60 protein-coding genes (1 of these 60 running past the window's edge) are annotated in these 57,671 nt (G+C 29.1%); 52 read left to right on the top strand and 8 right to left on the bottom strand.

All coding sequences use genetic code 11. From position 1 onward, the window contains the following. From ACLVEP_RS06820 to ACLVEP_RS06795, 6 genes are all read left to right on the top strand, one after another. On the top strand, positions 1-579 hold the 3' portion of the coding sequence (locus tag ACLVEP_RS06820; protein WP_412583777.1) for an SMI1/KNR4 family protein. Its footprint begins 39 nt before the window's first position; the window shows 579 of its 618 coding nt (coding positions 40-618); the start codon falls outside the window, past its left edge; its stop codon occupies positions 577-579. Between the two features lie 101 nt (positions 580-680). Next, a complete protein-coding gene (locus tag ACLVEP_RS06815; RefSeq protein ID WP_412583775.1) occupies positions 681-1,553 on the top strand; it encodes a ribokinase in 873 nt (290 codons plus the stop codon). 79 nt (positions 1,554-1,632) lie between these two features. Further along, the gene (locus ACLVEP_RS06810; RefSeq protein WP_412583773.1) at positions 1,633-2,058 is read left to right on the top strand and encodes a helix-turn-helix domain-containing protein; all 426 of its coding nucleotides are present in this window, start codon (positions 1,633-1,635) and stop codon (positions 2,056-2,058) included. Positions 2,059-2,144: 86 nt separating this feature from the next. Continuing rightward, positions 2,145-2,420, top strand: coding sequence for an autorepressor SdpR family transcription factor (locus ACLVEP_RS06805; protein ID WP_412583771.1), 276 nt, complete (start codon positions 2,145-2,147; stop codon positions 2,418-2,420). Then, a complete protein-coding gene (locus ACLVEP_RS06800) occupies positions 2,413-3,048 on the top strand; it encodes an SdpI family protein (RefSeq protein ID WP_412583770.1) in 636 nt (211 codons plus the stop codon). Before ACLVEP_RS06805 ends, ACLVEP_RS06800 begins: the two co-directional genes overlap by 8 nt. Before the next feature lie 92 nt (positions 3,049-3,140). Then, positions 3,141-4,460, top strand: coding sequence for a replication-associated recombination protein A (locus ACLVEP_RS06795; protein ID WP_317999270.1), 1,320 nt, complete (start codon positions 3,141-3,143; stop codon positions 4,458-4,460). 122 nt (positions 4,461-4,582) lie between these two features. Here the strand turns inward: ACLVEP_RS06795 and ACLVEP_RS06790 are convergent, their stop codons facing one another. The 3 genes from ACLVEP_RS06790 to ACLVEP_RS06780 all read right to left on the bottom strand — a co-directional run bounded on the left by ACLVEP_RS06790 (position 4,583) and on the right by ACLVEP_RS06780 (position 7,244). Beyond that, entirely contained in the window at positions 4,583-5,944 is a 1,362-nt protein-coding gene (locus tag ACLVEP_RS06790) for an ISL3 family transposase (protein ID WP_412582119.1), read from the bottom strand. 113 nt (positions 5,945-6,057) lie between these two features. Then, positions 6,058-6,666, bottom strand: a complete 609-nt coding sequence (locus tag ACLVEP_RS06785) for a LytTR family DNA-binding domain-containing protein (protein ID WP_412583767.1) — start codon at positions 6,664-6,666, stop codon at positions 6,058-6,060. Beyond that, positions 6,663-7,244 carry a hypothetical protein gene (locus ACLVEP_RS06780; RefSeq protein ID WP_412583765.1) on the bottom strand — a complete coding sequence of 194 codons (582 nt, stop codon included), beginning with the start codon at positions 7,242-7,244 and terminating at the stop codon, positions 6,663-6,665. Before ACLVEP_RS06780 ends, ACLVEP_RS06785 begins: the two co-directional genes overlap by 4 nt. Positions 7,245-7,381: 137 nt before the next feature. On the opposite strand from ACLVEP_RS06780, the gene ACLVEP_RS06775 reads away from it, so the two are divergent. The 16 genes from ACLVEP_RS06775 (at position 7,382) to ACLVEP_RS06700 (ending at position 19,538) form a co-directional block, all read left to right on the top strand. Beyond that, the gene (locus ACLVEP_RS06775; RefSeq protein ID WP_412583764.1) at positions 7,382-8,659 is read left to right on the top strand and encodes an FtsX-like permease family protein; all 1,278 of its coding nucleotides are present in this window, start codon (positions 7,382-7,384) and stop codon (positions 8,657-8,659) included. A 5-nt stretch (positions 8,660-8,664) separates the two neighbouring features. Then, positions 8,665-9,426 carry an ABC transporter ATP-binding protein gene (locus ACLVEP_RS06770; protein ID WP_412583763.1) on the top strand — a complete coding sequence of 254 codons (762 nt, stop codon included), beginning with the start codon at positions 8,665-8,667 and terminating at the stop codon, positions 9,424-9,426. 23 nt (positions 9,427-9,449) lie between these two features. Beyond that, on the top strand, positions 9,450-9,773 hold the full coding sequence (locus tag ACLVEP_RS06765) for a hypothetical protein (protein WP_412583762.1): 324 nt from the start codon (positions 9,450-9,452) through the stop codon (positions 9,771-9,773). A gap of 114 nt (positions 9,774-9,887) precedes the next feature. Further along, positions 9,888-10,904, top strand: a complete 1,017-nt coding sequence (locus ACLVEP_RS06760) for an alpha-hydroxy-acid oxidizing protein (RefSeq protein WP_412583761.1) — start codon at positions 9,888-9,890, stop codon at positions 10,902-10,904. Positions 10,905-10,996: 92 nt separating this feature from the next. Continuing rightward, on the top strand, positions 10,997-11,410 hold the full coding sequence (locus ACLVEP_RS06755) for a MarR family winged helix-turn-helix transcriptional regulator (protein ID WP_412583759.1): 414 nt from the start codon (positions 10,997-10,999) through the stop codon (positions 11,408-11,410). After that, positions 11,398-12,336 (top strand): AEC family transporter, encoded by a 939-nt coding sequence (locus ACLVEP_RS06750; RefSeq protein ID WP_412583758.1) that lies wholly within the window; start codon positions 11,398-11,400, stop codon positions 12,334-12,336. Before ACLVEP_RS06755 ends, ACLVEP_RS06750 begins: the two co-directional genes overlap by 13 nt. 181 nt (positions 12,337-12,517) lie before the next feature. Beyond that, positions 12,518-13,180 carry a transcriptional regulator gene (locus ACLVEP_RS06745; protein ID WP_118463721.1) on the top strand — a complete coding sequence of 221 codons (663 nt, stop codon included), beginning with the start codon at positions 12,518-12,520 and terminating at the stop codon, positions 13,178-13,180. Between the two features lie 12 nt (positions 13,181-13,192). Beyond that, positions 13,193-14,833, top strand: coding sequence for a putative manganese-dependent inorganic diphosphatase (locus ACLVEP_RS06740; RefSeq protein WP_412583757.1), 1,641 nt, complete (start codon positions 13,193-13,195; stop codon positions 14,831-14,833). Position 14,834: 1 nt separating this feature from the next. After that, the gene (locus ACLVEP_RS06735; protein WP_022002647.1) at positions 14,835-15,101 is read left to right on the top strand and encodes an RNA-binding S4 domain-containing protein; all 267 of its coding nucleotides are present in this window, start codon (positions 14,835-14,837) and stop codon (positions 15,099-15,101) included. Between the two features lie 52 nt (positions 15,102-15,153). Further along, entirely contained in the window at positions 15,154-15,447 is a 294-nt protein-coding gene (yabP, locus tag ACLVEP_RS06730; RefSeq protein WP_022002646.1) for a sporulation protein YabP, read from the top strand. After that, on the top strand, positions 15,447-15,833 hold the full coding sequence (yabQ, locus tag ACLVEP_RS06725; RefSeq protein ID WP_412583755.1) for a spore cortex biosynthesis protein YabQ: 387 nt from the start codon (positions 15,447-15,449) through the stop codon (positions 15,831-15,833). The genes yabP and yabQ overlap by 1 nt, the downstream gene beginning before the upstream one ends. Continuing rightward, entirely contained in the window at positions 15,830-16,123 is a 294-nt protein-coding gene (locus tag ACLVEP_RS06720; protein ID WP_412583753.1) for an FtsB family cell division protein, read from the top strand. The genes yabQ and ACLVEP_RS06720 overlap by 4 nt, the downstream gene beginning before the upstream one ends. A gap of 36 nt (positions 16,124-16,159) precedes the next feature. Then, positions 16,160-16,915 carry an alpha/beta hydrolase gene (locus ACLVEP_RS06715; protein ID WP_412583751.1) on the top strand — a complete coding sequence of 252 codons (756 nt, stop codon included), beginning with the start codon at positions 16,160-16,162 and terminating at the stop codon, positions 16,913-16,915. Positions 16,916-16,917: 2 nt separating this feature from the next. Continuing rightward, positions 16,918-17,745 (top strand): HAD family hydrolase, encoded by an 828-nt coding sequence (locus tag ACLVEP_RS06710; protein ID WP_412583750.1) that lies wholly within the window; start codon positions 16,918-16,920, stop codon positions 17,743-17,745. After that, positions 17,738-18,397, top strand: a complete 660-nt coding sequence (locus tag ACLVEP_RS06705) for a uracil-DNA glycosylase (protein WP_412583748.1) — start codon at positions 17,738-17,740, stop codon at positions 18,395-18,397. The genes ACLVEP_RS06710 and ACLVEP_RS06705 overlap by 8 nt, the downstream gene beginning before the upstream one ends. Further along, complete coding sequence (locus ACLVEP_RS06700) at positions 18,390-19,538, top strand: bifunctional folylpolyglutamate synthase/dihydrofolate synthase (RefSeq protein WP_412583747.1); 1,149 nt, start codon at positions 18,390-18,392, stop codon at positions 19,536-19,538. Before ACLVEP_RS06705 ends, ACLVEP_RS06700 begins: the two co-directional genes overlap by 8 nt. A gap of 4 nt (positions 19,539-19,542) precedes the next feature. Here the strand turns inward: ACLVEP_RS06700 and ACLVEP_RS06695 are convergent, their stop codons facing one another. Both ACLVEP_RS06695 and ACLVEP_RS06690 read right to left on the bottom strand, forming a co-directional pair. Then, entirely contained in the window at positions 19,543-19,878 is a 336-nt protein-coding gene (locus ACLVEP_RS06695) for a spore coat protein GerQ (RefSeq protein WP_412583746.1), read from the bottom strand. 9 nt (positions 19,879-19,887) lie between these two features. Then, positions 19,888-20,307: a cell wall hydrolase gene (locus ACLVEP_RS06690; protein ID WP_412583745.1), complete on the bottom strand. Its 420-nt coding sequence runs from the start codon at positions 20,305-20,307 to the stop codon at positions 19,888-19,890. Between the two features lie 189 nt (positions 20,308-20,496). On the opposite strand from ACLVEP_RS06690, the gene ACLVEP_RS06685 reads away from it, so the two are divergent. From ACLVEP_RS06685 to ACLVEP_RS06600, 18 genes are all read left to right on the top strand, one after another. Beyond that, the gene (locus ACLVEP_RS06685) at positions 20,497-21,624 is read left to right on the top strand and encodes a glucose-1-phosphate adenylyltransferase (RefSeq protein WP_117826327.1); all 1,128 of its coding nucleotides are present in this window, start codon (positions 20,497-20,499) and stop codon (positions 21,622-21,624) included. Between the two features lie 15 nt (positions 21,625-21,639). Further along, positions 21,640-22,752, top strand: a complete 1,113-nt coding sequence (gene glgD / locus ACLVEP_RS06680; RefSeq protein ID WP_412583744.1) for a glucose-1-phosphate adenylyltransferase subunit GlgD — start codon at positions 21,640-21,642, stop codon at positions 22,750-22,752. Then, the gene (gene glgA, locus ACLVEP_RS06675; protein WP_412583742.1) at positions 22,752-24,179 is read left to right on the top strand and encodes a glycogen synthase GlgA; all 1,428 of its coding nucleotides are present in this window, start codon (positions 22,752-22,754) and stop codon (positions 24,177-24,179) included. Before glgD ends, glgA begins: the two co-directional genes overlap by 1 nt. Before the next feature lie 155 nt (positions 24,180-24,334). After that, on the top strand, positions 24,335-24,856 hold the full coding sequence (locus ACLVEP_RS06670) for a hypothetical protein (RefSeq protein ID WP_317999289.1): 522 nt from the start codon (positions 24,335-24,337) through the stop codon (positions 24,854-24,856). A gap of 249 nt (positions 24,857-25,105) precedes the next feature. Continuing rightward, positions 25,106-26,443, top strand: a complete 1,338-nt coding sequence (gene cysS / locus ACLVEP_RS06665; protein ID WP_412583741.1) for a cysteine--tRNA ligase — start codon at positions 25,106-25,108, stop codon at positions 26,441-26,443. After that, a complete protein-coding gene (locus ACLVEP_RS06660; RefSeq protein WP_317999291.1) occupies positions 26,443-26,835 on the top strand; it encodes a Mini-ribonuclease 3 in 393 nt (130 codons plus the stop codon). Before cysS ends, ACLVEP_RS06660 begins: the two co-directional genes overlap by 1 nt. Before the next feature lie 20 nt (positions 26,836-26,855). Then, on the top strand, positions 26,856-27,578 hold the full coding sequence (gene rlmB / locus ACLVEP_RS06655; RefSeq protein WP_412583740.1) for a 23S rRNA (guanosine(2251)-2'-O)-methyltransferase RlmB: 723 nt from the start codon (positions 26,856-26,858) through the stop codon (positions 27,576-27,578). Between the two features lie 19 nt (positions 27,579-27,597). Then, on the top strand, positions 27,598-28,185 hold the full coding sequence (locus ACLVEP_RS06650; RefSeq protein WP_317999293.1) for a hypothetical protein: 588 nt from the start codon (positions 27,598-27,600) through the stop codon (positions 28,183-28,185). Between the two features lie 58 nt (positions 28,186-28,243). Continuing rightward, the gene (gene rpmG, locus ACLVEP_RS06645) at positions 28,244-28,393 is read left to right on the top strand and encodes a 50S ribosomal protein L33 (protein ID WP_022002628.1); all 150 of its coding nucleotides are present in this window, start codon (positions 28,244-28,246) and stop codon (positions 28,391-28,393) included. 12 nt (positions 28,394-28,405) lie between these two features. Beyond that, on the top strand, positions 28,406-28,645 hold the full coding sequence (gene secE / locus ACLVEP_RS06640) for a preprotein translocase subunit SecE (protein WP_412583737.1): 240 nt from the start codon (positions 28,406-28,408) through the stop codon (positions 28,643-28,645). Positions 28,646-28,647: 2 nt separating this feature from the next. Next, positions 28,648-29,202 carry a transcription termination/antitermination protein NusG gene (gene nusG / locus ACLVEP_RS06635; RefSeq protein WP_022002626.1) on the top strand — a complete coding sequence of 185 codons (555 nt, stop codon included), beginning with the start codon at positions 28,648-28,650 and terminating at the stop codon, positions 29,200-29,202. Between the two features lie 42 nt (positions 29,203-29,244). Further along, on the top strand, positions 29,245-30,036 hold the full coding sequence (locus tag ACLVEP_RS06630; RefSeq protein ID WP_412583736.1) for an HAD family hydrolase: 792 nt from the start codon (positions 29,245-29,247) through the stop codon (positions 30,034-30,036). Between the two features lie 37 nt (positions 30,037-30,073). Then, positions 30,074-31,069, top strand: a complete 996-nt coding sequence (locus ACLVEP_RS06625) for a LacI family DNA-binding transcriptional regulator (RefSeq protein ID WP_412583735.1) — start codon at positions 30,074-30,076, stop codon at positions 31,067-31,069. Between the two features lie 137 nt (positions 31,070-31,206). After that, complete coding sequence (locus ACLVEP_RS06620) at positions 31,207-33,066, top strand: sucrose-specific PTS transporter subunit IIBC (RefSeq protein WP_412583733.1); 1,860 nt, start codon at positions 31,207-31,209, stop codon at positions 33,064-33,066. Between the two features lie 2 nt (positions 33,067-33,068). Further along, positions 33,069-34,457: a sucrose-6-phosphate hydrolase gene (locus ACLVEP_RS06615; RefSeq protein ID WP_412583732.1), complete on the top strand. Its 1,389-nt coding sequence runs from the start codon at positions 33,069-33,071 to the stop codon at positions 34,455-34,457. Positions 34,458-34,544: 87 nt separating this feature from the next. Then, positions 34,545-35,240, top strand: a complete 696-nt coding sequence (locus ACLVEP_RS06610) for a glycerophosphodiester phosphodiesterase family protein (protein WP_412583730.1) — start codon at positions 34,545-34,547, stop codon at positions 35,238-35,240. A 117-nt stretch (positions 35,241-35,357) separates the two neighbouring features. Then, on the top strand, positions 35,358-38,003 hold the full coding sequence (gene adhE / locus ACLVEP_RS06605; protein ID WP_412583728.1) for a bifunctional acetaldehyde-CoA/alcohol dehydrogenase: 2,646 nt from the start codon (positions 35,358-35,360) through the stop codon (positions 38,001-38,003). Between the two features lie 676 nt (positions 38,004-38,679). After that, entirely contained in the window at positions 38,680-40,284 is a 1,605-nt protein-coding gene (locus tag ACLVEP_RS06600) for a CTP synthase (protein ID WP_032090771.1), read from the top strand. Between the two features lie 68 nt (positions 40,285-40,352). Here the strand turns inward: ACLVEP_RS06600 and ACLVEP_RS06595 are convergent, their stop codons facing one another. After that, positions 40,353-42,023 (bottom strand): glutamine--tRNA ligase/YqeY domain fusion protein, encoded by a 1,671-nt coding sequence (locus ACLVEP_RS06595; RefSeq protein ID WP_032091229.1) that lies wholly within the window; start codon positions 42,021-42,023, stop codon positions 40,353-40,355. Positions 42,024-42,141: 118 nt separating this feature from the next. Between ACLVEP_RS06595 and ispF the strand changes: the two genes are divergently transcribed. The 5 genes from ispF (at position 42,142) to ACLVEP_RS06570 (ending at position 46,044) form a co-directional block, all read left to right on the top strand. Further along, complete coding sequence (gene ispF / locus ACLVEP_RS06590; RefSeq protein WP_107030090.1) at positions 42,142-42,624, top strand: 2-C-methyl-D-erythritol 2,4-cyclodiphosphate synthase; 483 nt, start codon at positions 42,142-42,144, stop codon at positions 42,622-42,624. A 2-nt stretch (positions 42,625-42,626) separates the two neighbouring features. Then, the gene (gltX, locus tag ACLVEP_RS06585) at positions 42,627-44,051 is read left to right on the top strand and encodes a glutamate--tRNA ligase (RefSeq protein ID WP_412583726.1); all 1,425 of its coding nucleotides are present in this window, start codon (positions 42,627-42,629) and stop codon (positions 44,049-44,051) included. A 156-nt stretch (positions 44,052-44,207) separates the two neighbouring features. Continuing rightward, a complete protein-coding gene (locus ACLVEP_RS06580; protein WP_412583724.1) occupies positions 44,208-45,011 on the top strand; it encodes an immunoglobulin-like domain-containing protein in 804 nt (267 codons plus the stop codon). Continuing rightward, complete coding sequence (locus ACLVEP_RS06575; protein ID WP_412583723.1) at positions 45,008-45,592, top strand: rhomboid family intramembrane serine protease; 585 nt, start codon at positions 45,008-45,010, stop codon at positions 45,590-45,592. Before ACLVEP_RS06580 ends, ACLVEP_RS06575 begins: the two co-directional genes overlap by 4 nt. Continuing rightward, positions 45,580-46,044, top strand: a complete 465-nt coding sequence (locus ACLVEP_RS06570; RefSeq protein WP_412583721.1) for a DUF188 domain-containing protein — start codon at positions 45,580-45,582, stop codon at positions 46,042-46,044. Before ACLVEP_RS06575 ends, ACLVEP_RS06570 begins: the two co-directional genes overlap by 13 nt. A 21-nt stretch (positions 46,045-46,065) precedes the next feature. Here ACLVEP_RS06570 and asnB read toward each other — a convergent pair whose 3' ends face one another. Beyond that, entirely contained in the window at positions 46,066-47,652 is a 1,587-nt protein-coding gene (asnB, locus tag ACLVEP_RS06565) for an asparagine synthase B (protein WP_117346336.1), read from the bottom strand. Positions 47,653-48,109: 457 nt separating this feature from the next. On the opposite strand from asnB, the gene ACLVEP_RS06560 reads away from it, so the two are divergent. The 3 genes from ACLVEP_RS06560 to ACLVEP_RS06550 all read left to right on the top strand — a co-directional run bounded on the left by ACLVEP_RS06560 (position 48,110) and on the right by ACLVEP_RS06550 (position 52,812). After that, the gene (locus ACLVEP_RS06560; protein ID WP_412583719.1) at positions 48,110-48,286 is read left to right on the top strand and encodes a DUF4250 domain-containing protein; all 177 of its coding nucleotides are present in this window, start codon (positions 48,110-48,112) and stop codon (positions 48,284-48,286) included. Between the two features lie 55 nt (positions 48,287-48,341). Continuing rightward, positions 48,342-49,544: a threonine ammonia-lyase gene (ilvA, locus tag ACLVEP_RS06555; protein ID WP_412583717.1), complete on the top strand. Its 1,203-nt coding sequence runs from the start codon at positions 48,342-48,344 to the stop codon at positions 49,542-49,544. Positions 49,545-49,725: 181 nt separating this feature from the next. Next, a complete protein-coding gene (locus ACLVEP_RS06550; protein ID WP_412583716.1) occupies positions 49,726-52,812 on the top strand; it encodes a SpaA isopeptide-forming pilin-related protein in 3,087 nt (1,028 codons plus the stop codon). On the opposite strand, the gene ACLVEP_RS06545 is transcribed toward ACLVEP_RS06550, so the two are convergent. Next, positions 52,805-53,377, bottom strand: a complete 573-nt coding sequence (locus ACLVEP_RS06545; RefSeq protein ID WP_412583714.1) for an ATP-dependent Clp protease proteolytic subunit — start codon at positions 53,375-53,377, stop codon at positions 52,805-52,807. The genes ACLVEP_RS06550 and ACLVEP_RS06545 overlap by 8 nt on opposite strands. Before the next feature lie 266 nt (positions 53,378-53,643). Here ACLVEP_RS06545 and gap point away from each other — a divergent pair, with 266 nt between their 5' ends. The 4 genes from gap to ACLVEP_RS06525 all read left to right on the top strand — a co-directional run bounded on the left by gap (position 53,644) and on the right by ACLVEP_RS06525 (position 57,486). Then, positions 53,644-54,657, top strand: a complete 1,014-nt coding sequence (gene gap / locus ACLVEP_RS06540; protein ID WP_412583712.1) for a type I glyceraldehyde-3-phosphate dehydrogenase — start codon at positions 53,644-53,646, stop codon at positions 54,655-54,657. 361 nt (positions 54,658-55,018) lie between these two features. Continuing rightward, the gene (locus ACLVEP_RS06535; RefSeq protein ID WP_412583710.1) at positions 55,019-56,032 is read left to right on the top strand and encodes a MerR family transcriptional regulator; all 1,014 of its coding nucleotides are present in this window, start codon (positions 55,019-55,021) and stop codon (positions 56,030-56,032) included. A gap of 490 nt (positions 56,033-56,522) precedes the next feature. Next, positions 56,523-57,206 carry a hypothetical protein gene (locus ACLVEP_RS06530; protein ID WP_412583708.1) on the top strand — a complete coding sequence of 228 codons (684 nt, stop codon included), beginning with the start codon at positions 56,523-56,525 and terminating at the stop codon, positions 57,204-57,206. After that, positions 57,199-57,486, top strand: a complete 288-nt coding sequence (locus ACLVEP_RS06525) for a transcriptional regulator (RefSeq protein WP_412583707.1) — start codon at positions 57,199-57,201, stop codon at positions 57,484-57,486. The genes ACLVEP_RS06530 and ACLVEP_RS06525 overlap by 8 nt, the downstream gene beginning before the upstream one ends. The last annotated feature ends 185 nt before the right edge of the window (positions 57,487-57,671 follow it).

The following is a 57,671-nucleotide window of genomic DNA, read 5'->3' as shown; positions in this document are numbered from 1 at the left end:
CCAGCAACTGATGAAGATATTCATTTAGTAAATAATCAAATAAAGGGTATATTGCCAGATGTCTATAAAGAATTTTTAAAAATAACAAATGGTGCGGTATTAAATGAATATGTTTTTTATAGTACAAAAGAGATTATAGAAATGTACAAATGTCATGATTTTTCTAATAATATGCCAGAATATATAAGTATTGGTAATGATAATGGAGATTGGGAACTCGTTATAAAGGCAACAAAAGATGCTACATTGTGTGGCTTTTTAGATGCAGGATCAATTGGTATTTCTGATCCTGATGAATGGTTTGATTTTAGATTATGGATAAATGAGGGATGTAAGACGTTTGAAGAAGATGATAATAGTGATTTAGGGAAAGTATATATTATAAAATTGCCAAAAGAAAAATTAAAATTTTTAGCTGAAACTAAAAGAATATTTTCTTTAAATATAAGTACAGGTCTTCTTTATAAAAAGGTCAATAATCTACCTTATGTAATAATGGAAGATGTTTATAGTTCAAAAGCGGATACATATATTGAACAAACATCTTTTCCAGAATGTTATGAATTTAGAAATGATTAAAAGAAGTATTTATAATAAAAATCTAAATACTTCTTTTTCTTTTATAAAAAGAGGATAATGTTTATAATGTGAATATAAAAATAAGAAGTTATGGAGGATTTATGAAAGTATTATGTTTTGGATCCGCTAATTTGGATCATGTATATAAAGTCAATCATTTTACAGCACCAGGAGAAACACAAGGATGTCTTGAATATGCAGTTAAATGTGGTGGAAAAGGTGTTAATCAAGCAATTGCAATGTCTCTTGCAGGAAATGAAACGTATTTTGCAGGAATTATTGGAAATGATGGCACTTTATTAAAAGATGCGCTTGTAGAAAAGAATGTGAATATTGATTATTTAAAAATTTCAAATAAGCCAACAGGACATGCTATTATTGAAGTTGACCAAAGTGGTCAAAATCATATTCTTTTATATGGTGGAACAAATAAAGAGATTGATTTTGAATATATTGATGAGGTTTTATCTCATTTTTCAAAGGGTGATGTGATTGTTTTACAAAATGAAATCAATAATGTACCTTATATTATTGATCGCTGTTATGAAAAAGAAATGAAGATTTTTTTCAATGCAGCTCCTTATGATGAATCAATTCAAAATTATCCAATTGAAAAAGTAACATGGCTTGTAGTCAATGAAACAGAAGGTGCTGCTTTAAGCGGTGAAGAAAATTATGAAAAGATTCTACAAGTGTTAAAACAAAAATATCCACATACAAATATTCTTTTTACAATGGGAAAAGATGGAAGCAGAGTTTTAACAAACAATGAAGATGTCAAAGTAGAAGCAATGAAAGTTAATGCGATAGATACAACAGGTGCAGGAGATACTTATATTGGTTATTTTGTAAAAGGAATTCTTGAAGGATTCTCTTTAGTTGAATCAGCAAACTTAGCAACAAAAGCAAGTGCAATTGCGGTGACAAGATTTGGTGCAGTTGACTCAATTCCAAGTTATGATGAAGTAAAATAAAGAATGTTAATATGCGTTGCTTGAAGCAACAACTATTTTTATATAAGATGTGTTTATCTTAATAAAGGAGGATAGAGGAATGTTTGCTGAAAACCTAAAGAAAATAAGAAAAGATAAAGGTTATACGCAAGAAACACTCGCTGAAAAATTGAATGTTGTTAGACAGACTGTTAGTAAATGGGAAAAGGGGCTTTCATTGCCTGATGTAGATATGCTTTCTAAAATAGTAAACGTATTAGAAACAGATGTGAATATTCTTCTTGATGGTCAAATTACAACAACAGATCAAAGTGAGATTGTTAAACAATTAGCTAAAATAAATGAACAACTAACAATAAAAAATAGACGTTATAGAAAAATAATGAAGACAATAGCTATCATTTTATTGATAATCGTTATTTTTGGTATTTTATTAGTCATCCTAAATATGGGAACTTTTATAAGTATTTCTAATAGTGAAGCGACAACAACTGTAGAAACAATGATTAAAGAAGTGGTCAGATAAAAATCTAATACTTCTTTTTTTTAATAAATATGATATACTATATTTAACATTTAAGTTAAATGTTAAATGATAATGAGGTGATAAAGATGGCAATGCAAAATACGCTACATGCTTTAGCGGATCCAACAAGACGAGAAATACTTAATTTATTGAAACAATCAAGAATGTCTGCGGGTGATATTGTTAAGCATTTTTCCATTTCGGGAGCTGCTATTTCAAGACATCTATTGGTTTTAAAAGAAGCGGGTTTGATTCGAGATGAGCGAGAAGGAAAGTTTATTTATTATGAACTTAATGCAACAGTGCTTGAGGAAATTATGTTGTGGATCAGTGAGTTAAAAGGAGATACTAAAAATGATTAAACAAAATAAAAAAATGATAATATTAACATCTATTGTGACATTGCTTCCTATAGTTATTGGATTACTTTTATGGAATCAACTACCACAATCAATTGCTACACATTTTAATTTTAATGGTCAACCAAATGGTTATTCTTCTAAAGAATTTACTGTATTTGTCTTACCATTGATTTTACTTGTTATTCATCTTTTTTGTGTGATAGGAACAAGTATTGATCCAAAGTCTAAAAATATTAATAAGAAGATGTTTTCAATCGTATTATGGATCAGTCCGTTGATTTCATTGCTTGTTTGTAGTTGTATATATGGTTATGCGTTAGGTTATATCACAAATATTAGTTTTCTTACAGAATTGATGATAGGGGTATTGTTTATTGTTTTAGGTAATTATATACCAACAGTCAAACCAAATTATACAGTAGGAATTCGTACTTCGTGGGCATTAGATGATCCAGACAATTGGTATCATACACACCGTTTTGGTGGAAAATGCATGGTTATTGGTGGTATTCTTCTTATTGTTTTATCACCATTTATGAATTTATTTATTTTCTTTATTTTTGTTTTTATTCCGGTACTTTTGCCAATTATTTATTCGTATTTATATTTTCGAAAGAAAAGTGTTTAAAAGGAGTCTTCTGATTTTGTAAGACGTTTAAATACTTCTTTTTCTTTTAGAGAAAGTTTATAATGTGGATAAATAAGAAATGAGGAAAGAAAATGAATTTATTTGATATGGATGAAGATATAAGACAACTACCACTTGCTAGTAGAATGCGCCCTGTAAGTATAGATGAAATTGTAGGCCAACAACATATTATTGGAAAAGATAAATTACTCTATCGTGCTATTAAAGCAGATCGTTTAGGTTCTATTATTTTATATGGACCTCCAGGGGTTGGAAAAACAACGATTGCGAGAGTTATTGCTAATACAACAAATTCACATTTTTGTAAATTAAATGCGACGAATGCAGGAATTAAAGATGTGGAAAAGATAATAGAAGAAGCTAAATTTAATCAAAATGCTTATCATAAAGGAACGATTTTATTTATCGATGAAATTCATCGTTTTAATAAAACACAACAAGATTATCTTCTTCCTTATGTAGAAGATGGCATTGTTATTCTCATTGGAGCCACTACCGAAAATCCATATTTTGAAGTCAATAATGCCTTACTTTCAAGATGCCGTATCTTTGAATTAAAACCTTTAGAAAAACAAGATTTGATCAGTTTAATTGATAGAACGCTTACTGATCAAAAACGTGGTTTAGGAAATGAAAAAATCATAATTGATGAAGATGCTAAAAACTTTTTAGCTGACATGGCTAGTGGTGATGCAAGAAGTGTTTTAAATGCCTTAGAACTTGCTTATCTTACTACAGATAAAAACAAAGAAGGAAAAATTCACATCAGTCTTGAAGTCGCAGAAGAATGTATTCAAAAAAAAGCAATTCGCTATGATAAAAGTGGCGATAATCATTATGATGCGATTTCTGCTTTTATTGAATCTATGAAACATACAGAACCTGATGCAACTTTATATTATCTTGCTAGAATGTTGATTGCTGGAGAAGATGTCAAATATATTGCAAGAAGAATATGTGTATGTGCAAGTGAAGATATTGGTCTTGCTAATTCAAGAGCTTTAGAAGTAGCAACAAGTGCCTTTTTGGCAGTAGAAAGAATAGGAATGCCCGAAGCGGCTAAGATCTTAGCTCATGCAGCACTTTATGTTTGTTGTTCTCCTAAATCAGATACGGTATCTCGAGGAATCACACAGGCAATGGCAGATGCCAAGCAAACAACCCAAGTCCCTATCCCTCCTTTTTTACAAGATGCAAGTTATAAAAATGCCCAAAAGCTTGGTAGAGGTGTTGGTCTAGATAATATTCATGCTTTTAAAAATCATTATTCGGGTAAAAAATGTATGCCAGAGGAATTATCAAATAGACATTATTTTCAATTGGCACAAATGGGAAATGAAAAGAGTATTCAAAAGTTTTTAGATTATTTAAATAAAAATAGAAATAATTAAATGAAAAAAGTAAAGATTGGCAATCTTTACTTTTTAAATACTTTCTTTAAAGTTTCTACCAATTGGGGCTCCGTGTCAATAGTGGAGGGGCTTAAGAGATAGCGAAAGCTATCTCTTTTCTTTTACTCAAATTCATATGAGAACCCAAGATGAAGAAGAATCCTCTTTCTTAAATTATAAAAATATCTGTAGCCATAGGCATTTCGTTTTACAAGCTTGACCTTGTTGTTCATACTTTCAATAAAACCATTATTAAAACTTGTTTCATATGTTTTATCGTTTCTAACATAGATTGCTTTGTATGTAAGTGACTTAAGTATTGGCACAAACCAGTTCTTTCTTATGTTTTTTGCAGACGAAATAAAATATGTATTATTTGTTTCAAATATATGGTTCAGCCAGTTATTCAATTCTTTCTTGTAATCATTGTGCTTTTCATGGATGAGTTTCAACAGATTCTGATAGATCATATAGCTCTGGTAGAATTCATCTGTACCATCCTGTTCAAATATATGTTCAACATATGTTCTGCAGGTAAAGTGTTTTTTTAAATGACGATCATACCATTCTGTTTGATCATCAAGATCCTTTCTATATTTGTCAAAAAGATGAAGATTTTTCTTAATAGATTTGGCTATCTTTTCATTTTTTAATGAAGAACAGGTATCCAGTCTGCTTCTTTTTAGACATTCACCGAATAATTTTACATAATGAAAACGATCAGCGATAATAGAAGCATTGGGAAAAAGACGCTGCATGATACAACGAAAAGGATTGGAAAGATCCATAATGATGATCCTTACTTTTTTTCTTTCTTTATAGGGAAATCTAAGAAAATAGTTTCTTAGACTGCGTTCTTTTCTGTCTTCAATAATATCAAGAGTTTTGCCGTTGATAGGATCGGTAATATGAAAAGCATAAGTTCCTTTATCAGTGGTTGCTTTAAATTCATCAATAGAAATAACAGACTTAAGATGATAGAATCGTTCTTTTACTTTGATGTGATGAAAAAATATTCTGTATACAGAAGATTTAGAAACACCCATCATACGAGAAATAACGGCCATGGCCGTATTCTCTCTAAATTGAATCAGGCAGGCATGAGCAGCAGAAGAAGTCATTCTAGTATTTTTAAATTTAAAAGGGATATCATCCTTAAAATAAGAATGACATGAATGACAGAAATATCTTCTGTATTCAACCTCAATAACGAATCTTTGATGACCATTGGCAATATGAGACAGGGAAATCTTACGTAAACCTTTAGATTCATGATGTTCGATAACGCCGCAATGAGGACAGACGAAATTATCTTTAAGAACAGATCTAAGTCTAATAAATTTAGAATGGTGACCATGCTTATCAAGACCATATCTAAAGCAAGAATCAGAGTCCTCATAAGGGACAGGAATAAAATAATCAGATAAATTATCAGGAAAATCTAGAGATTTAAATAAATCATTGATATAATTCAAATTGGACATAGTGGAATACCTCTTTTCTATTTATTTTTGGTCATTTAAATTGTAAAACGGTATGAAAGCTATGTCTATTTAAATATAAGAAAACTGGAGCAGGATATATTTCCCCTCCAGTTTTAGTATAGAGCCCCAATTGGTAGAATTGTAGAATCTTTTAAAATCAATTCTTTTGCTTTGATTTCTTTGATAAAGTTTTTATTAATAACAAATGATTTATGAATTTGAATAAAATTATTAGAATCAATTTCTTTAATAAAAGAAGATAAGTTTTTTCTTTCAATAAAGTCACCATTATCATGATGAATAATAAGTTTATGATTCATTGATTCTACATACATGATTTGAGCAAGCCTTAATTCAAAAGACATTTGTTTGTTTTTATAATGATAAGTTTTAAATCTTGAAAATATTTGTTGATGAATGGTTTCTGATTTGGAATAAAGACTATTTTCTAAATCATCATTTTCAAAATATAAATGTACCCCTAAGGTTAAACATTCATTGAGTAAATGAAAATCTTTAGGACCAATAATGTAAATCAAAGTTTCTGGATATTTATTGATTTGATGGATTTTATCTAAATCATTAAGTGAATTGATTTCAATAAAATAGATATCATCATAAGATGCTGGATTGAATTTTTCTAAATAGTAATCTTTTGCTACAAAATATTTTTTGATTATCTCAAAATAATAATCTTGTATATAACAGGCAATACGAATCATTTTCTATCACCAGCTATCTTTTCTAAATAATAAGCTAAAGGTTCTTTTTTATCTAATTGATCAAGAATATGATAACGATCTTTAAAAATAATGCCTTTTTCTTTTAAAAATTCAATTGCATCTATTACTTCTTTTCTTTTCCTTGTAACAATGGGTTGAAAAGAAAAAGAAGATCCATCTTTCATCAATACATTAAAAATAACATTATAACCATTCGTTCCATAAAAAAGCATCGGAACTGCTTCATAAGTAACTTGGATACACATAATTTTATCTAGTTTTATTTTCATTTGATAATCTATTTTTCTTGTAAAAAGACTATGAAAAAAAGCACGAGATTTTTCTACTACACTATCATAAAAAGTGTATTTAAGATAATGTTCATCAACTTCCCAAATATTTTTACAAAATGCCATGCTTGGAAGAAAGATAAAGATAATTAAAAAAATAAGAATGATTCCAAAAATATTCATTGCTTGAAAGGGACTAAAAAGTATTAAAAAAATAGCCCAAGCAATAATTAAAGCTGAATAAATAAAACTTGATTTATAGTTGGGTTTGCCTACTTTATATTTCATGCTATTCCCTCCTTTAACTGTATTGTATCATAAGTTATTTCGTTAAAGATGTTGTTTGTGTCATTTCTAGGTTGTTGGTGTCACTTTTATTGTAAGGTGTGATGGAAAGTTTATGATGAAGTTAGGAGGTGGAAGCAATGAAGGTTTTTTCACTAGCTACGTTAACATTAAAAAGAAATAAAAAACAATATATGATTTATGGACTCACACTTATTTTTGCAATTGTCATTCATTTGATCTTTTCAGAATTTATCAACAATCCCTATTTAATAGAAGCAGATAGGGCTAGAGGAATAGATGATCCTCTTGGAGCAGATATACCATTATCAATGGGATTACCATTTTTAATTCTTTTATTTTGTTGGTTTATGATTATTTATGCCAGCCAATATAATTTCAATAAAAAACATCAAGAATTTGGTATTTTATTTACTTGTGGTTTTAACTTATTAGATTTTATTAAATATACACTTATTCAAATGGGAATCGTCTTTATCTTTGTTTTACCGATTTCATTTATTTTAGGTGTTCTTAGCTTATTTTTCATTCATTCAAAGATATATCCTTATCTACAAATCAATCATTCAATTTATACCATTATGCCAAGTACCTTTTTTACAACGATTTCAGCTTTAGGTGTATTAGTTGTTATTGTGATCATCTTTTTAATAGGGCAACTTCATAAAAGTGATATCTATACTTTGATTAATGATGAAAATAAGGTACAAGCTATTCACTTTGTAAGTTTTAAAAAAATGATGATGTATTTACTTATTTATTTGATAGGATTTTGTTCAATTATAACGGTTGAAGGAAATTTAATAAATTATATTCCACCAACAGCTTTAGGTGTTGGTGGAATGTATGGATTATATAAGTATTTATTACCACAAATCTTTTTAAAAAATAAAAAGAATTTAAAAGGAAAACAAATATATATTTGTTTATCACATGTGGGATTGATGATTAAATCAACAGCTTCTTTAATAGGATTACTTACATTATTAATAACAGTTTTATTACCTGTTTTAGCGTCACAAAATATGAAAAGTAATGAATTTGTGACAGGAATGATCAGTTATTTGTTTATTGTATCAATGGTGATTATTTCTATTTTATATAAGATGAATATGGAAAAGAAAACAAAGATGAAAGAGTTCACTATTTTAAATAAAGTAGGTTATGTTTATCGTGATTTAAAAAGAATGCTTTTGAAAGAAAATATGCTTTATTTTATGTGTGTTCTCGTTATTCCTTTACCTTATTTAATATTTATTGCTAGACAGTTTATTTTAATGAATTCAATGATGTTAACTTTCTATAGTGGGTTGTTTATTTACTATGTAGTGACTTTATTGATTTGTCTTTTATTAAATTATCATGTAGGGAAAATACAATTATTAAAAGGAGAATAATAGTTATGGAAACAGTTTTACAAGCAAAAAATATGACAAAGATTTATGGTATGGGAAGTAAACAACCATTTACAGCTTTAAAAAATATCGATTTAGAAATTAAAACAGGAGAATTTATTGTTGTAATGGGAGTTTCGGGTTCTGGTAAATCAACTTTAGTGAATAATATTTCAACAATAGATATTCCTACTAATGGGAGTTTGTATATTTTAAATCAAGAAGTGAAACAAATGTCTGAAAATCAATTAGGAAAATTTAAATATCAATATTTAGGTTTTGTTTTTCAAAATTATAATTTATTAAATTCTTTAACAGTTTATGAAAATATTATGATTCCTTTAAAACTCATTGGAGAAGATAAAAAAATCATTGATAAAAAAGTACATCAAATAACAAAAGAATTAAACATTGAATCATTATTAAATAAATATCCTCATGAATGCTCTGGTGGACAACAACAAAGAGTCGCTATTGCAAGAGCATTAATTGGAAATCCTAAAATCATTATTGCAGATGAACCAACAGGAAACTTAGATAGTCAAAATTCACATGAAATATTATCTATCTTTAAAAAGATGAATGAAAATCATATTACGATCATTATGGTAAGCCATGATCCATTGATTGCTTCTTATTCTTCAAGACTTCTTTATTTAAAAGATGGTAAAATTGAAAAAGAATTATTTAAAGGAGATAAGACTCAACAAGAATATTTTAAAGAAATTGTTAGTATTAATTCAAAAGAAATGCAAAAGATGTTGGGTTAAGATATAATAAAAGGATGATTTATATGGGTTTTAATATTTATATTTTTATCATTGCTGTTATTATTGTAGGTCTTTATTTTTATATGAATAAAAATAAAGAAAAGAAACATGAAGAAAAAAGATATGATTTGATTGTTATCTTTAAGGAAGGAAAATATACAGATATTAGAAATAATGAATCTCTTAACCAACTAGCAAACTGGAGTTATTATTCTAAAAAAGGATTTAGAGGTTTTTGTTTACAAACAAAAGAAGAGTTAGAAAGAACGATTATTCAAGAACTAGCTTTAGAAAAAGATGATTTTGAAGTGATTAATGGAGATCCAGGATTGTATGTACCTTCATAGAAAAGATTACTTGTTTGTATAATTTGTACAAACAAGTTTTTTTATGAAAAACTTGATTTTTATTAAAGGACAGGTGTAAGCTTTTGAAGAATTAATAATAAAGGATGAAGGAAAATGAATGTTAATGAAATAAGAGAAAAAAGTAGAAGTGTTATTGGACCTTATTGTAAGTCATGTCCAGTATGTAATGGAAAAGCTTGTTCGAATAAAATCCCTGGACCAGGATCTAAAGGAACAGGAACAGTAGCTATTAAAAATTATGAGGCTTGGCAAAAGATAGAAGTTAAAATGGATACTCTTGCTGAAAATAAAGAAATTGATACAACTTTTGAAATGTTTGGAAAAACATTTAAGTATCCTATTTTTGCTGGACCGGTAGGGGCAGTAAGTCAACATTATAGTGATTTATATAATGATAATACGTTTAATGAAATTTATGTACGTGCTTGTGCAAAAAGTGGGATTGCTGCTTTTACAGGGGATGGTTTAAATGAAGAAATCATGATGCATGCAACACATTATATTAAAGAAAATAATGGTATCGGTGTTCCAACAATTAAACCTTGGGATAAAGAAACATGTTTTAAAAAATTAGAGTTGGCAAAAGCTTCAAAGGCTTTTGCGATAGCAATGGATGTTGATGCTGCCGGACTTCCTTTTTTACAAGGAAGAATACCTCCAGCAGGTAGAAAAAGTGTTGCTGAACTTAAAGAAATCATTGATTATGCTAAAGTTCCTTTTATTGTTAAAGGAATTATGTCAGTAGAAGGTGCTAAAAAAGCCGTTGATGCAGGAGCAAAAGCAATTGTTGTTTCTAATCATGGAGGTAGAGTTTTAGATGGAACACCTGCTACAGCTACTGTTTTAGAAGAAATTGCTGATCAATTTAAAGGACAAGTTAAAATTATTGTTGATGGTGGTATTCGTAGTGGTTTAGATGTTTTTAAAGCTATTGCTTTAGGTGCAGATGCAGTCATTATAGCAAGACCATTTGTTAATATGATTTATGGTAATGGTGAACAAGGTGTAGAAGCATATGTTCAACAATTAGGTCAAGAATTAGAAAATACGATGATGATGACAGGTGTTTCTTCTTTAAATGAAATTTCTAAAAAGAATATTTATAAATAGAAGTCTTTGTGAAAAATCAAAGACTTTTTTATTTTGATTGACAATTAGAATTCTAATAATTATAATTCTAATTGTTTAAAGGAGGGCATTTTATGAATTATCATTTACTTATGTTAGAAAATCATACGCTTTTCACAAAAAAGTTTTTTGAAAGAATAAAGAATCTTCAATTATCATTTGGACAACCAAAAATTTTAGAATATTTATTAAATAATGAAGGATGTATGCAAAAAGATATTGCATTAGCATGTTTTATTGAACCTGCCTCTGTCACATCAGTTCTTACTAAAATGGAAAAGGATGGATTGATTTTTAAAAAGAATTTAAATGGGAATCGTCGCTCTTATTATGTTTATTTAACAGATATTGGTAAAGAAAAAGCTAAAGAAATACAACGCCATTTTAAGGAAATGGAAGAAGAAGTTTTTAAAGGTTTATCTGAAAAAGAGATTATGGAATTATATACTTTGTTAGGAAAGGTGAATAAGAATTTATGGAATATGTAAATTTGATTGTTCAACAATTAATTATATTTGCGATATTTACATTAATTGGAATCTATGCAATTAAAAGAAGTATACTAGATGAAACAGGATTAAATTATTTATCGCAGTTAATTATTAAAATCACTTTACCAATTATGCTTTTTTATAATACTTTAACAGGGGCAACTAAAGAAGAATTATTACAAGGAATACCTGTTATTTTTATATCAATTATTTTTTATGGAATACTAATATTGATTTGTTGTAGTTTAAAAAATGTATTTCATATAACTGAAGAAAAAGGAAATGTTTATTTGGCATCTTCATTATTTGGTAATGTAGGATTTATTGGTATTCCCATTATTAGTTCACTTTTTCCACAAAAAGGAATGTTATATATTGCTTTGTTTACGATTGTGGATCAACTTTTATTATGGACACTAGGTTTATCTTTAACAAGTAAAAAGGGTGAAAGTACATTTCAATTGAAATCATTACAAAAAATGATCAATCCATCAACGATTGCAATTGTTTTAGCAATAGTTTTCGTTTTGTTTAATATTCATTTGCCACAAACATTTTTAACTGCTTTTGGTAAGATAGGAAATGTGACTTCACCATTAGCTATGATTTATTTAGGAGGTATCTTTTGTTATATTGATTTATTTGATTGCCTTAAACAAAAAGAATTTTATGGAACTATTTTTATTAAAATGCTTATACTTCCTGTTTTATTTTATTGCATGATGATAAATTATACTTCTTTTACACAAGATTTAGTGATGACAATGGCAGTTTTAATGGGATTACCAACGATGTCTTCAGTTGCGATGCTTGCTAAATCTCATGAGTGTTATGGAGAATATAGTTCAGGATGTGTATTATTGACAACAATTGCTAGTTTATTTACTTTACCAGTTATTTGTTTTGTGATTAATTTTGTATAAATAAAGATGATAGAAACTTATTATGTGAATTTTCATATAGTAAGTTTTTTTAAGTGAATAAATGAAAAAACATAGACTTCTTTTTTATTATAATAATAATTGTTGTTTATGAATTATTATCGTGATAATATATAGATATGAATTATTATCATAATAATAAGGAAACGAGGAAGAAAAAAGTATGTACAAAAGTTTAGAACCTTATGCAAAGTTAGTTGATTTTTTAAGTGCTGCATTAGGTGACAATTGTGAAATAGCTTTACATGATTTAACATCTAAAGATCAAGAAATCGTAGCTATTTCAAATAACCCAATTTCAGGAAGAGAAGTTGGTGCGAAGTTATCAAATTTATCATTACATTATCTAGAAGAAAAACAATATTTAGATCATGATTATGTTATGAACTATAAAACAGTAGGAAATGATGGTAAATTAATGAGAGCGGCAACTTATTTTATTAAAGAAGAAGGCCGTGAAATGCCAGTTGGTATGTTATGTATTAATGTTAATATTTCTGATTTAGAATATTTAACTTCTACAATTAAAAAGATTTTAGGAATTAAAGAAGAAAAAGATATCGAATTTAAAATGGATAACCCAGTTGAAATCTTATCATCACCATTAGATGAAATGATTGATATGTATATTAAAGAATGTTTAGAAAAGATGGGATTCCCAAGTTATTTCTTAGCTGAAAGATTAAATGTTGATGAAAAGATCAAGGTTGTAAAATATTTACAAGAAAAAGGGACATTTAAGGTAAAAGGTGCTATTGTATTAGTGGCTGAAAAATTAGCGGTATCTGAACCAACTGTATATCGTTATTTAAAGAAAAATGTTTAAAGGAGAAAATGAATGAGTGATTTAGTTTATGTAAGTGGACATAGAAATCCAGATACAGATAGTATTTGTTCAGCAATTGCTTATAGTTATTTATTAAATGCGACAAATAAATATAATGCAGTTCCTGTACGTTTAGGAGAAATTAATAGAGAAACTGAATATGTTTTAAAACGTTTTGGAGTAGAACATCCAGTTTTACTTAAAACTGTTAAACAAAAGGTAGAAGATTTAAATTATGATAAAGTAACTGTTTTTTCTAAAGATTTAACTTTGAAAACTGCATGGTTTTTATTAAAACAACAAAATTTAAAATCTGCTCCTATTTTAGATGAACATGGTCAATTATTAGGGCTTTTATCTACATCTAATATTATTGAAGGATATATGGATCAATGGGATAGTGAAGTTTTAAAGAAAGCTAAAACTCCTGTTGAAAATGTTATTGATACATTAGAAGCTAATGTGATTTATTTAAATGAAGCATTAAAAGTTGTTGAAGGTGATATTCACATTGCAGCAATGTCAGGTAGTGAAGCTAAAAAACGTATTCATGAAAATGATGTTGTGATTGTAGGTGGAGATAGAAGTGACGATTTAGAAGAACTTATTTCAGTTAAACCATCTTTAATTGTATTAACTGGTTCTTTAACTGCTGATGAAAATGTTGTAAAAAAATGTGAAGAACAAGGAATTTCAATGATTTCTACACCATTTAATACTTATCAAACATCTCAACAAATTGTTCAAGCAATTCCTGTTGAATATGTCATGATCAAAGGAGATATTAAAACTTTCTCTACAGATGATACTTTAGATTATATGAAAGAAGTTATGTCTGAAACAAGATATCGTGGATATCCAGTTATTGATTTAAATAATCGTTGTGTAGGAAGTATTTCTCGTTTTGCTTTATTAAAAGGATTAAGAAAAAAAGTTATTTTAGTAGACCACAATGAAAGAGGCCAATCTATTCCTGGTATTGAAGAAGCTGATATTTTAGAAATCGTCGATCACCACAGAGTGGCTGATATTCAAACAGTAGGACCATTATTATTTAGAGGAGAACCATTAGGTTCAACAGCTACAATTGTAACTAAAATGTTTGATGAATTAGATGTTGAAATGCCAAGTCATATTGCTGGTTTATTATTAGGTGCGGTTGTTTCTGATACATTATTATTCAAATCACCAACTTGTACACCAGTTGATACTAAGATTGCTAAGAAACTAGCTGAAATTGCAGGTGTTGATATTCAAGAATTTGCAATGGAAATGTTTAAAGCAGGAACTTCTTTAGTTGGTAAAACTGTAGATGAAATCTTTAACCAAGACTTCAAAAAATTCAGTTTTGATAACTTACAAGTAGGGGTTGCTCAAGTAAACTCAATGGATATTGAAGGATTCTTACCATACAAAAAAGATATGTTAGATTATATGAATAAATTTGCTGAAGATAATAATTTAGAATTCACATTATTATTACTTACAGATATTATCAACGCTAATAGTGAAATCTTTGTTGGTGGACCACGTCCTGAATTAGTAGAAAAAGCATTTAATGTTCAATTAACAGAACGTCAAGGAACATTAGCTGGTGTTATTTCTCGTAAAAAACAAGTAGTTCCAGCAATTACTGCTGTTATGAGTGAATAAGATGAGATTAGATAAATTTTTAAAAGTATCAAGAATTATTAAAAGACGTACTTTATCAAAAGAAATTTCTCAAAGTGAACGTGTTAAAGTCAATGGTAAAGTGGCTAAACCTTCAACAAAGTTAAATGTTGGAGATTTGATTGAAATTGAATTTGGAAGAACGATATTAACAGTTAAAGTTAAACTTCTTAAGGAACATGTTTTAAAAGATGAAAGTACAATGCTTTATGATATTGTTGATGAAAAAAGAAAAGAAGTAAATGAATAAGAGAATGTCATGAACATTCTCTTTTTTTCATATGATGTAGAGGAGGGATATTATGGATAATCAAATACATTTTGAACAAACACCTTATCATCACGTGTATTTAAAAGATCGTAAGACATTAGAACTTACAGGTATCAAAAAAATTGAAAGCTTTGATTCTTTAGAATTTTTAATTGAAACATCTTTAGGATATTTAAATATTAAAGGTAGCGATTTAGCACTTGTACGTTTTGATCAAGAGAAAAAAGAGGTCAGTATTAAAGGAAATATTGATGCGATTTCTTACTTATCGAATAAAAGAACAACAAAGAGTAAAGATAGTGTTTTAAATAAATTATTGAAATAATGGATTTAATTACACAAATACAAGGAATAGGGTATTCTTTTGTATACGGGATTATCTTTACCTTTGTATATCATTTTATTTATAGTCATCTCATCAAAATTAAAATCAAATTTATTTATTTTTTTATGCAAGGTTGCTTTGGTATTGTTTTTGCTGCAATCTATTTTATAGGTTTATTAAAAATCAATGAGGGTATTTTAAGAGCGTATTTTTTAGTGAGTGTTTTAGCAGGATATGTTGTTTATCAAAATTTGATGCACGAAAAAATGTATATCGTGATTGTCAAAATAAATCAAAAATTAACACGACTATTTAAACCTGTGCGCTTTGTTTTTTTGAAGTTTAATGTTATAATAAGGTCTATAAAAAAGAGGGTGAAAAGATGACAAAAAAAAGACTAAAAAAAGTGTATAGACCAATGGCTTATATTTTTATTGGATGCTTTTTAATATACATCTTATTATCTCAAGCCATGTCTGTTTTTTCAAGAACAGCAGAAATTGATAAACTCAAAAAAGAAGTCGCAATAGTAAAAAAAGAAAAGAAAGATTTACAAAATGAAGTAAGTCTTTTAAATGATGATGATTATGTGACACGTTATGCAAGAGAAAACTATGTTTTCACAAAAGATGGGGAACAAGTTGTCATCTTACCAGATATAGATCAAGAAAAATAAGCAGAGATTGCTTATTTTTGTTTTAGGAGATTTTTTATGATTCTTAAAGAAGAAATGTATATTCGTTCATTAAAGAGAAAAAGACGTATTGATATTTATGTACCTGATGATTATCAAGTAGCTAAAAAAAGATATCCTGTGTTAATGATCAATGATGGTCAAAATGCTTTTTTTGATGAACAATCTTATATAGGAAAAAGTTGGGGTTTTTTAGAAAGTGTACAGAAACTGAAATTAGATGTGATTTTAGTAGCTATCTACTGTAATTTTGAACCTCTAAAAAGAGAAGATGAATATGGTCCTTGGGTCATGAATCAAGAATTATCAAGAGAATATGATACTCATAGACTCGTAGGAGGAGAAGGAAATGCTTATGTTACTTTTTTGACAACGCAATTAAAACCTTATCTAGATCAAAACTTCCCTACTAAAATAGATGATTATGGTATTGTAGGAAGTTCAATGGGAGCTTTGATTTCATTTTATGCTTTTTTAAAATATCCAACGATTTTTAAAAAATGTGCTATTCTTTCAACAGCTTTTTGGATTTATGAAGAAGAGTTTGTAAAGTTATTGAAAGTTAGTTCAATAAGTCATAATATGTTGTATATGGATGTTGGTGGTCAAGAAGAAGATGAAAGATATATTCCAAGTAATGTTCATTTAAAGGAATGTATTGAAGAAAAAATTGATCATTTTCAGTATCATTTCTTTCCAGAGGGAAGACATAGTGAATATGATTGGTCACAAAGAGTGCCACTTTTTTTAAAGATGTTTTATAAAGGAGAATAAGTATGTATCGTTTAATGTTTTCAGATTTAGATGAAACTTTATTAGTGAATCATCATGTACCAAAAATGAATCAAGAAGCTATTTTAAAAGCAAGAGAACAAGGTTTAAAGTTTGTTCCTTGTACTGGAAGAGCTTTTAATATGATTCCAGATATTTTAAAAGAAATAGGTACATATGATAAAGCTGGAGAATACTCACTTTGTTTTAATGGAGGTCTTATTGTTGAAAATAAAGATAATAAAGTTCTTCATTTTAAAGGATTAGAATTTAAACAAGCAAAGGAAATATTTGAAAATGCAAGAAATTTAGATGTTTGTGTTTTAGTTTTTACTTTAGATTGTTGTTATATTTTTCATGCAGATGAAGATGAAATTCAAAGAAAAATTGCACAAAAAGCAAAATTTAAAGTAATCGAAGATTATGATATTGATTTTCTAAAGGATGAAAAAATAGCAAAGATTTTATATGAAAAAAGAGATATGGATTATTTAAAACAACTCTCTAAAAAATTACCTGAAAGTATTCAAGAAACATGTAGTATTGCATTTTCTAGTGGGCGTTATTTAGAAATGAATACCAAAGGTGTTGATAAAGGTTATGGTATGCGTTGGTTAGTAAATTATCTAGGGTACGATATGGATGAAACGATTGGTATTGGAGATAATTATAATGATGTAGAAATGATTAAAACAGCTAAACTTGGTTGTGCAGTGGCTTGTGCAAGTGATGATATTAAAGAACTTGCTCAATATGTAACACAAAAAGATTATGATGAAGGGGCTGTTAAAGAAGTTATTGAAAAGTTTGTGTTAGGAGAAAATAATGAATAGATTTAAGACAATTGTTGAAATAGAATCACAAAAAGAATATTATCAAAAACTACATCAAGTTATTGAAAAAGAATATGAAACCAAAACGATTTATCCACCTAAAAAACAAATCTTTAGAGCTCTTAATTTATGTGACTTTGATGATGTAAAGGTTGTTATTTTAGGACAAGATCCTTACCATGAACCTCATCAAGCCAATGGACTTGCCTTTTCAGTTACTAAAGATGTGCGTATACCACCAAGTCTTGTGAATATTTATAAAGAAATTCATGATGATTTAGGACTTCCTATTCCTAACCATGGTGATTTAACTTATTGGGCTAAACAAGGTGTTTTGTTACTTAATAATGTTTTGACTGTTGAAAGAGGAAAAGCAAATTCTCATAAGGGATTAGGTTGGGAAACTTTTACATTGAATGTTGTACGTTATTTAAATGAAAGAGAAAAGCCCCTTGTTTTTATTCTTTGGGGAAAGAATGCAATCGAAAAGAAAAAATATATTGATTCTAGACATTTAGTACTTACAAGTGTGCATCCTTCACCACTTTCAGCGTATAGAGGTTTCTTTGGTTCAAGACCATTTTCTAAAACAAATGAGTTTTTAATTAAAAATGGAATGACACCTATTGATTGGAGTATTCCTAATGTTTAAAACAATTGATGAAGCTTTGAATTTTATTGAATCACAAAGAATGAAACGTTCTTTTAAAGAGTTTCAAGAAATTATAAAAAGGTATCATATACCTGTTGATTTAAAAAATGTTATTCATGTAGCAGGAACAAATGGAAAAGGATCAACAGTGACTTTTATTAAAGATTTGCTGGTAAAACAAGGCTATCATGTAGGAACATTTACGTCACCTTATATTATTAAACATAATGAAAGAATTTCGGTAGATGGAAAACCTATTTCTGATGAAGAATTGTTACGATTAGTCAATGATTTATATCCAATAATAGAAAAAGAACATCTTTCGATGTTTGAAATAGATACAATAATCATGCTTTATTATTTTCATGAATTAGATTTAGATTATCATGTGATTGAATGTGGAATTGGTGGTTTGAATGATAAGACAAATGTCATTCAAAGTCAGGTAGCTGTTATTAGTAATATTGGTTATGATCATCAATTTATGTTAGGAGATACTTTGTTAGAAATAGCCAGTCATAAAGTAGGAATTGTTAAAGAAGGGGTTCCTTTATTTACAACTGAACAAAATAAAGAAATATTAGATTATTTTAAAGACTATTGTATAAAACATCAAAGTACTTTTTATCCTTTACAAGTAGAAAAACAATATCAGTATCCTTATCATCTACATTTTCATCAAAAAGAATATGTATTACATTTACCAACATATCAAGTAAGTAATTTAACGCTTGCTTTAAATGTTGTTGATTATCTTTGTGATTTAAATGATGAAAATATTCAAACGGTAATCAATGATTTTAAATGGCCTTGTCGTTTTGAACAATTTGGACATCTTTATTTAGATGGTGCTCATAATATCAGTGGAATAGAAGCGTTGATTCAAACAATCAAAGAAAGAAAATTAGAAGATGTTGGAATTGTTTTTAGTGCTTTGATGGATAAAGATTGTCAAAAGATGTTAGATATGTTGAAAGAATTTGATGTTGTGATTGCTGATTTTGATGATGAAAGAAGTCAAGGGGGACATATTCCCTATCAAAAAGCTATTGAAATAATGAAGACTAAACATCAAAATGTTGTTATAACAGGGTCATTACATTTTGTATCAACAGTGCGAAAATATGTAATAAGTGCGTAAGCACTTATTTTACTTTATATTGATAATCTAAAGGCTCATCAAATTCTGCCCATAATAAATAAACAAGTAATAACATTACTGTTTTACCAGTATCAGTTACGATAATAAAATGATCTCTACCAGCTTGTTGCAATGTTCCTGTATAAATCTTATCATTCCATGTTTTAGAACCAGTATAGCTAAAATAGAATGTTCCTTTTTTACCAACGTTAACACGTAAGATGTTTTCAACATATGTTTGTTCTACGGGTTGAGTAGGGGGAACAGTTTGTTGTCTGATGAGATTTTCATTATCATCTTCTTTTACTAAGTAAGGGTTTAAATCATCAAAATAATCCATAGAGACCTCCTATAAGTCACAATTATCTTTTAATCCTGGGTTATAAAAACAATGTTTTTTATATCTTCCAGATAATCTTCCATAAAATGTTTCTGGACAATCAATATTTGTTCCAGGATTTTTAAACCATAAGGCGTTCGTGGCGGGTTCATTTCGATAGCCATTAATACATCTTAAGGCAATGTCTTTTTCATTTTGACTCACAGGTTCATTAAATAGCGGTTGTCCTACTCCAGCAAATTGATTTGTCTGATAGACAACTTCACTAATAGTTCTGACATTTCTAAAAATGTCACAATTTGCGACAACACGATTGACAACGACATTTCCTACAAGGAGCATGCCTTCTTCGCCCTCTCCTAAAGCTTCAGATTTTATCAATCTCGCCAATAATTCGACTTCTTTTTCGGTATATGAAATTCGAGCCATGTTTTCACCTCAAAATAATTTATGATTATCCTTTAAATTTATGTCAAAAAAGGAGTACAATAATATTACCCTAAGTATTTGATCTATTATTGCTTAAAAACTTAAATAATTCCGTGAATTATAAAGTGAAATATGATAAGATAAAGATGTAGATTAAAGCGCTTACATTTTGTATAGGAGGAGTTAAAAATGGGAAAAGAAATTGTCGCTATGATTTTAGCTGGAGGGCGTGGAACACGTTTAAAAGAACTTACAGCAAAAGTCGCAAAACCGGCAGTTCACTTTGGGGGGAAATATCGTATCATCGACTTTCCACTAAGTAACTGCGCAAATTCAGGTATTGATATCGTAGGTGTACTTACACAATATGAATCAGTTTTACTTGGAACTTATGTTGGAGCTGGAACTAAATGGGGATTAGACGGAGCTAATTCTTTGGCTGCTATTTTGCCAGCACGTGAAAGAGACGAAGTAGGAGCCACTTGGTATGCAGGTACTGCAGATGCCATTTATCAAAACTTAGATTTCTTAGATCGTTATGATCCAGAATATGTTTTGATTTTATCAGGAGATCATATTTATAAAATGGAATACGATCAAATGTTAGAAGCTCATAAACAACGTGGTGCAGATGCTACAATTGCAGTATTAAATGTATCACTTAAAGAAGCAAGTCGTTTTGGTATTATGAATGCTCATGAAGATGGAACTATTTATGAATTCGAAGAAAAACCAGAACATCCAAAATCAACTCTTGCATCTATGGGTATTTATATCTTTACTTATAAACAATTACGTAAATATTTAGTAGCTGATGCAAAAGATAAAGATAGTAAACATGACTTTGGTATGAATATCATTCCAGCAATGTTAAATGATAATAAAAAGCTTTATGCTTGGGAATTTGATGGATATTGGAAAGATGTTGGTACTGTAGATAGTTTATGGGAAGCTAACATGGATTTACTTAAAGATAAAGATTTAGATTTATATAATATCAAAAAAGATTGGAAAATCTATACTGAAGACACTTTAGGAAAACCTCAAATTATCGGTGAAAAAGCAGAAGTTAAAAACTCTCTTGTTACTCAAGGATGTATGGTTAACGGAACTGTTGAAGGATCTGTTTTATTCAATAATGTCAATGTTGGAGAAGGCGCAAAAGTTGTTGACTCTGTATTGATGCCTGGTGTTCTTGTAGAAGAAGGGGCAGAAATCTATAAAGCCATTATTGATGAAAATGTAGTTGTTAAAGCTGGAACTGTCATTAATTCAGAAGCTAAAGAAGTTGAATTAGTGAGCGATAATAGTAGATAAGAGGGGGAAGTAAAGATGGCAAAAGTTATTGGTTTAGTAAACTTACATTCAGATATAGAATTTACGGGATTAACAGAAAGAAGACCAGTGGCCTCTGTAAGCTTCCTTGGTCGTTATGGGATTATTGACTTTGTTTTATCAAATATGTCAAATTCTAAAATAGATGCAATTGGGGTTATGATTCAAAAGAAACCACGTTCTTTATTTAAACATTTAGGAAATGGTAATTCTTGGAATTTTAACCAAAAAGCTGGTGGTGTTTCATTACTTTATAATGAAAAATACGCTAATGATCCTAAATACAATCATGATATTAACAATTTAGTTGAAAATATTCATTTCTTAGAAACAAGTAATGCAGATTATGTTGTGATTGCACCTGCGCATATCGTTACTACAATGGATTATAATGATGTGATTACAGCTCATGAAAAATCAGGAGCAACAATCACAATGACTTATCGTAAAGCAAAAGATGCAGATGTTGCTTGGGTTGGTTGTGATGTTTTAGAAATAGATAAAGATGGTTTATTAACTGGTAAAACAATTAATAAAGGTACAAGAAAAAGACAAAATATTTCATTAGAAACTTATGTAATCAATAGAAAAGAATTATTAGAAATCATGAAAAAAGCACATAAGATTTCTGCTTTCTATGATTTAAAAGATATTCTAGGATATTTATGTGATGAAAAACAAATTCATACTTATGAATATAAAGGATATGCTAGATGCTTAGATTCTACAGAAGCATACTTCAAATATTCATTGGAAATGTTAGATATTGATATTTCATCACGTGTATTTAAATCAAATTGGCCAATTTATACAAATACAAACGACACACCTCCAACAAAATATTTAGCAAACGCTAATGTTAAAAAATCATTCGTAGCTAATGGTGCAGTAATTGATGGAACTGTTGAAAATAGTATTCTTGGACGTGAAGTTACAATTGGGAAAGGTGCAGTTATTAAAAACTGTGTTATCTTCTCTGGATCTAAGATTGCTCCTGGAGCAGTATTAGAAAATGTAATTATTGATAAACGTGCAAAAGTAGAAAAGAAATTAGAATTAAAAGGAACAGAAACAAGCCCACTTTATATTAAAGAAGGAGACCGTGTTTAATGAGAGTTATGTATGTTGCCAGTGAAGCGACTCCTTTTATCAAATCGGGTGGTTTAGCTGACGTTATTGGTTCATTACCAAAAGAAACAGCAAAAAAAGATGTTGAAAGTATTGTTGTTATTCCTAAATATAAAGATATGAAATTTGTAGATCAAATTGAATATGTAACAAATTTTGATATCTATATGGGATGGAGAAAACGCTATTGTGGTATATTTAAAGCTGAAGTAGATGGTGTAACTTTCTATTTCATTGATAATGAACAATATTTTGGTAGACCAGGATTATATGGTTATGATGATGATTATGAAAGATTTGCATTCTTTGATTTTGCGGTTCTAGAATTAATTAGTCATTTAAATATTAAACCTGATGTTTTACAATTAAATGATTGGCAAACAGCAATGATTGCAATGCTTTATAAAGAAAGATATTGTTATTATGATTATTATCAAAATATTAAAATTGTATTCACAATTCATAATATTTTGTTCCAAGGAAAAGCTGATCCAAAATTATTGGAAGAATACTTTGCGTTAGATAGTTATTTATATTATAACGGGAACTGTCGTAATGATGGATGTTTAAATATGATGAAAGCGGCAATTTTCTACAGTGATGTTATTACGACAGTATCTCCAACTTATGCTAAAGAAATTTTAACTGATCAATATGGAGAAGGATTACAATCTATTCTTGAAATGAGAAAACATGATTTATATGGTATTTTAAATGGTGTAGATTATGATGTTATCAATCCAAGTAAAGATCAAACAATCGTTAAAAAATATTCAGCACGCTCAGTTAAAAATGGTAAGTTGGAAAATAAATTAGCATTACAAAGACAAGTTGGATTACCAGAAGATCCAGAAGTTGCTTTAATCGGTATCGTAACAAGATTAACTGAACAAAAAGGATTAGATTTGATTATTAATCAATTTGAAGCAATGTGTCAAAGACGAGTTCAAATTGTTATCTTAGGTTCAGGAGATCGTATGTATGAAGATGCATTAAAAGGTGCAGCATGGGCTCATCAAGATAAAGTGTCATTCCAATGTAAATATGACTTTGTATTATCAAATCGTATTTATGCAGGGTGTGATATGTTCTTAATGCCATCATTATTTGAACCTTGTGGTTTATCACAAATGATGTCATTGAAATATGGAACAATTCCTATTGTTAGAGAAACAGGTGGTTTAGCTGATAGTGTGCAACCATATAATGAGTTTGAACAAACAGGAACAGGATTTAGTTTCTATAACTATAATGCACATGAAATGATGGATACTATTGATTATGCATTACACACTTTCTATGATTATCCAGATGCATGGGATGCAATGGTGCAACGTGCAATGGCTGAAAAATTAGATTGGGATGCTAGTGCAGAACAATATATTCGTTTATTTGCATCATTACTTTAAAATTGAATAAGTTTATTTTAAGGAATCTTAGATAAATAAGATTCCTTTTTAAATAATCTAAATTGTTGTAAGAATATTTTTAAGAACAATATGGACTTTTACGAAGGTTGTCAAAGTTGTTAAAGTCGTGTAAAATAATAAAAAGAGGTGATGATATGAAGAGCATAATAAAATTAATGGTTGTTATTACTTGCATTGTATCATTGGTTGCTTGTGGAAAAAAAGATGCAACTGTTTCAGCAAATAAAGATGGTGTTTTATATGAAGCTGGTGTTGGTGTTTCTTTTTATTATCCTTCTGATTTTGAATTGAATGAAAGTAGCCAAAATGATGGAACTACACGTTTTACAAAAGAAAATCAAATATTATTTTATAAAGTAGAAGAAAATGAATATGATAATGATACAGATCAGCTTTCAGAACTTTATAAGGGTGAATTAGAAGCTTCTGGAGTTACATCGTTAAGAGTAAAAAGACCTGCTTTAGAAAGTGGACTTAAATGTTATGAGTATAAAGGTAGTTATGTAAAAACAGGATTAAAATTTATTCATTTAGTTTATTTTGATGATAGAAATACGTATGTTTATGGTTATGAGGCCAATCGTAAAGATTTTAAGAAAAATTCAAAGAAAATGATTGTTTATTTAGAATCATTTACAAAGTCTTCTGGATTGTAAAATAATTATTTTGTGATAGAATAAAGTCAATAAAAAAATTATAAATAAGAGAAGTATGTTGTTGATATTTTATAGAGAGGACATGATGGTGGAAATTGTCTAAATGATTCAATAGAAATGCACTTATTTGAGTCTTTTGAAAAGAAAGAACGTTGATTGCGTTAAGATCATGATAAGCATCGTCTATCTGGTGGAAGAGCACGCAAGTGTCTAGATAGTGAATGCTTTTTTTATTGGAGGAGGAACGTTATGAAATTATTTAATACACTTACAAATAAAAAAGAAGAATTTAAACCTTTAAAAGAAGGTGAAGTAAGTATTTATGTATGTGGTCCTACTGTTTATAACTATGTGCATATTGGAAATACAAGACCAATGATTGTTTTTGATGTTTTAAGAAGAACTTTTGAATATTTAGGAAATAAAGTAACTTTTGTTTCAAACTTCACAGATGTAGATGATAAAATCATTAAAGCTGCTAAACAAGAAGGAATTACAGAAAAGGAACTTACTGATAAATATATTAAAGCATATGAAGATGTAAGAAGAGGATTAAATTTAGAGTTTCCTACTTATGCACCTAGAGTTACTGAAACAATGGATCAAATCATTGCATTTATTCAAAAATTAGTAGATAAGGGTTATGCATACGTTGTTGATGGAGATGTTTATTTTAGAGTTTCTAAAGTTAAAGAGTATGGTGAATTATCTGGAATTAAGATTGAAGATCTTGTTGCTGGAGCAAGTGAACGTGTAGAGGATAAAGGCGTTAAGGAAGAAACAACTGATTTTGCTTTATGGAAGAAAACAGATGAAGGTATTCAATTTGATAGTCCATGGTCAAAAGGAAGACCAGGATGGCATACAGAATGTGTTGTTATGATCAATGATATTTTTGAAAATGGACGTATTGATATTCATGGTGGAGGTCAAGATTTAAAATTCCCACATCATGAAAATGAAATTGCTCAATCAAGAGCTTTAAATGGACATCCTATTGCAGATACATGGATGCATAATCAAATGATTAATATTAATAATGAAAAGATGTCTAAATCTTTGGGTAATGTTGTTTGGGCTAAAGATTTGATTGTAGAACTTGGATGTAATGTTTATAAATGGTTTATGTTATCAAGTCATTATAGAAATCCTTTAAATATGACAAATGAAATTATTGAAGGTGTAAAAAAAGAAGTTGCGAAAGTAGAAAATGTTTTAAAACAAACTTCTCTTTATGTACAAGTTAATCATCTTCATGGAGATGAATTCAATAAAGATACTGTTGATCATATGGTAGAAGCTTTGGCTGATGATTTAAATACTTCTTTAGCTTTAACTGAAATATTAAATCAAGTCAAAGTATTAAATCAAGCAATGCGTGTTAAAGAAAAAGATAATGCTTTAATTTTAAAAGAATATAATACTTTACTTAAGATGACAGATGTCATTGGATTTGTTTTTAAACCAAAACAATTAGATGAAGATGAATTAGAATTATATTCAAAATGGTTAGATGCTAAAGCAGTTAAAGATTTTGAACAAGCAGATAAATATCGTGCTGAATTAATTCAAAAGGGGATTATTTAATGAATCCAGACTTTATTAATCCTTTAGTTCTTGCATATTTAGGAGATAGTGTTTTAGAACTTTTGGTAAGAGATTATTTAGTAAAAGAAAGTGAATTAAAAAAAGTAAATGAGTTGTGTCAAGAAGCAACTCATTTTGTAAGTAGTTTATCTCATGAAAAATTTATTTTACATTTATTAGAAATAAATTTTTTAACTGAAGAAGAAGTAGGTATTTTTAAAAGAGGAAGAAATACAAAAACTTCTAAAAGAGATACAAAGGAACATCGTTATTCAACTGGTTTTGAATGTTTAATTGGACATTTGTATTTAAATGAATGTAAAGATAGGATCAATGAAATATTTGATGAGTTTAAAAGATATGTAGATGAGACAAATTTGAAACAAATTTGAGACAAAAAGTGGAGAAAAATATGAAACAATATATATATGGAAAAAACCCTATCATGGAAGCTTTGAAGGGGGCAAGTGTTTATAAGATTTATATGTTAAATGGACATAAGGATCCTAAGATTTTTGATATTTGTAAAAGAAATCAAATTCCATTAGAATTTGTTGACAAAAAAGAATTTGATAAGAAAGTTGGAAAGGTTGTTCATCAAGGTGTAATGGCTTATATTGAAAATTATCGTTATTATAAAATTGATGAGATTTTAAAAGATATTCCTGAAAATAAACAACCTTTATTACTTATGTTGGATGGATTAGAAGATCCTCATAATTTAGGAGCTATTTTAAGAACATGTGATGCTGTTGGTGTTGATGGCGTTATTATTGGAAAAAATAGAAGTGTTGGTTTGAATGGAACTGTTGCTAAGGTTTCAACAGGAGCTATTCATCATGTAAAAGTAGCTCAAGTAACAAATTTAACAAGAACATTAGAAGATTTAAAAAAGAAGGCATTTTGGGTTGTTGGTTGTGAATTAGAAAACAGTCAAGATTATAGAAGTGTTGATTACAATATGCCAACAGTTTTGGTTATTGGTTCAGAAGGTTTTGGAATGTCAAGATTGGTAAAGAAAAGTTGTGATATTAATGTTGTTTTACCGATGGTTGGACATGTCAACTCATTAAATGCATCAGTAGCAGCATCTGTTCTTTTATATCAAGTCTATAACTCACGTCATCCTTTATAGCAGAAAGGAGAGACAAACTATGATAGCGTATAATGAACAAGAATTATTGTATTTATATCATTTAGGGTCTTCGATAGCGTATGAATTGTTGTTAGATGAGTATAAAAATAAAATTAGAATTTTTGTGAAACGTTATTGTAGAGAAACATCATTAACTTCTGTAGAGGATTATAGTCAAGAAGCAATGCTCGTTCTTATGAGTATTATAGATCGATATCGCTATGATAAAAATGCTTCTATACATACTTATTTTTCATATGCCATTAATGATGTATTGAGATTACAAAAAAGAATGATTAAAAGAGGAAATAAAGTCTCTTTTGTTTCCTTAGATCAAGAAATTTATGGTAGTAAATCTCGAATAGAAAATGTAATTGCTGATCGAAAAGTAGCTAATCATCCTGAACAGCAATTACGCTTAAATGAAAATAAGTATTATTATTTGGATAAAATAGAAAAATCAAGTTCTTTACTTGAAAGAAGAATATTTGAATATTTATTAAAAGGATATAAAAGTAAGGAAATAGCAAATTTATTAAAAATCGATATTCGTTGTGTTTATAATGCAAAATATCGCTTACAAAAAAAGATGGACAAATCTAAATAAGATTGACTATAGCTAGCTTTTATGCTAAATTATAGTGGCATAGAAATGAGTTGATAAGATGAAAGAAAAAATCATTTTAGTGTGTAGTGAGTGTTTATCTAGAAACTACACAATGACTAAAAATAAAAGATTAAATGTAAAAAGATTAGAATTAAACAAGTATTGTAAGCGTTGTGGAAAACATACATTACATAAAGAAACAAAATAAGGAGGCCATGTCGTGTTTGGTAAAAAGGCGGAAACAGAAGTCGTTGAAGAAGTGGAACATGAATTAAAGTTTAGAGAATGGTTTAATTTAAAAGGAATTAGAGCCGAAATTAAAAATGTTCATTGGTTAACAAAAAAAGAATTATTTAATAATTCAGTAACAGTATTAGTATTTACATTTGTAATGGGGTTATTCTTCTTTGGTGGAGATGCCGTTATTGCATTTATATTGAAAGCATTGGGGATGGATTAATTATGGCAGGAATGAATGATGAAGGTAGACAATGGTATGTTGTTTGTACATACAATGGTCATGAAAATAAGGTAAAAGAAAACTTAGAAAAACGTATCGAATCAATGGGATTACAAGATTGTCTTTATAACATCATTATCCCAGAACATGTAGAAACAGTTATCAAAGATGGTAAAAAAATCAATAAAGTAACAAATATGTTCCCTGGATATGTTCTTGTAGAAATGGTTATGACAGATGAAGCTTGGTATGTTGTACGTAACACTTCAGGAGTTTCAGGATTCATTGGTTCTTCTGGTGGAGGAGCAAAACCTTTCCCACTTCAAAAACATGAATTAGATCCAATCTTAAAGAATATGGGAATTAGTACTTCAGCAATCGAAATTGACTATGCTGTTGGAGATGAAGTAAATGTTATTTCTGGTCCATTTGCTGGTAAAAGTGGAACTGTTGAATCAATTGATTTTGAAAAAGAAACAGCTAAAGTACTTATTGATTTCTTAGGTAATCAAACACCTATGGAAATTGATTTAGTAGCATTAGAAAAAACATTCTAGACAAATGTATTCACATTTGTCTTTTATATTATGGAGGTTACAATGTCTAAATTATTTTTCTTTGATATAGATGGTACATTAATAGATTGTAATAAAGGACTCTATGGAATATCAAAAGTAAATAGACAATCATTTGATCAATTAAAACAAAATGGTCATGATGTATTTCTAGCTACAGGTAGATGTAAATGCTTTATTACAGAAGGTGTTATGGATTATCCTTTTAGTGGATATGTTACTTGTAATGGGGGTTATGTAGAATATAAAGGAGAACCTATCTATAAAGCGGTTGTACCAGCAAAAGCAATAGAAGAAACAATTAAATTATCTAAAGAACATCATTTTAGTTTCTATTTTGAAAGTAGCGATTATATTTATGTATTGGATAAAAATGATCCACAACATAAAGAATTTGCTAGAGTATGGGGAATGAAAGATGAAACAATTATTGATGATTTTGATCCACGAGAAATTGAAACATATATTGGAATGATTGTTGTCAATTCTAAAGAAGATATTCCTCTTTTAGTTGAAACATTATCTCCTTATTTTGATATTCAAAGACATCAAACAGGATGTTCGTTTGATTTAACATTAAAAGGTGTTTCTAAAGCTGTAGGAATTCAAAAATTAGTAGAAGCACTTCATAAAGATATCAAAGATACAATTGCTTTTGGAGATGGACGTAATGATTTAGAAATGTTAGAAACTGTTGGAACAGGTGTTGCAATGGATAATGCGGTTCCTGAAGCAAAAGCTGTGGCTGATGAAATATGTCCAGATGTTAATGATGATGGAATTACAACTTGGTTAAAGGAACGTGACTTTATTTAAAGTAAACTTTTTTTGTTATAATGACAAAGGTGATTATATGAAAGAAAAAAAATTAACAATGAAAGATATAGCTGAAATGGCGGGTGTTGGAAAAACAACTGTTTCTCGTTATTTTAATGGAGGCTATGTCAAAGAAGAAACACGTTTAAAAATAAAAAAAATTATAGATCAATATAATTATCAACCCAATACTTTTGCTCAAAGTTTAAAAGCTAAAGAAACTAAAATTATTGGAATTATTGCTCCAACTCTTACATCTACAACATCATCAAGAATGATTTCAAGTTTAAATCAATATTTAAAAAAAGAAGGGTATACTCCTTTAATTATTGATACAAATTATAGTCAATTAGAAGAGTTAAGTGCAATTGAAAAATTATGGCATATGAATGTTGATGGCATTGTTTTAGTTGCTACTGAACTTACCATGGCACATCATACATTAGCTAAAAAACTAGATATTCCTTTTGTTGTCTTAGGACAAGAAATGAAAGATGGTTATTCAATTATTAATGATGATTATGAAGCAGGATTTGAAGTAGGAAGATATGCTGGAAAAATGAATCATCAAAAAATCATGTATTTAGGTGTCAATGCTAAAGATGAAGCAGTAGGTTATATTAGAAAAAAAGGAGTTTTAGATGGTTTAAAACAAAGTGGTATAGAAAATGTAAAAGTTGTTGAAACAGATTTTACATTTGATAAAACACGAAGAGTGGTTCATGATATCTTAAATAGAGAACTACCATCATTGATTATTTGTGCTACCGATAATATTGCGCTTGCTTCGTTTAAAGAATTAAAAGAAGCGCATGTTCAAGTTCCGCAAACAGTATCTTTAATAGGTTTTGGTGGATATGAAATATCAAAATTGATTACTCCTTCTTTGTGTACAATACGCTTTGATAATGAACAAGCGGGGATGTTAGCAGGAAAAACTTTATTAAAGTTGATAAAAAAAGAGTCTGTTGAAAGTACTCAAAAAATTCATTATCAATTTATTGAAGGTGGAAGTGTTGATTATAAAAAATAATTGTTCAAAGCATAATTCTTAAGGAATTATGTTTTTTTATAAAAAAATGGTACCGATACCATATTTTGTGTTGACAACGCTTTCAAGATAAGTTATATTATCAGTGTAAGGAACCGGTACCACATAAGGAGGACAATATGAATTATAATCAAATAGCAAAAGATGTGATTGAAGCCGTTGGTGGAAAAGAAAATATTACTCATGCTATGCATTGTGCCACAAGACTTCGATTAACATTAAAAGATGAAACTTTAGTAAATGAAAATGCAGTAACAGATGTTGAAGGTGTTAAAGGAACATTTAACGCTAAAGGTCAATATCAAATTATTTTTGGATCAGGTCTTGTCAATTTAGTTTGTCAAGAAGTATGTTCTATTCTAGGTTTTCAAAATGAAACACCACAAGTAGAAGAAAAAGAAGAAGGAAATTTATTACAAAGAGCAGTTAAATTATTATCAGATATCTTTGTTCCAATTATTCCAGCTATCGTTGCTGGTGGGTTATTAATGGGATTAAACAATATCCTTACAGCACAAGGTTTAGTAGGTGCAGGTAAGAGTATTATTGATGTTTATCCACAATTTAAAGATTTAGCAACAATGATCAATGTTTTTGCAAATGCAGCATTTACATTTTTACCTGTTTTAATTGGATTTAGTGCAACTAAGAAATTTGGCGGAAATCCTTATTTAGGAGCTGCCATGGGAATGATCATGGTACATCCTGATTTATTAAATGCCTATAGTTATGGTAAAACAGGAATTGACGTTCCAACATGGAATATTTTTGGATTAACAATTGAAGCAGTAGGGTATCAAGGAACAGTTTTACCTGTTTTAGGAGTTTCTTGGATTCTTGCAAATATAGAAAAAAGATTACATAAGGTAACACCTACATGGTTAGATAATTTAACAACACCAATGTTATCTATTTTGGTAACAGGATTTATTACATTTATTTGTGTAGGACCTATTTTAAGACAAGCAGGGATTTATTTAGCAGATGGTATTTCTTGGATGTATAACACTTTAGGATTTATTGGTGGTGGTTTATTTGGATTCTTCTATGCACCAATTGTTTTAACAGGAATGCATCATAGCTTTATTGCTGTAGAAACTCAATTATTAGCGTCTATTCAAACAACAGGAGGATCATTTATCTTCCCAACAGCATCAATGTCTAACGTTGCTCAAGGGGCAGCTGTACTTGCGGTATTAGCTCTAACAAAAGATAAAAAATTAAAAAGTATTTGTTCAGCATCTGGTGTTTCAGCTTTACTTGGTATTACTGAACCAGCAATGTTTGGAGTTACTTTAAAATTAAAATATCCATTTATTGGAGCAATGTGTGGTAGTGGTGTTGGTAGTGCATATCTTGCAGGAACACATGTTTTATCAAATGCCTTAGGAGCAGCAGGTATACCAGGATTTTTATCAATCCCTGTTGGAAGTTATTTAAACTTTGGAATTGGAATGGTTTTAGCGTTTGTTGTTTCATTTATTGTGACAGTGATCTTATTTAAAAGAGAAAATGGAAAAGCAAGTCAACATGTAGAAAAAGTAGTTTTATCACCAATGCAAGGTGAAGTAAAAAATATTAGTGAAATTTCTGATCCAACATTTGCTGGAAAAATGATGGGTGATGGATTTATGGTGTTACCAGAAAATGGTGATGTTGTTGCACCATTTGATGGAGAAGTAATGATGATTTTTCCAACAAAACATGCTTTAGGTTTAAAATCAGTAGATGGTGAAGAATTATTAATTCACTGTGGTTTAGATACAGTGACTTTAAATGGTGAACCATTTGAAGTGAAAGTTCATCAAGGAGATCAAATCAAAGCCGGTCAATTATTAATGAAAGCAGATTTAAATAAAATTAAAGAAGCAGGATGTTCGATTGAAACAGCAGTTGTGATTACCAATGGTGTAGATTTTGAAATGTTACAAGAAGGAAATTGTAAACAAGGAACACAAGTTTTAAAAGTGAAAGGGTAATTATGAATAATATAGAAAGATTAGTACAAGCAATTAAGAAAGAAAAAGTGAATAAAAATGATCCCTATCGTTTACATTATCATTTAATGCCACCAGTAGGATGGTTGAATGATCCAAATGGTTTATGTCAATTTAAAGGAACATATCACATCTATTATCAATGGGCACCTGCAGATGTCAATAATGGTTTAAAAGGTTGGGGACATTATGCAACAAAAGATTTTATTCATTACCAAGAATTAGGAATGCCATTATTTCCTGATCATGAAAGAGATCAAAATGGAGCCTATTCAGGAAGTGCTTTTGTTGAAAATGATAAAATTCATTATTTCTATACAGGAAACGTCAAAGAAATAGGAGATTATGATTATATTTTAAAAGGAAGACAACATAATGTGATGTATCTTGAAAGTAAGGATGGTAATCAACTTCTTCATAAAGAGTGTTTGATGGTCAATAGTGATTATCCTGATGATCTAACATGTCATGTTCGTGATCCTAAAATTTATCAAAGAGATCATTATTATCTTGTTTTAGGTGCACGTGATATAAATGATGTTGGACAAGTTATCTTATTTCAAAGTGATGATTTAAAGAACTTTAAATATTGTAGTCGTATTAAAACAAAAGAACCTTTTGGTTATATGTGGGAATGTCCTGATTTATTTGAAGTAGACGGACAAATGGTTTTACTTTGTTCACCACAAGGATTAAAACAAGAGGGTTATTTATATGAAAATATTTATCAAAATGGATATTTTAAAGTAGCACACGATTTTATTGATCAACCTTATGTCAAAGATTTTGAAGAAATAGATAATGGTTTTGATATCTATGCTGTACAAACTTTCTTAGATGAAAAAGGAAGAAGAATATTGATTGGTTGGATGGGGCTTCCAGATGTGGATTATACAATTCCAACTGTAGAAAATAATTGGCAACATGCACTTACAATGCCAAGAGTACTTCATTTTAAAAATAATCATCTTTATCAAGAACCACTTTCTGAATTTAAAGAATTACGTTTAGAAAAAAATGTGTATAAAAAACCAAAAGTTGAATTAAAAAATAATGTTTTTGAACTTCAAATTCATGATATACAAGATCAACTTTCATTAAAGTTAAGAAATGATTTTACATTAGAATATGAAAATGGACTTCTAACAATTTCAATGTATGAAGCAGGATATGGAAGAAATCAGAGACATTTAGAACTTGAACATTTAGATGACTTGGTTATTTATAGTGATACATCTTCATTAGAATTATTTATTAATAAGGGTTATCGTACATTTACAACAAGAATATTTAGTGAATGTAGTATGTTAGAATGTAATAAAGATCTTGAACTTTATTATTTAGATTCTTTTAAAATAGTACATGAAAAGTAGACTTTATAAAAGTCTGCTTTTTAAATTACATTTTTTTGGTGTATTCTTAACAATAAAAAGAGTAAAATAAGTTTTGGAGGTGAGACTATGTTGTTGTTTGGACATAGAGGTTATAGTGATCAATATCCTGAAAATACAATGTTGGCTTTTGAAAAAGCTATTGAAAGTGGATTTGATGGTATTGAAACAGATGTGCATAAAACAAAAGATGGTGTTCTTGTTTTATGTCATGATGAAAAAATCAATCGAACAAGTGATGGAAAAGGTTATATTAAAGATATGACTTATGAAGAGCTTTGTGCATATAATTTTGGAACAAAAGAAAATCCTCAAAGAATTCCTTTGTTGAAAGAATTATTGGAATTATGTAAAGGAAAAAATGTAAAAATCAACTTAGAAATTAAAACAAATAAAATTCAATATCCAGGAATAGAACTAGAAAGCTATCAAATGATTAAAGAAATGGGTATGTTAGATCAAGTTCTCTTTTCAAGTTTTTATGTTGATTCTCTTTATAAATTAAGAGCAATTGATTCATCTTTATATTTAGGTTATCTTTTTGAAGATGATTATGAAAAAAATAAACAATTATGTTTAACACAAAAATTTCATGTACATGCACGTGAAGATTTTCTAGATGAAGATGAAATAGCACTCTTTTTAAAAGTTGGATTAGACATCAATACATGGGGTGTAAAGAACCGTTTTAGATATGCTTATTTTAAGGAAAAAGGTGTCAATATTGTCATCGCAAATAAAAATTTTAAGAAATTAAAAATGTAATCGCTTACGTTATTTTTTTCACATCAAACGAGCGATAATGCTTGTTTTTTGTATGTTTTTCATGTAAGATGGTTGTGTACAAATGAAAAATTTCACAATAGTTATGGAGGAAATAAAATGGCAGAAAAAAAACCTGTACAACAAGCTGTCCCAACTGAAGCAGAAACTGATGCTCATGTTGATGACCTTGTAAACAAAGCTTTAAAAGCTTTAGAAGAATTTGAAGATTTTACACAAGAACAAGTAGACTACATCGTCGCTAAATGTTCTGTAGCTGGACTAGACCATCATGGTATTTTAGCTGAAGCTGCAGTTAAAGAAACAGGACGTGGAGTATTTGAAGATAAAGCTGTTAAAAACTTATTTGCATGTGAATATGTTACTAACAATTTACGTCATTTAAAAACAGTAGGGATCATCAATGAAGATCCATTAACTGGTATTACTGAAATTGCTGAACCAGTAGGTGTTGTTTGTGGTATCGTTCCAACAACTAACCCAACTTCAACAGTAATTTTCAAATCATTAATCGCTTTAAAAACAAGAAACCCAATCATTTTCTCGTTCCACCCAAGCGCTCATGAAAGTTCAAAACAAGCTGCTATCGTAATTAGAGATGCTGCTATCGCTGCTGGTGCACCAGAAAACTGTATCCAATGGTTATCAATTAAATCTATGTATGCTACTAATGCATTAATGAATCACCCAGGTGTTGCAACTATCTTAGCAACTGGTGGTAACGCAATGGTTAAAGCTGCATATTCATGTGGAAAACCTGCTTTAGGTGTAGGTGCTGGTAACGTACCTGCATATGTTGAAAAAACATGTGTATTACCAAGAGCTGTAAATGATATCGTATTATCAAAATCTTTCGACAATGGTATGATTTGTGCTTCTGAACAAGCAGCAATCGTTGACCAAGAAATCTACAGTGATTTCATGAAAGAAATTAAAAGATTCCATGTTTACTTTGTAAATAAAGAAGAAAAAGCTAAACTTGAAAAATTCATGTTTGGTGCAGAAGCTTATTCAGAAAATGTTGCTCAAGCTAAATTAAATCCAAATGTTGTAGGTAAACCTGCTGAATGGATTGCTGAACAAGCTGGATTCAAAGTTCCTGCTGAAACACAAATTATTTGTGCTGAATGTAAAGAAGTAGGACCAAATGAACCATTAACTAGAGAAAAATTATCTCCAGTATTAGCTATCTTAAAAGCTAAAAGCACTGATGATGGTATTGCTAAAGCAGCTGCAATGGTTGAATTCAATGGTCTAGGTCACTCTGCTGCAATTCATACAGAAGATCATGAAATTTCTAAGAAATTCGGACATGCATGTAAAGCAATCCGTATCATTGAAAACGCTCCATCAACATTCGGTGGTATTGGATCAGTATATAATGCATTCATTCCATCATTAACATTAGGTTGTGGTTCTTACGGACATAACTCAGTATCTAACAACGTAAGTGCTGTTAACTTAATCAATATTAAGAGAATAGGGAGACGTAATAACAATATGCAATGGGTCAAACTTCCTCCAAAAGTATACTTTGAAAAGAATTCAATTAGATACTTAAGAGATATGAAACACATGGAAAAAGCCATGATCGTTACTGATAGAAGTATGGTAAATCTTGGTTATGTTGAAAAAATCGAAGATGTTATTAGAAGAAGACGTAATCATGTAGATATCGAATTATTCTTTGATGTTGAACCAGATCCAAGTATCGATACTGTAAGAGAAGGGGTAGAATTAATGAGAAAATTCGAACCTGATAGTATCATCGCTTTAGGTGGTGGATCATCAATGGATGCTGCTAAAGTTATGTGGTTAATGTATGAAAACCCAGAAGTTAACTTTGATGATATCAAACAAAAATTCATGGATATCAGAAAACGTGCTTTCAAATTCCCTGAATTAGGTAAAAAAGCAAAAATGATCTGTATCCCAACTACATCAGGAACTGGATCAGAAGTTACTCCTTTCGCAGTTATCACTGATAAGAAAGAAAACAAAAAATATCCATTAACTGACTATGCTTTAACTCCAACTATCGCTATCGTTGACCCTGAATTCGTAATGTCATTACCAGGAGCAATCGCTGCTGATACAGGTATCGACGTATTAACTCATGCAGTTGAAGCTTATGTTTCAATCTTAGCATCTGACTTTACTGATGGATGGGCTAAACAAGCTGTTAAATTAGTATTTGATTACTTAGAAGAATCAGTTAAGAAAGGTACTCCAATCGCTAGAGAAAAAATGCACAATGCTGCAACTATCGCAGGTATGGCATTCGCAAATGCATTCTTAGGAATGAACCACTCATTAGCTCATAAAATTGGTGGGGAATGGCATATTCCTCATGGTAGAACAAATGGTATCTTATTACCACACGTAATTAGATATAACGGAACTATTCCAACTAAATTAAATATCTGGCCAAAAATTGAAAACTATAAAGCTGATGTTAAATTCATGGAATTAGCTCAATTAATTGGATTAAATCCTAAAACTCCAGCTGAAGGTGTTGAAATGTTCGCTGATGCTTGTGAAGAATTATGTCACAAAGTAGGTGTTGCATCTAACGTAGAATCTCAAGGTATCTCAAGAGAAGCTTGGGAAGAATCAATTCATAGAATTGCTATGAATGCTTACGAAGATCAATGTACACCAGCTAACCCTAGAATGCCTATGGTTAAAGATATGGAAGATATCTTACGTAAAATTTACGATTACAAAAATAAATTTGATAAATAATAGTTAAGGTAGGCATGTCCTACCTTTTCTTTTTTATATTTTTTGTAACGGAATTTATTCACATTTTGTTATGAATAACAAAAAGAAGAATTTGAATTATATGCACAATTAGCAAATTATGAAACACAGTTTTATGAGTAAGAATTTTTCTTAAGAGAAAGTTCATAATGAATTCATATAAAATTGTTATATTAATCATGTCAGATGAAGACAATATAATAAACAAGTATAAGTGACCCCTCTCCCAAAAAATCACTTATACGCAAGGGAAGGGGCTGTTACGAAATTAAATAATTAATTTCATACAGCCTTTTCTTTTATAGAATAAAAATATATTAAAAATAGGAATTTTAAATATCTATATAATAAAATTATTCTACTATAAGAAGCAATTGTTTCTAATTGCAATAATTCCTCAAACATTATGGTTGAGGAATTAATTAGTAGGAAATAAATATCATTGGTAAGATATCAATATCCTATTTTTAGTTAGAGATTATAACAAAAAAGGATGTTACAATTTTAAATTATTTCGTAACATCCCCTTTTTTTGTGCAAAAATAATAAATTTATTATTGCAATAAATATTTAATATTGTTAGAATAAGAAAGGGCAATACAGTGTCTTCCATAGGAAGGCACTTTTTATTTTTATAGATACTAGAGGAGGATAGAAAATGGCTAAATACATATTTGTAACAGGTGGAGTTGTGTCTGGTCTTGGTAAAGGGTTAACAGCTGCATCTTTAGGAAGAATTTTAAAACAAAGAGGACAAAAAGTCTTCATGCAAAAATTAGATCCATATATTAACGTTGATCCAGGAACAATGTCACCTTATCAACATGGGGAAGTATTTGTTACTGCAGATGGGGCAGAAACAGACTTAGACTTAGGACATTATGAAAGATTTATTGATGAACAATTAAATAAAAACTCATCAATTACAACAGGTAGAATTTATAGTAACGTTATTTCAAAAGAAAGACGTGGAGATTATTTAGGAGCTACTGTACAAGTTGTTCCTCATATTACAAATGAAATTAAAGAAAGAATTTATGCAGCGGCACGTAGTTCTAAAGCAGATATCGTCATTACTGAAATTGGTGGAACAACAGGAGATATCGAAAGTTTACCTTTCATTGAAGCTATCCGCCAAGTAAGATTAGATTTAGGATATGAAAATACTGTTTATATTCATACAACTTTACTTCCATACATTGGAGCAAGTCATGAAGTAAAAACAAAACCAACACAACATAGTGTTAAAGAATTAAGAGGTTTAGGTATTCAACCGGACTTTATTGTTTGTCGTAGTGAACATCATATTGAAAAAGAATTAAAAGACAAAATTTCATTATTCTGTAATGTACCAACACAAAATGTTATTTCTAACTATGATGTAGAAAACTTATATGAATTGCCACGTATGTTATTAGATCAAAAAATGGATGATTTAGTATTACAACATTTACAAATCAATGCACCAGCAGCACATATGGATGAATGGGATGCTTTAGTTAACCGTGTTAAAAACTTAAATCAAGAACTAAATATTGCGTTAGTTGGAAAATATGTTCAATTACCGGATGCTTATTTATCAGTTAATGAAGCTTTAAGACATGCAGGATATTATGTAAATAGTGTTGTTAATATTGATTTTATTAATTCAGAAGAATTAAATAAAGAAAATGTAGCAGAAAGATTAAAAGATGCTGATGGAATTATCGTTCCAGGTGGATTTGGTGATCGTGGTATTGCTGGTATGATTGATGCTATTGAGTATGCACGTACAAATAAAGTACCACTTTTAGGTATTTGTTTAGGTATGCAATTAATTACCATTGAATATGCTAGAAATGTTTGTGGTATTAAAGATGCAAACTCATTAGAATTTGATGAATTATGTAAAAATCCAGTCATCAACTTAATGTCAGATCAATCATTAGAAGATATGGGTGGTACACAAAGATTAGGTGATTATGAATGTCAATTAAATCCAGGTACACATGCTTATCGTCTTTATGGAAAAGAAATGATTAAAGAAAGACATCGTCATAGATATGAATTTAATAATAATTATAAAGATGTTTTAGTTGAAAATGGATTAAAAGTTGCAGGATTTAATCCAGAAAGAAATCTTGTAGAAATTGTTGAGTTAGAAGATCATCCTTATTATGTAGGATGTCAATTCCATCCAGAATTTACTTCAAGACCAAACCGTGCACAACCTTTATTCCAAGGTTTAATTTCTGCAGCACATGATCGTAAATATAATAAATAAAAAAGCAATATCGAAAGATATTGTTTTCTTATACAAAAAAGGAGATTGTCGAGGCAATCTCCAAATTTTTATTTCTTAGGTAATTTAAATGAGCTCTTTAATGAAACGATTCTATTAAATACAAAATGATCATCTGTAGAATCTTTTGTATCAATACAGAAATATCCATTTCTTACAAATTGGAATGAATCACCAGGTTTATATTTTTCAATAGCTGGTTCAACATAACAATCTTCAATAACAGTTAATGAATTAGGATTTAAGTTTAAAGATCCATCTTCATTATAAACACCTTTTTCTTCATCAACTAAGTTTTCATATAAACGAGCTGTTACTTTTTTACAATGATGAACAGGAACCCAATGAATTGTTCCTTTTACTTTTCTACCTGTAAATCCTGTACCATTTTTAGTAATAGGATCATAAGTACAATGAACAACTGTTACTTTTCCATTTTCATCTTTTTCAAAATCAACACATTTAACGAAATAAGCATTCATTAAACGAACTTCATTTCCTGGGAACAATCTAAAATATTTTTTAGGTGGTTCTTCCATAAAGTCATCACGATCAATCCATAATTCTCTTTCAAATGGAACTTTTTCATAACCTAAATCAGGATTTTCCATGTTGACCATCGCATCTAAATATTCTACTTGTCCTTCAGGATAGTTATCGATAACTAATTTAATAGGATCTAAAACAGCCATCACACGAGGTGCTTTAGGTTTTAAATCATTACGAATACAATATTCTAACATTGCATAATCATTTGATGAGTTACTTTTTGTAACACCAACTAATTCCATAAAAGATTTAATGGATTCTGGTGTAAATCCTCTACGTCTTAATGCTGCAATTGTCACTAAGCGAGGATCATCCCAACCATCAACGATTCCTTCATCTACTAAGCGTTTAATATAACGTTTTCCTGTAATAACATTTGTTAAATAAAGTTTTGCGAATTCAATTTGTTTTGGTGGATGTTCATAACCAATTTCTTGAACGACCCAATCATATAAAGGACGATGATCTTCGAATTCAAGAGTACAGATTGAATGAGTAATTCCTTCAATTGCATCTTCAATTGGATGAGCAAAGTCATACATTGGATAGATACACCATTTATCTCCTGTGTTATGGTGTGTCATTCTAGCAACACGATAAATAATTGGATCACGCATATTAATATTAGATGAAGCCATATCAATTTTAGCTCTTAATACTTTTGATCCATCTTCAAATTCACCGTTTTTCATTCTTTCGAATAAATCTAAGTTTTCTTCAATAGAACGATTACGATATGGAGAATCTTTACCAGGTTCTGTTAAAGTACCACGGTATTCTCTAATTTGTTCAGGACTTAAATCACAAACATAAGCTTTTCCTTTTTTGATTAAAAGAACAGCAGCTTCATACATTTGATCAAAATAGTTTGAAGCAAATTTAATATCACCATCATATTTTGCTCCTAACCATTCTACATCAGAGACAATACTTTCAACGAATTCAGTTTTTTCTTTCATTGGATTTGTATCATCAAAACGTAAATTGAATGTTCCATTATATTTTTTAGCTAATCCATAATTTAATAAGATTGATTTAGCATGACCAATGTGTAAATAACCATTTGGTTCAGGAGGAAAACGTGTTGCAATTTTTGTATATTTTCCTTCTGCTAAATCTTGATCTATAATTTTTTCAATAAAATTTTTACTTACTACTTCTTCTTTATCCATAGGAAGTCCTCCCATAATTTTTATATGTTTTAGTTTACCATATTTTCCTTGATTATAAAACATCCAATACTTCATAAATTAGAAAATATGTGCTAGAATGTTTGCGGAAGGTGATAACATGTTTAGAATAGGACAATCAATTGATATTCATCAATTAGTAGAAGGAAGAGATTTATATATTGGCGGTGTAAAAATTGACCATGATAAAGGGTTATTAGGACATAGTGATGCAGATGTTTTATTACATGCTATTATTGAAAGTATTATTGGGGCATTAGGTCTTGGTGATATTGGAAAACATTTTCCAGATACTGATCCTCAATATAAAGGAATTTCTTCAATGGTTTTATTGGAACATTGTTATCAACTGATGGATAAAGAAGGTTATGAAATCAATAACCTTGATAGTATTATTATGTGTGAAGCTCCTAAGATGGCTCCACATATTCAAAAGATGAGAGAAAATGTCGCAAGTAAGTTACATTGTGACATCAGCCAAATTAACATTAAAGCAACACGTGGAGAAAAATTAGGTTTTGTCGGTAGACAAGAAGGAATGGTAGCTCAAGCGGTTGTATTATTAAGGAAAAAAGGAGTATAGAAATGGCAAAAGTAAGAACAAGATTTGCACCTAGTCCAACTGGATATATGCATATCGGTAACTTAAGAACAGCATTATATGAATATTTAATTGCTAAACATGATCATGGAGATTTTATTTTAAGAATTGAAGATACAGACCAAGAAAGAGAAGTTGAAGGTGCTGTTGATATGATCTATAAAGTTATGGATCAAACAGGATTAGGTTATGATGAAGGACCTAATAAACCAGGAGAAGTTGGACCTTATGTTCAATCTGAAAGATTAGCTATTTATAAAGAATATGCTGATAAATTAGTTGAATTAGGAGGAGCTCATTATTGTTTCTGTGATGAAGAAACAATCAATAAAGCAAAAGAAGAATCTGATAATGAAGAATTAGGATATATTGATCCTTGTAAACATCTTTCTTTAGAAGAAGCAAAACAAAGAATTGCTAATGGTGAAAAATATGTTGTAAGACAAACAATTCCAAGTACTGGAATTACTTCTTTTGAAGATGAAGTTTATGGACATATTGAAGTAGAAAATGCAGGACTTGCTGAAGGTGTTTTATTAAAGAGTGATGGTTATCCTACATATAACTTTGCTAATATCGTAGATGATCATTTAATGCATATCACTCATGTTGTAAGAGGAAATGAATATTTATCTTCAACACCTAAATATAATTTAATTTATCAAGCATTTGGATGGGATGTGCCAACATATATCCATTGTCCACCTGTTATGAAAGATGAAAAACATAAATTATCTAAACGTAATGGAGATGCTTCTTATCAAGATTTAATTAATAAAGGTTTCTTAAATGAAGCAATCTTAAATTATATTGCTTTACTTGGATGGTCACCTGAAGGTGAACAAGAAATCTTCTCTTTAGATGAATTAATTGAAGCGTTTGATGTTAAACGTATTTCTAAATCTGGGGCTATTTTTGATATGAATAAATTAAAATGGATCAATAGCCAATATATTAAAAAATTAGATACAAAACAATTAACAGAATTGTGTTTACCATTTTTACAAGAAGCTTATGATTTAAGTGGTAAAAGTGAAGCATGGATTGAAAAATTAGTAGAAGTTCATAGAGATCATATTTCTTGTGGTGAAGAAATTGTTGAACAAGTTAAATTATTCTTTGAAGATGAAATTCATTTAGAAGAAGAAGCTATTGAATTCATGAAAGATGAAGCTATTCCAAATACTTTAGCTGTATTTAAATCTAAAGTTGCAGAATTAGCAGAAGAAGATTTTAAACAAGATCAAATTTTTGCTTGTATTAAAGCTACTCAAAAAGAAGCAAAAGCAAGAGGAAAAATGTTATATATGCCTTTACGTATTGCAACAACTGGTATTATGCATGGACCTGATTTAGCAGCTTCTATGGAATTATTAGGTAAAGAAAAAGTATTAGAAAGATTAGGATAAGAGATGCTCTTATCCTTTTTTTGTGATTTTTTTTCGGGATGATTAATTTGTGTTGCTTTTTTTTTGATGAAGGAATAATATATTGTCAAAAGTATGGTACTTTTCACAAAAAGGACATAATCAGATGGTATAATGGAGTAGAAAGAGGTGATAACAATGAAGAAAAAAATAATCGGTATTGTTTTAACATTCTTTATTGTTGTAAGTACTTTACTTACGGTTTTTGCCTTTAGAATAACACCAGTTACTTTAAAAAGAGATACGTTTGTGTATGAATATGGAACACCTATTTCTAATAATCCTGCAGATTATGTAAATGCTAATGAAAGTGTTATTAGTGAAGTTCAATTAAATTTTTCTAATTTAAAAAATGAAATTGGATTATATAAAGTATCTGCTTCTTATGCAGGTGAAGAATTTCCATTTTATATTAGAATAAAAGATACAACAAAACCAGTTTTTACTTTAAAACAAGTTGTTTTTAACGTAAATGTTAATGAAACAATTTCAGCATTAAATTTAATAGATAAAGTTGAAGATCAATCTGCTACAGTTGCTTACTTTTTAGAAGAAGATGGTAGTAAGAAAGAATCTTTAAAATTTAGTAAAAAAGGTTCTTATATTGTCAATATTGTAGTAGAAGATGCTGCAGGTAACCAAGCCTCTAAGTTAAGAGCTAAAATTGTTGTGGGAAGTTTAGGAAATCATCCAACTCTTGAAGGTATTGATGATGTTGAAATTGTACAGGGAACACATTTTGATATTATGGAAGGTGTAAGTGCCAGTGATGGTAATGGAAATGATATTACACATAGTATTAGAATTTTGAAAAATACAGTCAATACACAAGAAGTTGGTACATATGAAATTATTTATTCAATAACAAATAGTCAAGGAAATAATATTCAAAGAACTAGAAAAGTAGAAGTAATTAAAAATGAAAGTGAGAAGAAAAAATGAGTATAACTTTAGCAATCATTTTGATTTGTATAGCTATTTTTGTGATTATTAATCTTATAGATCATTCAGATGAAAAATCAGCTTTAGCTATTAAATATGGGGCATTTTATTTACCTAAAATAGAATATAAACAAGAATATTGGCGCTTTTTAACAGCTAATTTTGTACATGTTGATTTAGCACATATTTTTATGAACTGTTATGCGCTTTATTATTTAGGTGGGACTTTCTTTGAACCTTTTTTAGGAAGTTTTGAGTATATTTATTTAGTTGTCGTATCGGGAATTTTCTCTTATCTTGTGACTTATTTTGTGTCAAAAAAAGATGGGCGTTATCAAAATACAATTACTTTAGGGGCTAGTGGAATTGTATATGGCTTTTTTGGTGCTATTGTAACACTAGGAATTGTTTTTAAAGGTGTTTATTTATTGATTTTGAAAAATTTTATGGCTGTTATTGCAATTAATGTAGTTTTCACACTTGCTGATAGAAATGTTTCTAAGACAGGTCATTTAGGTGGTTTTGTAGGTGGAGTTATTGCAATGTTGGTACTTATTGGAAGTGGCTTATGCGTTTATTAATAGATGGAGATGCTTGTCCAAATCGTCAAGAAGTGATTGAATTGGCTTTACATTATGGAATAGAAGTTTTATTGTTTATTGATTTTGCTCATGTTATTGAAGATGAAAGAATTCAAATTATTATGTGTGAAGTTGGAAAAGATAGTGTTGATCAGATGATTCTTTCTTATTTGCAAGAAGGAGATTTGTTGATTAGTCAAGACTATGGACTTGCAAGTTTAGCTTTGCTTAAAAATGTAACGGTACTTCATGTTTCAGGAAAGAAAATTACAGAGGATAATATTAATAATTTGTTGACTTCTCGTTATTTAGGACATCTTTCTAGAAAGCAAAATAAACATGTAAAAGGTCCTAAAAAAAGAGATTATAAAACTTCACAATTCTTTTTAAGAGAATTAGAAAAGATATTGATTGAAAATAAAATAAATGAAGAAAAAGCAATACTAGAATAAACATCTAGCATTGCTTTGTTTTTATTTTCCAGAATCTCCATAGTTTTTAAGTACACGAGCACTTGGATCATCAACATCACAGTTTTCCCATTCTTTATTTGGCATCCAGAAATCTTTGATCCATTTTCCTTGTTGTGGGAAGAATGATTCAAAAATATCTCTGTACATTAATGATTCTTTAGTAAAAGGTGTACAATATGAATATTTATCTTTAGCGTTTAAAACATCTTCATCACTGTATTTATCTTCAGCTAATTCTTTTAAATAATCAACCATTGAATGACCAACAGCATCTGAAAAAGCAGCTTTTTCTCTAAATAAAATATCGTGTGGTAAATAATCAGTACCTTCAAAAGCATGTCTTAATAAATATTTACCTTTATTATAAACATTCATTTTTTTTGCAGGATCAATAGACATAGAATAATCAACAAAATCAAGATCTGCAAAAGGAACACGTCCTTCAAGAGCATGAGCAGAAATACAACGATCAGCTCTTAAAACATCATACATATAAAGCTCTTTAATTCTTTTACTTGCTTCTTCTTGGAAAGCTTTAGCGTTAGGCGCAAAGTCAGTATATTTATAACCAAATAATTCATCTGAAACTTCACCAGTCATAATAACTTTAATATCAGTATTTTGATGAATATATTTACATAAAATATACATAGCCATACTCGCACGAATTGTTGTAATATCAAAAGTTTCAAGATGATAAATGACTTCTTTTAAATGTTGATAGAGATCTTCCTTATTCATAATAACTTCTGTATGTTCTGTTCCTAAATAATCAGCAACTTGTTTTGCATATTTTAAATCAATTGGATCACTTTCCATACCGATAGCGAAAGTACGAATAGGTTTATCTGATAATTTTTGTCCAATGGCACATACTAAAGAAGAATCTAATCCACCACTTAATAAATAACCGATAGGTGCATCAGACATAAATCTTTTTTCTACCGCTTTTTCAAGTTTTGTTTTTAATTTTCCAGCAATTGTTTCTAAGTCATCATCAACGATTGTTTTAGGATCACTTAAATCATTATAACAAACAAATTGACCATCTAAATAATAATGTCCTGGTGGAAAAGGCATAATATCATCACATAAATCAAAAAGTGCCTTTGCTTCAGATGCAAAACAAATTTGATGTTCTTTTTTACTGTAACCATAAAACATAGGTCTAATTCCCATAGGGTCTCTTGCTGCCATTAATTGTTTTGTTTTGTTATCGTATAAAACAAGAGCAAATTCAGCATCTAAATATTTACATAAAATTTCAAGTCCATATTGTTCATATAATGGAATCAAAACTTCACAGTCACTTCCAGATTTAAAAGTATAGCTACTTTCAAGTTTTGTTTTTAATGCTGGATAGTTATATATTTCTCCATTACATACAAGTGTATAATCTTTATAAACAAAAGGTTGATTTCCATTTGTTGATAAATCCATAATTGATAAACGATTAAATCCCCATGTTATCCCATGATCAATTGAGACATGTTGATAATCAGGTCCACGATACGCTGCTTTATCTAAAGCTTTTTGGAAAACCTGTAATTCAAATTCTTCACTTCCAACGACTAAAAAACCACACATTTTAATATCCCCCTTATAATTAAAAAACGCACATAGTGTGCGAGTATCGTGTAACATATAAATCCAAAGATATACATGGTACGGAAAATACTTCTAAGAGTACTCGATACCCGCTAGTTGTAACATAACTAGAAACGTTCTAGCCTACTTGCATTGCTTTCGGTAGACAGCTCGAAGGTGTTCTTCATATTTTTGTTCACTGCTAGTCTTTCACCATCTACTAGCTCGCTGTTGTTTCGTAAAAATACTACTCTCCTTGTCTTTGCCTTTAACTTGCTTACAGTATATTATATGATTTATAAAAAATCAATAAGAAATAATTAATATGATAAAAAATAATCGATTTTATACAATTTTAAATGTGAATAACTTTTGAGACAAATTTGAGATAAAAAACATCAAAAAATCATGTATAATAGTAATGTCTCAAAATAGAATTAATAAAGGAGTTAGAAAAATGCCAAAAGATATCCATATGTTAGTAAGTATGATTAATATGAAATTAAGAGATGATGATATGCAATTATCTCATGTTCTTTCTATTTATGATTTAGATGAAACTGATTTTATGAAAAGACTAGTAGAAAACGACTATTATTATGATGAAAGCACGAATCAAATTAAAACAAAATAATTGTTTTATCAAAGAATAGTGATATAATTATGATACTTAGACGGAGGGAATTTAAATGTTAAAATTAGAAGATTTTAAAGCGGCTAAAAAAAGAGTTGATGAAGTGATTTTACCAACTCATTTAATACATAGTGATGCCTTTTCTGAAGAATGTGGAAATGATGTTTATATCAAACCTGAAAACTTACAAAAAACAGGAGCATTCAAAATTAGAGGTGCTTACAATAAAATTATGAAATTAGATGATGAAGCAAAGAAAAAGGGTTTAATTGCTTCTTCAGCTGGAAATCATGCACAAGGTGTTGCTTATGCAGCAAAAAAATTAGGGGTCAAAGCAACAATTTGTATGCCAGCACATACACCATTAATTAAAGTTGATGCTACAAAAGCACATGGAGCAGATGTTGTATTATATGGTGAAGCCTATGATGAAGCTTATGAAAAAGCTGTAGAATTACAAAAAAGCGAAGGATATACTTTTGTTCATCCTTTTGATGATGAAGATGTTATGGAAGGACAAGGAACAATCGCTTTAGAAATCATGGAAGAATTACCAGATGTTGATTATATTTTAGTACCAATTGGTGGTGGAGGATTAATTTCAGGTATTGCTTGTGCAGCAAAACAAATCAATCCATCTGTTAAAATCGTTGGTGTTGAACCAGAAGGTGCAGCGAGTGCTCTTGCTGCAGTAGAAGATGATCAACTTGTTAAATTAACTGAAGTAAGTACAATTGCTGATGGGACAGCAGTTAAACAAATTGGAGAAACTCCATTTGAATATATTAAAAAATATGTTGATGAAATTGTGACTGTAAGTGATTATGAACTTATGGAAGCTTTCTTATTACTTGTTGAAAAACATAAATTAATTGCTGAAGGATCAGGTATTTTATCACTTGCAGCTTTAAAGAAATTACATTGTAAACGTAAAAAAGTTGTTTCACTTATTTCAGGTGGAAATATGGATGTTATGACAATTTCTTCAATGATCAATAAGGGACTTATTTCAAGAGGAAGAATTTTAACATTCTCAGTACAATTACCAGATATTCCAGGACAATTAGAAATTGTTTCTCATTTACTTAATGAATGTAATGCAAATGTTATTGGAGTTGAACATAACCAATTTAAGAACTTTGCTCGTTTCTCTGAAGTAGAATTAAGAGTAACTTGTGAAACTAATGGTGAAGCTCATATTCAAGCTATTGTCGAAAAATTTAAAGAAAATGGCTATACTATTGAAAGAATTAACTAATTCTTTAAACCGCTTAATAAGCGGTTTTTTTGTGTATTAAAGCATGCTTAGGGATGCTTTTTTTATTTAGAAAGGATATAGAAGATGAAAATATATGTATATAAATGGATTTTAGGTCCATAGGCAATCGTAAGATTGTCTTTTTTTATGATTAAAATTAAATAAATGGAGGAATAGGAAAATGAAGAAAAGAAAAATATTTGATAAAGCAGTAAAATTATTTGCGGTAATCATGCTTGTTTTATCAATGTGCTTTTTACAAAAGTATACAAATAATGTAGAAGCATGGGATAATAGTACACCACATGAGTTTACGAGAATTAAAGAAATTAATTATCCTTGGTGGTGGTCATCTAAAATAGGAAGTACTAAAAGATGGTCAACTTATATGTGTAAATATGATGATAAATATGCTTATTGTTTAGAATCAAGTAAAAAATCACCATCTGTTGGTAAATATCCAGCACAGGTGATTGAAAATAATGAAGCTGTAAGAAAAATTCTTTATTATGGTTTTGGTGGTCCAGGATACAATCAAGCATCTAAAGAAATGTACGCAGCTGAATTAAAGGCTTGTGTACCAGATGATTTTGGTGATCAGTATGGTAATTTTGATGACGGGGCTTATTTGTTTACACATATTTGGCTTTCTTATGCATATGCAGGAGATTTAATGGGATTGAATTTAAAAGATTTTAATACAAAATGGCCAAATTCTGATGGTAATGGTGGCTATGGTGATAACATTTTATGGGGTTATCATTGGATTATGGATCAACCTGATATTGGATATGCTTATTTTAATCCAAGTCAAGATGGTGGTATGACAGCTTTTTTTAAAGCAGAGTTTGATAAAGAAAATAAACTTCAAAAAACAAATATTGTTAAATTAGAAGGAACAAGTCACGCTACAATTAATGTATCTTTACAAGATCATGTGACATTGCATAATGTAACAAAGGGGACCGAACAAACAGGTGGTGTAGCACATGTTAATGGTGGAGAAAGTTTTTATTTAACAGCACCTTGTAAAAATAGTCCTAAAAATTATAAATCAGGAAATATTGCTGGAAAAGGGTGTGAAATGTTTACAGCATTAGCTATTAAAGATGGTGCGGATGGAACACAAACAGAGGGTTCATGGAATTTAGATCCTGATGGAAATATTTTAAAATATGAAGTTGATTGGCTTGATTTTGGAGCATTACGTCTTTCTAAAGTTGATAATACATCTCAATTTCAAAAAAATTCAAAGTTTAGATTAATTTCAACATCTTATAGTGGGTATGATGAAACTTTTGAAGTAACAAAGGATGAAAATGGTGACTATGAATTATTAATTGATTATTTACCAGTAGGAACGTATTCACTTACTGAAATTGAATGTGATGATCATTATGCACCGGCTATTGCTAAATGGCAAGTTACAATTGTAAAAGATCAAACAACAAAGAAAATTGTTGTAAATACATTAAGACCAACAGGAACATTAAAGCTTCAAAAGAAGCTTGAAAATGCTCAACAAGGAGCTATAGATCTTGCAGATAAAGATATTACAAAAACAAAATATCAAATTGTAGCAGCGGATGATATTTTTGATACAGTATCTTTAAAAAAATTATATTCTAAAGGAGATAAAATTACTTTAGGAAGTGGAAAATGTATTATTGATACAAATGATGGTCAAACAATGACTTATTCAAATGGTGTTGACGTATCAAAAGGAACAATTAATGAAAAAGGAATTATGTCTATAGATGAAAATGGACAATTAGAGGTTACAGGAATTCCTTTAGGAAAATATCAAGTAGTAGAAGTTGAATGTCCAAGTGGTTATGTGCTAGATGATACACCGTATGAATTTTCTATTACGCAAAAAGATTACACTACAACTATTTATACAAAATCACATGAACAAACTAACCAAATAACAAAAACAATCTTTACTAAAACAGATGTTACAGGGGATCAAGAAGTTATTGGTGCCAAGATGTCTGTTACTAATCAAGAAGGGGCTCTTATAGATGAATGGGTTTCATCTGATAAAGCCCATGAAATAGATGGTTTAGAAAGTGGTAAAACGTATTATTTAAATGAAGATACTAGTCCGGCTGGTTATGTTAAAGCATCTAAGATTGAATTTAAAATCAATGAGGATGGAAAAATTCAAAAAGTGAATATGAAAGATAAAGTGATGACTGTTTCTAAAATATCTTTAGGTGGTGAAGAAATAGCAGGTGCTTTATTACAAGTTATAGATGAAAATGGAAATGTTTTAGAACAATGGTTTAGTGATGGAAAAGCACATCATGTAAGTGGTTTAGAAGAAGGAAAAACATATACTTTACATGAAGATTTAGCACCATTAGGTTTTACACTAACAAATGATATTACTTTTACTGTTTCTTATGAAAAAGAAAATCAAAAAGTGGAAATGGTAAATTCAATGGTAAAAGTTTATAAACAAAAAGAAGATGGTAGTTTATTGAAAGGTGCACAACTTACAGTTGCTTCTACAAAGACAAAAAATAGAGTTGATCAATGGATAACAGGACAACATCTTATTGATATCGATAATGATATGAAAAAGAAAATGTTAAAAAGAGAAATTTGTGAAGGTGAAAATGAAGATGGTGAGGAGTATCGCATTGTACCACAATTAAAATCTGATGATTATTTTTTGATGTTAAAAGATGATGAAGATGTAGCTTATTATTGTATAGATATTCAAGGAAATGAAACAGCTCATTTAGTTCAAGGTTTAAATAACGGAGAAAAATATATTCTTAGAGAAACTTTGACTCCTAAAGGTTATGCAACTTTTAAAGAACAAGTGTTTGAAATTGGTGATAAAGATATTGTTTTAAAAGTAGTAGATGAAGATATTAAAGTGGATATTTCTAAAAAAGATATTACAAACAAAAAAGAATTAGCAGGAGCTCATTTACAAGTAAAAAATGAAAAGGGTGAAATTGTTGATTCTTGGATTTCTACTAGTCAAGAACATCGTATAAGTCATTTGGAAGTAGGAAAAAAATATATATTAGAGGAAACTCTTGCACCAAATGGTTATGAAAAAAGTGAAAAAGTTGAATTTGTTATTAAAAATACAGGACAAGTACAAAAGGTAATTATGTATGATCAACCGATTATTCAAGTAGTTAAGACTGGTGATCATACAAACATGAATGGTTATTTTATTTTAGGTATTTTAAGTGGTATTTGTCTTTATTTATGTAAAAAAAGGGATATAAGATCCCCTAAATAATTTCATCAATGAGACCGTATTCTAAGGCTTCTATAGGATCTAGATAGTAGTCACGATCACAGTCGTGAGTAATTTTTTCTAAAGATTGTTTAGAATTTTCACTTAAAATAAGGAAAAGCTTTTTCTTTTGTTTGCAGATTCTTTTAGCGTTAATTTCAATATCACTTGCTTGTCCTTCTAAAGAAGCAAGTGGTTGATGAATCATAATTTCGCTATTTTTTAAGGCACACCTTTTTCCATGAGTACCTGCACTTAAAAGAATAGAAGCCATACTAGCGGCCATGCCACAACAAATTGTACTGACATCACATGAAACAAAATTCATTGTATCAAAAATAGCAAGTCCTGCAGAAACACTACCTCCAGGAGAGTTGATATACATGTAAATATCGCTTTTATTATCTTGCGCTTCTAGATAAAGCAATTGGCCAATAATTGAACTAGCCATGGCATCGTCAATTGTTCCTGTTAGAAGAATAATTCTTTCTTCTAACAGTTTAGAATAAATATCATAAGCATATTGATGATTTTTATCTTTTTCTATAACGGTTGGTATTAGATGCATAAAATAACCTCCATATGTAATTATAGAAAGGTATTTAAGAAAATATTCTTAGGTTATTTAATTTGTAAAAATTAATAAAATTTTTTTAAAAAAAGGTCAAAAAAAGTGTAAGCGCTAACGATACGATAGAATGGGAATTATTAGAAAAATAAAGGAAAAATTAATGCATCTTATACAAGAAATCAACGTTGTAATAGTTGCTTTTGTGAAGTTTTTGACTTATAATAATGGCATAAAAGCTATTTACAAGGAGGAATATTAATAAAATGGCAGTAAAAGTAGCAATTAACGGATTTGGACGTATCGGACGTCTAGCATTCAGACAAATGTTTAATGCAGAAGGATATGAAGTTGTAGCAATCAACGATTTAACTAATCCTAAAATGTTAGCACACTTATTAAAATATGATTCAGCACAAGGTAAATATGCATTAGCTGATACAGTAGAAGCTGGTGAAGATTCAATCACAGTTGATGGAAAAGAAATCAAAATCTACGCTAAAGCTAACGCAGCTGAATTACCATGGGGAGAAATCGGTGTAGACGTAGTATTAGAATGTACTGGATTCTATGTATCTAAAGCTAAATCTCAAGCTCATATCGATGCTGGAGCTAAAAAAGTTGTTATCTCAGCACCTGCTGGAAATGACTTACCAACAATCGTATTCGGTGTAAACGAAGGTACTTTAAAAGCTTCTGACACTATCATCTCAGCAGCTTCATGTACAACTAACTGTTTAGCACCAATGGCTAACGCTTTAAATAAATTAGCACCAATCAAATCTGGTATCATGTTAACAGTTCATGCTTACACTGGAGACCAAATGGTATTAGACGGACCTCATAGAAAAGGTGACTTAAGAAGAGCTCGTGCAGCTGCAGTTAACATCGTTCCTAACTCAACAGGTGCTGCAAAAGCAATCGGATTAGTAATCCCAGAATTAAATGGTAAATTAATTGGTTCTGCACAACGTGTACCAGTTCCAACTGGATCTACAACTATCTTAACTTCAGTTGTTGAAGGTGAAGTTACAGTTGAAGAAGTAAATGCAGCTATGAAAGCAGCAACTACTCCATCATTCGGATATACTGAAGAACCATTAGTATCTTCTGATATCGTAGGAATCACTTACGGATCATTATTCGATGCAACTCAAACTATGGTTAAACCATTAGACAACGGAACTACTGAAGTTCAAACAGTTGCTTGGTATGACAACGAAAACTCATATACTTCTAACATGGTTAGAACTATTAAATATTTTGCTGAATTAGCTTAATCTAGCGAAAAATTTGCTAAATAAAAAAGGGTTTCAAGATAGAAGAAGCCCTTTTTTGTTCTTTGATTCGTAAATCAATTTTGATTTACGAATTTTTTCTTTTATAGAGAATATTTTGTAAAACGATAAAAAAACAACAATTCTAATGTATAATTAGATAAATACTATTCTTATTGAATGTTAATAAGATAAGTGTATTGTTTAAAATATAAAAGAAGTAAAAGATATGTGACAAAGAAAATTTAAAGAGATTGTTATTAAATTTATGTAAATAGAGTATTTTATTAAATTATTTTACAATAAGTATTGACTGTGGAGCCACTCCATAGTGTTCAATGATGTTGAAAGGAGGAAAGGCAATATGAAAACAAATGAATTAGAAAAAGAAATAGGCCTTTCAAAGTATACAATTCGATATTATGAAAAGGAGGGGCTTATTCAACCTAAGAGGGAAGAAAATGGTTATCGTGATTATGATGATGAAACAGTTCAAAAGTTGAAAATTATTAAATTTTTGAGAAATCTTCAAATTTCTGTTGATGATATCAAAGCAATATTGGAAGGTGAATTAGATTTTAGGCATTGTTTAAAAATTAATCAAGTGAATATGCAAAAACAAATAGAAAGTATGAATGAAATCAAAGATACAATAGATGATTATTATGATAAAGATCTACCTTTAATAGAAGAATTAAGTGAAATTAAAAAAAATAATAATAAAATGGGATTAGGTTTTCAAAAAACTACATCAACAGTTTCATTAGGAAGAAAACTTACACCAGAACTTGCAAGAAGACAATTAATTATTACTTTTATAGGAGCTATTGTAGTTGCTGTGTCATTTGCTAGAATGCCTTATGATTTAGGTAATATGAGAATTTTAGTGGGTGTATTATTTTTTATAGGCACATTTATGTTAATGATAGCATTTTCTTTCAAACAAACATCAGCAATGATGTTAGATAATACGCTTAATCAATCTGTAGAGTTTTTAAGTGATGGGATTTACTATTATCAATTTCATGGACCAATGAGTAATTTTAAATATTTCTTTGCAATTGTTTTTAATAAAAAGCATCAATTTATGCATAAATGTTTATATGAAGATATTGAAAAGCTTGAAGTGATTGCTAAGAAAAATTATATGAGTATAGGAAGTCCATTGGCTTATGAAGCTTATGTTTCTGATTTTAAATTCACATTTAAAGATGGACAAACATTCTATTTCTATTGGCCAATGATTTTAAATGATGATGCAAGATATATTGCGACAATTGTAGAAAAGAAAGTAGAACATATTGATGATCCATATAATATTCTTTATGCAATGAAACAAGGTATAAATCTTAATGATTATTTAATAGGTAAAGTATAATAAAAGCATAAAAGAGTCAATTTTGTTAGAATTGACTCTTTATGTTTTTATAAAAGAATTAAATAAGAGAGTTTATAAAGATTTGCTGGAATGTTATTTATTAATTTAAAATATGAGAAATTTTAAATTATATAATATAAACGAAAATAGATATAAATAATTTTTTAGAATTCTTATAAATGATTTATCTAATTTTCCTTAAAACATTTATACCAATAATAATAATCCCCACTAAAAAACTATGACTGTTATCATTAAAAAATAATGATCTAATAATTAAAATAAATGCAATAATATAAAATAAATAGTAGAGAAAATTTGATATATCTAACTTTTTCATTTTAAAATTCCTTTCTTTATTTATACTTAGTATTTATTTAAGAGCACTCTTACAACAAATAATAATATAGTTTTTGTGATGTGTAAAGAGAAAATTGACATAAAAGAAGATAACTCTTAAAATAATACTAAAATAGAAAGGATGATAACATTGGAAAAGAAGATACAAGATCATTTGAATATCATAAAGAAAACAATAGGGGATACGAGATATATTTTGGATGATGCTAAACCAGCTGTAGGAATAAAAAAAGTTCTTTATAGATGGTTAATATTATTTGTAGTAAGTAATTTAATATTATTTATATATATGAAAGCATCTTTATATTTAGATTTTTTTGGGAAGAAATCATATTATCAAATTTTTAGATTATCTAATATTATCTTATTTTGCATACCGATTATGTTTTATTTATTTTATGTTTATAGAATGGACATGACTGTAAAAGAAAAAGATTTTTTGAAGGGATTTATGATTTTTCCATTACTTATTTCATTTTTTAAGATGTTGAATTCAATTTCGTATTATTTAGATATAAATACTATGGTATCATTGTATGATACAATTCCATTTGATTTATTTGTTGCATTTATTGCGATTTATCAATTGTATAGATATTTTGATGATAAAAAATATAAATATGTAGCATATTTAGCACTTATATTTGTTATAATGTTTACATTAATAAAATATATAGCCATTAAAATGATCACATTGAATACAGTCATTATAAATATGAATAATTTATTAGATATTATGAATACATATTCATTCTTTTTAATGATTTTATTTGGATTGGTTGTTTTATTTATAAAGGAAGAAACATATGAATAAAAATATTCTTGAAACATCAAAAATTTTTGAATCTAAAATCAGATTACAAATGATAGCAAGTTTAAGTGTAAGTGATTTAACATTCAATCAATTGAAAAAAGTATGTCAATGTACAAATGGAAATATGACAACACATACAACAAAATTAATAGAAAGTGGTTTTGTAGAAAAGAAAAAGGAATTTATAAATGATAAACCACAAACAACGTACCATTTGACAAAAAAAGGAAGAGAAGAGTTTAAAGAATTTGTGGAAATATTAAAAGAAATGATAGAATAGAAAGAAATAGGAAGAAATAATAAAAAATCTTCCTTTTTTAATGTCTAAAATACTATATAAAAAACAAATTATTAAAAAAGTCCAAAAAACATTTGATAAAAAAACATCGATATAAAGGGATAAAAACGATGAAACAGAGAAAAAAGGAAAAAAAGATAGAGAAAAAGCTTTACAAAAGAAAGAAG

The organism is Faecalibacillus sp. (assembly GCF_047023275.1).
In the GTDB taxonomy this organism is placed as follows: domain Bacteria; phylum Bacillota_I; class Bacilli_A; order Erysipelotrichales; family Coprobacillaceae; genus Faecalibacillus.
This window is presented reverse-complemented; position numbering and strand designations above follow the sequence as displayed.

Bases quoted from the DNA above. Each gene is read 5' to 3' on its own strand.
- ACLVEP_RS06755 (WP_412583759.1), top strand. From the start codon at position 10,997: ATGAATTATCATTTACTTATGTTAGAAAATCATACGCTTTTCACAAAA.
- ACLVEP_RS06770 (WP_412583763.1), top strand. From the start codon at position 8,665: ATGGAAACAGTTTTACAAGCAAAAAATATGACAAAGATTTATGGTATG.
- adhE (WP_412583728.1), top strand. From the start codon at position 35,358: ATGGCAGAAAAAAAACCTGTACAACAAGCTGTCCCAACTGAAGCAGAA.
- yabQ (WP_412583755.1), top strand. From the start codon at position 15,447: ATGGATTTAATTACACAAATACAAGGAATAGGGTATTCTTTTGTATAC.
- ACLVEP_RS06630 (WP_412583736.1), top strand. From the start codon at position 29,245: ATGTCTAAATTATTTTTCTTTGATATAGATGGTACATTAATAGATTGT.
- ACLVEP_RS06750 (WP_412583758.1), top strand. From the start codon at position 11,398: ATGGAATATGTAAATTTGATTGTTCAACAATTAATTATATTTGCGATA.
- ACLVEP_RS06650 (WP_317999293.1), top strand. From the start codon at position 27,598: ATGATAGCGTATAATGAACAAGAATTATTGTATTTATATCATTTAGGG.
- ACLVEP_RS06670 (WP_317999289.1), top strand. From the start codon at position 24,335: ATGAAGAGCATAATAAAATTAATGGTTGTTATTACTTGCATTGTATCA.
- ACLVEP_RS06550 (WP_412583716.1), top strand. From the start codon at position 49,726: ATGAAGAAAAGAAAAATATTTGATAAAGCAGTAAAATTATTTGCGGTA.
- asnB (WP_117346336.1), bottom strand. From the start codon at position 47,652: ATGTGTGGTTTTTTAGTCGTTGGAAGTGAAGAATTTGAATTACAGGTT.
- ACLVEP_RS06715 (WP_412583751.1), top strand. From the start codon at position 16,160: ATGATTCTTAAAGAAGAAATGTATATTCGTTCATTAAAGAGAAAAAGA.
- ACLVEP_RS06595 (WP_032091229.1), bottom strand. From the start codon at position 42,023: ATGGATAAAGAAGAAGTAGTAAGTAAAAATTTTATTGAAAAAATTATA.
- ACLVEP_RS06775 (WP_412583764.1), top strand. From the start codon at position 7,382: ATGAAGGTTTTTTCACTAGCTACGTTAACATTAAAAAGAAATAAAAAA.
- ACLVEP_RS06740 (WP_412583757.1), top strand. From the start codon at position 13,193: ATGAGTGATTTAGTTTATGTAAGTGGACATAGAAATCCAGATACAGAT.
- ACLVEP_RS06545 (WP_412583714.1), bottom strand. From the start codon at position 53,377: ATGCATCTAATACCAACCGTTATAGAAAAAGATAAAAATCATCAATAT.
- gltX (WP_412583726.1), top strand. From the start codon at position 42,627: ATGGCAAAAGTAAGAACAAGATTTGCACCTAGTCCAACTGGATATATG.
- gap (WP_412583712.1), top strand. From the start codon at position 53,644: ATGGCAGTAAAAGTAGCAATTAACGGATTTGGACGTATCGGACGTCTA.
- rpmG (WP_022002628.1), top strand. From the start codon at position 28,244: ATGAAAGAAAAAATCATTTTAGTGTGTAGTGAGTGTTTATCTAGAAAC.
- ACLVEP_RS06785 (WP_412583767.1), bottom strand. From the start codon at position 6,666: ATGATTCGTATTGCCTGTTATATACAAGATTATTATTTTGAGATAATC.
- ACLVEP_RS06620 (WP_412583733.1), top strand. From the start codon at position 31,207: ATGAATTATAATCAAATAGCAAAAGATGTGATTGAAGCCGTTGGTGGA.
- nusG (WP_022002626.1), top strand. From the start codon at position 28,648: ATGGCAGGAATGAATGATGAAGGTAGACAATGGTATGTTGTTTGTACA.
- ilvA (WP_412583717.1), top strand. From the start codon at position 48,342: ATGTTAAAATTAGAAGATTTTAAAGCGGCTAAAAAAAGAGTTGATGAA.
- ACLVEP_RS06760 (WP_412583761.1), top strand. From the start codon at position 9,888: ATGAATGTTAATGAAATAAGAGAAAAAAGTAGAAGTGTTATTGGACCT.
- ACLVEP_RS06800 (WP_412583770.1), top strand. From the start codon at position 2,413: ATGATTAAACAAAATAAAAAAATGATAATATTAACATCTATTGTGACA.
- ACLVEP_RS06690 (WP_412583745.1), bottom strand. From the start codon at position 20,307: ATGGCTCGAATTTCATATACCGAAAAAGAAGTCGAATTATTGGCGAGA.
- ACLVEP_RS06780 (WP_412583765.1), bottom strand. From the start codon at position 7,244: ATGAAATATAAAGTAGGCAAACCCAACTATAAATCAAGTTTTATTTAT.
- ACLVEP_RS06600 (WP_032090771.1), top strand. From the start codon at position 38,680: ATGGCTAAATACATATTTGTAACAGGTGGAGTTGTGTCTGGTCTTGGT.
- rlmB (WP_412583740.1), top strand. From the start codon at position 26,856: ATGAAACAATATATATATGGAAAAAACCCTATCATGGAAGCTTTGAAG.
- ACLVEP_RS06735 (WP_022002647.1), top strand. From the start codon at position 14,835: ATGAGATTAGATAAATTTTTAAAAGTATCAAGAATTATTAAAAGACGT.
- ACLVEP_RS06795 (WP_317999270.1), top strand. From the start codon at position 3,141: ATGAATTTATTTGATATGGATGAAGATATAAGACAACTACCACTTGCT.
- ACLVEP_RS06810 (WP_412583773.1), top strand. From the start codon at position 1,633: ATGTTTGCTGAAAACCTAAAGAAAATAAGAAAAGATAAAGGTTATACG.
- ACLVEP_RS06710 (WP_412583750.1), top strand. From the start codon at position 16,918: ATGTATCGTTTAATGTTTTCAGATTTAGATGAAACTTTATTAGTGAAT.
- yabP (WP_022002646.1), top strand. From the start codon at position 15,154: ATGGATAATCAAATACATTTTGAACAAACACCTTATCATCACGTGTAT.
- ACLVEP_RS06720 (WP_412583753.1), top strand. From the start codon at position 15,830: ATGACAAAAAAAAGACTAAAAAAAGTGTATAGACCAATGGCTTATATT.
- ACLVEP_RS06745 (WP_118463721.1), top strand. From the start codon at position 12,518: ATGTACAAAAGTTTAGAACCTTATGCAAAGTTAGTTGATTTTTTAAGT.
- ACLVEP_RS06580 (WP_412583724.1), top strand. From the start codon at position 44,208: ATGAAGAAAAAAATAATCGGTATTGTTTTAACATTCTTTATTGTTGTA.
- ACLVEP_RS06575 (WP_412583723.1), top strand. From the start codon at position 45,008: ATGAGTATAACTTTAGCAATCATTTTGATTTGTATAGCTATTTTTGTG.
- ACLVEP_RS06610 (WP_412583730.1), top strand. From the start codon at position 34,545: ATGTTGTTGTTTGGACATAGAGGTTATAGTGATCAATATCCTGAAAAT.
- ACLVEP_RS06765 (WP_412583762.1), top strand. From the start codon at position 9,450: ATGGGTTTTAATATTTATATTTTTATCATTGCTGTTATTATTGTAGGT.
- ispF (WP_107030090.1), top strand. From the start codon at position 42,142: ATGTTTAGAATAGGACAATCAATTGATATTCATCAATTAGTAGAAGGA.
- ACLVEP_RS06815 (WP_412583775.1), top strand. From the start codon at position 681: ATGAAAGTATTATGTTTTGGATCCGCTAATTTGGATCATGTATATAAA.
- ACLVEP_RS06700 (WP_412583747.1), top strand. From the start codon at position 18,390: ATGTTTAAAACAATTGATGAAGCTTTGAATTTTATTGAATCACAAAGA.
- ACLVEP_RS06570 (WP_412583721.1), top strand. From the start codon at position 45,580: ATGCGTTTATTAATAGATGGAGATGCTTGTCCAAATCGTCAAGAAGTG.
- glgD (WP_412583744.1), top strand. From the start codon at position 21,640: ATGGCAAAAGTTATTGGTTTAGTAAACTTACATTCAGATATAGAATTT.
- ACLVEP_RS06660 (WP_317999291.1), top strand. From the start codon at position 26,443: ATGAATCCAGACTTTATTAATCCTTTAGTTCTTGCATATTTAGGAGAT.
- ACLVEP_RS06695 (WP_412583746.1), bottom strand. From the start codon at position 19,878: ATGGATTATTTTGATGATTTAAACCCTTACTTAGTAAAAGAAGATGAT.
- ACLVEP_RS06525 (WP_412583707.1), top strand. From the start codon at position 57,199: ATGAATAAAAATATTCTTGAAACATCAAAAATTTTTGAATCTAAAATC.
- glgA (WP_412583742.1), top strand. From the start codon at position 22,752: ATGAGAGTTATGTATGTTGCCAGTGAAGCGACTCCTTTTATCAAATCG.
- ACLVEP_RS06705 (WP_412583748.1), top strand. From the start codon at position 17,738: ATGAATAGATTTAAGACAATTGTTGAAATAGAATCACAAAAAGAATAT.
- ACLVEP_RS06790 (WP_412582119.1), bottom strand. From the start codon at position 5,944: ATGTCCAATTTGAATTATATCAATGATTTATTTAAATCTCTAGATTTT.
- cysS (WP_412583741.1), top strand. From the start codon at position 25,106: ATGAAATTATTTAATACACTTACAAATAAAAAAGAAGAATTTAAACCT.
- ACLVEP_RS06805 (WP_412583771.1), top strand. From the start codon at position 2,145: ATGGCAATGCAAAATACGCTACATGCTTTAGCGGATCCAACAAGACGA.
- ACLVEP_RS06685 (WP_117826327.1), top strand. From the start codon at position 20,497: ATGGGAAAAGAAATTGTCGCTATGATTTTAGCTGGAGGGCGTGGAACA.
- ACLVEP_RS06535 (WP_412583710.1), top strand. From the start codon at position 55,019: ATGAAAACAAATGAATTAGAAAAAGAAATAGGCCTTTCAAAGTATACA.
- ACLVEP_RS06625 (WP_412583735.1), top strand. From the start codon at position 30,074: ATGAAAGAAAAAAAATTAACAATGAAAGATATAGCTGAAATGGCGGGT.
- ACLVEP_RS06560 (WP_412583719.1), top strand. From the start codon at position 48,110: ATGCCAAAAGATATCCATATGTTAGTAAGTATGATTAATATGAAATTA.
- ACLVEP_RS06615 (WP_412583732.1), top strand. From the start codon at position 33,069: ATGAATAATATAGAAAGATTAGTACAAGCAATTAAGAAAGAAAAAGTG.